Here is a 57,671-nt window from a genome sequence, read left to right as displayed (position 1 = left end):
TCAGGGTTAAGAGCAACCACACCTTTTAATAAAGAACTATTTGGTCTAAAATTAACAGCCAGTATCATCACTTGGGCATAGTAGGACTGTCCTTGTCTGGTTGAAACAATTATTCCATCATCAATTTCCTCAACACTTTCAACGCGTTGGCCCAAATGAAGACTGATATTTGAAGATGACATAGCTTCTAATACTGGTGGAAGCATATCTTTATCAGTTTGTTTAAAATCAATCTGGTCTGATGCTTCAATCAATTGCACTTCTTTGCCTTTAAGACTTAAACTATAAGCAATATCAAGTCCGATTGGCCCAGCACCGACAACAATAACCTTCTCATGCTGGTCTAAAAGCGCTTTGGCTTTTTGACTATCTTTAAAGGTCTTTGTAGTTATCACTTTCTCGCTTTTTGTTCCTTTGATATAAAAAGATTCTGTTCGAGAACCTTGAGCACAGATAAGATAATCATAAGACATTAAAGATGTTGCTTTGTTTTTTCTAATCGTTATTGTTTTATCAGATGAATTGATAGCTGTGACTTTTGTGTTATCCATAAGTTTTATATTACTGTTGTGACATCCTAAAAACGAAGTCATCGTAACTTGATTTAAGTCATCAATTTGGTTTCTATATAACCAATTTAGGCCATTTGGAACATAGTAGTGTTCTTCTTCACTGTCCACTAAAATGATTTCTATGTTTTTTCTAAGCTGTGCAATTTTTTTAGCACAACTTAAGCCCGCAAAAGAGGCTCCGATAATAATAATACGTTCTTTCATATTGGTTTCCTTTTCTTGAATTATTATACCAAAAGTTAGTCTAATAATGGAAGCGTTTTTATTGAATAAGTCTTTAATATAAAAAGCCTGAGAAAAACTTCCCAGGCTAGGTATGCCATTTTCAATTTATCCCATCATATTAAAGAATAATACTGCTAGGAAACCTCCGATAATTGGAGCAACAATTGGAATCCAAGAATAACCCCAGTCAGAATCCCCTTTATTTTTCATCGGTAAAATAGCATGTAATAAACGAGGACCAAAGTCACGAGCTGGGTTAATGGCATAGCCTGTTGTTCCACCAAGTGAAAGACCAATACCTGTTACTAAAAGTCCAACTGCTAGTACGCCTAAGCCTTCTGGCATATCATATAATCCAAATGCTAAAATAGCAAGTACCAAAACAAAAGTTCCAAGAATTTCACTAATCACATTTGAAGGAGTGTCTTTTATTGCTGGACCTGTCGCAAATGTTGCTAAAATATCACCTTGATTTTCAGCTGCTTCATAGTGTGGTCTAAACTGCAAATAAACAAGTAGAGATCCTAACATAGCTCCAAGAATTTGTGCAATAGAGTAAATAATAGCAGTTCCCCAACTAATATCTCCTTTTAAGGCAAAAGCAAGACTAACAGCAGGATTTAAATGCGCAGGAGCCATTTGTCCTGAGATAAATACAGCAAGTGTAACAGCAATCCCCCAACCAAGAGTAATCACAATCCAGCCAGAGTTATTATTTTTTGTTTTAGGTAAAACAACACCAGCAACAACACCATTACCTAGTAAGACTAAGATGGCTGTGCCTAAAAATTCTCCAAATATATCCATTAATTTATCTCCTATTTATAAGTTTTTAAAGTTGCTAAATCATTTTCTTTTGTCAGCGCCAAAAGCTCAACTTCTTTGGCATTTTTTTCTTCTTCTGACCAGTTGTAATGCCTTGCCATTTCAGCTAAGACTGGTTTAACCAAGTCATCCATACTATCTCTCATAAAAAGCATATGATTGGTACGACGTAAGAAGAAATCTGTTGGATTAAGAGTCATTTCATAGTCCATTGCATAGTGAAGAGAAATCGTTTCACTTAAACTTAAGCCTTCTGCTGCCTCCAGTTGTCTAGCTAGAGCAAACACTTTGGGTGCATTTGAACCATAAAGATTAGCCAGATATCTAGCCTCATCAAGAGATAAGCCATTAGAAGTTCCCAATTGAGCTAATTTTTCAAGCTCTTCAGCAACATTTTCTGGATTTATCTCTCCTCCTGAGACAGGATAAGTTTTTGAATCAATTAACTGATACTCACGACCAAATTCACTATTAAGAATCTCAATAATAGATTTCATGGCCCCTTCTGCCATTTTACGATAGTCGGTAATCTTTCCACCAGCAAGCGTCAATAAATCATTATCATCACGTTCAAAACTAGAACCTCGAGAAACAGCAGACGGATCAAGCTCTTTTTCAGAAGTACTTGATGCAACATTTTTTATCGCTTGTTCCACAGCGTATCGTTCTTTTTCATGGTTAATATAAGCTTTAACCGTTTCAATAAGATTTTCAAAACTTTCATCGCTGACTTTACCACTATCACCACCATTATAATCAGAAGCACTATTGTCTGAAAGGAGAGGTCGTAAGCCTGCCCAACTACTTTCAATGTCAGAAACGCTTAGATTTGCATCAGGAAAGCGTTTATTAACGATATCTAATAAGTAGTCAACATCTTCTTTAGTAACAGTTGGATGTTTTAAGTCACCATGATAATCTGTATCTGTTGTACCAAAATAAGTTTTGTTTTCACGAGGAAGAACAAAAATCATACGACCATCACCAAGTCCAGTGTCAACATAGACTGGTTGAGAGACATTTAATTTTTGACGATCAACAACTAAGTGGACACCTTTTGTTGGACGAAGACGATGGATGATATCCCCTTTTTTTGAAAAATTACGTATCTCGTCACTCCAAGGACCTGTTGTATTGATAACAAGACGTGCCTTGATTTCAAAAACTTCATCATTCAGTAAATCTCTAGCAAGGACACCAACGATTTTACCATTGTCATCAAACAAGAAATCTTCTGCTTTAACATGATTAGCTATCAAAGCACCATCTTCATTAGCTTTCTTGATGTTTTCAATGACAAGTCTGGCATCATTGTTTCTAAAATCAAGATAAACACCACCACCAAGTAAGCCTTCTTTTTGTAGGTCTGGTTCTCTTTCTAGAACCTCTTCTTTGCTAAGAACTTTATTTGCCATTGGGGTATTAGTGACACCAGCTAACAAATCATATAAGTCCATAGCTACTTTTAAACGAAAGAGACTAAAAGTACTTGTTGGTTCATCATAGACCGGTAAAAGCATTGGATCTGGTTTTGGAATGTGTGGCGCAATATGTTGTACCACAGCACGTTCAGAAACGGTATCAGAAACGACTTCGACATCAAATTGTTTTAAATAACGAAGACCACCATGAACCAGTTTAGTTGAACGACTAGATGTCCCTTCAGCAAAATCCTGCATCTCAATAAGACCTGTTTCAAGTCCGCTTGCAGCAGCTTGTAAAGCAACACCAGCTCCAGTAATCCCGCCACCAATAATTAATAAGTCTAGAGAACGGTCCTTCATTTTTTGAATGGCTGAATGCCTTGTTTCTTTAGAAAATTCCATTCTTTAACCTCTTTTATTCTTCTTCTTGGGCGAAAACTTGTGTGGCATGCACCGCTTTTTTCCAACCTTTATATAATTTTTCTTTGCGGTCTTCTTTCATACTAGCTTCAAATAATTGTCCTGTTGCATTTAATTCTTGAAGTGACTCTAAATCTTTCCAATAACCAACTGAAAGTCCTGCTAAAAAGGCTGCCCCAAGAGCAGTTGTTTCAAGATTTTGAGCACGCGCAATGTTAATGCCTAAGATATCGGCTTGGAATTGCATCAAGAGATTATTCATTGCTGCACCACCATCAACTCGTAATTGCTTAATGTTAATACCTGAGTCTAATTGCATGGTATCAATAACATCACGCACTTGATAAGCAATTGATTGAAGCGTCGCTTTAACAAAGTCTTCTTTTGTTGTCCCACGTGTTAAGCCAAAAACAGCTCCGCGAGCATTGGAATCCCAGTAAGGCGCACCGAGTCCAGTGAAGGCTGGTACAACATAAATTTCATCTTCACTGGTGGATGCTTTTGCAAGTCCTTCTGATTCACTAGAGGTTTCAATCATTTTTAAACCATCTCGTAACCACTGAATGGCACTACCAGCAATAAAGATAGATCCTTCAAGTGCGTAATAAACTTTACCATTTATACCATAACCAATTGTTGTGAGAAGATTATTATGAGATAATTGCATCTCTTCGCCAGTATTCATAACGATAAATGACCCTGTGCCATAGGTATTTTTAACCATGCCTGGTTCAAACGCTAATTGACCAAATAAGGCTGCTTGTTGGTCACCAGCCATTCCTGAAATTGGAACTTCACCTCCATAGAAGTGAAATGGCGCTGTTTTACCATAAACTTCAGAATTGGATTTGACTTCTGGAAGCATTGCTTTAGGAATGTTAAGTAGGCTTAAAATCTCATCATCCCATTTTAGTTCTTTAATGTTGTAAAGCATAGTACGAGCAGCATTTGAATAATCTGTCACGTGAACAGCACCGTCAGTTAATTTCCACACTAACCAAGTATCAATCGTACCAAATAAGAGTTCCCCTTTTTCAGCGCGTTCTTGAGCGCCAGGCACATGATCTAGAATCCAACGTACTTTAGTGGCTGAGAAATAAGCGTCAACCACAAGCCCAGTCTTTTCATGAATCATTTCAGCATGACCGTCATTTTTTAACTGGTCGGCAAGAGGTGCTGTTTGACGAGATTGCCAAACAATCGCGTTATAAATTGGTAAACCAGTTTCCTTATCCCAAACAACTGTTGTTTCACGTTGATTGGTGATACCAATGGCTTCAATTTGATTTGGTTTGATATTTGATTCAATGAAAGCACCTGCAATCACTGATTGAACTGAATTCCAGATTTTATTGGCATCATGTTCAACCCAGCCAGCTTGTGGGAAAATTTGCGGGAACTCTTTTTGACTACTACTTACTTTTTCACCTTTTTTATTAAAGATGATAGCTCGTGAACTAGTCGTTCCTTGGTCAATCGCCATAATATATTTTTCTTCAGTCATCTTCTTCCTCCTTTTAGGTAAGCGTTTTCTTTTTTGACAACTTTATTATATCGAAAATAAAATAAAATAGCTTATCATAAATTTTTAAAGATTATAAAAATTCTGATAAGATTACTTTATAAGCCTTAAAAATGAGCGTTTCCTCTATTTAAAAATTCATTCATGAACAAAAACAAGTCCATTATCCATCAATGACATCCCAATGTTTACAAGGCACTTAATGGAATAAGTGTCAGAAAAGCTTTTCTTAAGTCAGACTTTATTTTATAATAAACTTATCATCATAAAGGAGATTTCTCATGGAAATTATCAAGGACAAAAAAACGATAATCATTTCTGCCATCCTGTTACTCTTAGCTATTTTACTCTTTACCAAGGTAGATTCGTCTCATCAGATACAAGATCTCAATCAAAAAACCATTGCGTCATTGGATGACAAGAAAGAAAAAGTCATGCTATTAGCTGCAACGTCAACAGCTGCCTCTACTGCTATCACACTGATTCCAGGTGATGTTGGTATGCCCCTAGCTGAAAACTTGGCTGATGTTAGTGACTATCTAATCGTCGTTATTGGAGCTATCTGGTTACAAAAGTATTTGATTGCGATTGCTGGCATGGTATCTTTTAAATTCTTTCTACCGGTTGCCTGTTTGGGTTTGATTGCCTATCTCTTCACACGAAGACAGTTTTTCCTTCAGTTAACTTTTAAGCTTGCCTTGTTTGGACTCTTGCTTTTTGGGATTGTTCCAACCAGTGTAGCTATTTCAAATCATATCGAAACAACCTTTCAAGCGTCCATTCAACAAACGATTGAACAAACACAGAAAGAAAATGAAAAAATTGACAAGGAACTTGAAAAAGGCAAAGACAGTAATTGGTTTTCAGGTATTGTCGACACCGTTACAGGTGAAACTTCTAAAATCATCAATAACATGGAAAATAGCCTGAGCAATATGATTGATGCCGTTGCTGTTTTTATCGTCACCACTTGTGTCATACCTGTTCTTGTCTTGATGTCCTTCATCTGGATAATAAACCTTATCTTTGGCCTATCGTTAAATACAGATATCAGGCAATTTAGCTTTATTGGTAAAAAGATTAGAAACAGTCGGAAATTAAGGAGCGAGTTATAACCAAAGAATCATTATAAATTGCAGTCCAAAAGTTAGATTAAGATCTAGCTTTTGGTTTTTTTATACACAATATTATCTAAACAACATGAGATGCTATTTCTCAAAACTTCAGTTTGACTTTACTAAACCAAGTGAAACTGAGTATCTTGCTATCACTCAGATAGAAAAAATAACAAACCAGATAAATTATTCAGAAGTTAAAGGATTTATACTAGATAAAAAGAATTTAACAGTAGTGGCATTCAAACCTTTATAAAGACAAGAAAAAAAGCCCTTCGGCTTTTAGTCAATATCTTTTGTTTCTTTAGCGCGATTCTCCAACGCTTCAATTTTCTTGTTAAACTCACGCTTATCTTTTTGACGAGCTTCATCAATACGTGAACGTCTATTTTCATAATCGCGTTGATACGCCATTAAATTATGCTGTAATTCAGCTAAAAACGGACGTCCTTCTTGAGCGGGGAGATGACGATAAGCATAGTAAATTTGCTCCATCAAGTCATCTGTCCGTGATTTAAACTGATGAAAATACTCTTCTAATTCTTCTTCTGCTTTTTTATACTGCTTCAAGCGTTCATAATGTTCATCTTCTAACGCTTGTAATGCTTTTTTGTCGATCATAACCATGCCTTCCTACTTGATTGGACTTTTCAAATCAGGAGCAGTAAGCGTTTGAGTCAAATAAGTGTTAGCACTCTCAGCTGCTGCCCCTTGAAAGCCTTCTTTGATATTATTAGCATAGGTATTAGAAGCATAATCCTTCATATCAGTAGATGCTTGGTTTAAATCATTTGTGAGAGACAGACCTAACGCATTGACTTCCAGAGTCTTACTACGAAAAAGTGCATTAATTGCTATCCTCTCTTGACTTCTCATATAATTCAGGAAAAACTCACTTTGTAAATCTCTATTATAAACATCTTTTATGAAATACTCATTATTCATTAATTTTACTCCAATAATTTAGATACTTTTCTATATAATGATTGCTTATTGACTAAACAAATTGGCATTTTCAGCATCTACTTCTTCAATTCTATAACTTGCCTCAACAACTTTTGTAGAGAAATCTTCAATATTCTTTTTAAAATTTTGCGCTGATTGTCTAGTAGAATTTTCAGTTTCATTGTCCCATAAATGAAACATTTGAAAAGAATTCAACAAATTTCCAACTTCTGTTGAACTTAAATATAATGCTATATTTCTTGCTTCTGTATGAGTCTCTTTAATCTTATCATCTATTTGATTTTTATAATCTTCAATAAGTCCATTTAAATGTTCAACCTTATCTTCAGTTTCAAACAAAGCTAATTGGGCTGCTGAGTGTAGAAGTTGGACTCTAAGAATAATTTTCTGACCGCCTGTTGCTGTTTTAATTTGCTCTTGGTAAAGAGGGATGTGTTCTTTATCCCATGCAATAGATGCTAAACGTGCTTCTTCAGCAATTGCTTCTGCCTCTTTCTTAAATTCATCAATAAGTTTTCTGTCTTCTAAATTATAAAGAAAATTTACTAAATCCTGACCAATATCATCGTTATAACCTCTCTCTTTAAGTATTTGAAGATACTTTTTATCTAAAAGAGCTGTTTTACGCCCTGCTTCTAGTAGTTCTGGATGAAAATCTTCCGAAGCAATTAAGATATTTCCCATGTCATCAATCTGATATTCACCAAAATCATGAGAGCTAGGAGACTCAAAAGTAGTATTATAATGAAGAGGGACAATCACGTTAACAGTTCCCAACTGCTCTGAGTAAGGTTTATCACGATTCAACATACTAACCGCATCAAAGGGGTTAAGATAATAAGTCGTTTTTTCACCAACCTTATCAATTTGATCTTGTGTTAATCCCATTTTTTTTAAACTTTCAGTAGCATCTGGACCATTAAACAAAACAACATTTTCAATTTTTTCAAGTTCTTTCTCACTCAAATTAGCTACAGATTGAACCGCAATCATTGTCCCAAGGGAATGAGCGGTGAGGTCTAATGTAGCATTAGGTGCTTTTTTATCCATTTCAGCCAATTTTGATTTTATAGCTTCTTTATTTAACTTGGCTTGCTCAATATATGCATCAGATACTGTAAATTCTAAATTATTTATCCAATCATTTGCTGAAGATAAACTAATACCATCGCTACCACGAATCGCTAAGTAGGCTTTTTCAGTTTCTTGTGATAATTCCTTTGTATCTGTTAAAAAATAGGCATTGTAACCTTTAGCCTCATCTATTAATAGTCCCCTTTTATAAAGAGGTTCAGAAATTTTCTTATCAAAAGGGGGATACCCCTTCAACCAATCAAGATTTATTCCATTTTCCTTATAATGCTCTCCAAATGTAACAGCTTCAACCGTTTTATCTGGTTGAAGGTAGAAAACACCATTGTTGGGAAGGTTTTGACCACCTTTGGTGAGAACATTACCATTTTTATCAATCAAATCTGACCCATAATTGATTCTTCTAAAACTCTTTGCATTTTGATACTTTGAAAAAGATCGTGGCCTGTCAGTATAAGTTGACTGTGCTAAATTAGCATATAAACTTTTGAATGTAGATAGGTTAGTATTAGACAAAATAATCTCCTTCTTAAAAATTTTGAAAATAAAGTTTTATCATTTTTTAAATCTTTAGCTCAATAAAACCTTTAATAATCATACCAACCACCATCACGATAAATATATAAAGGTGTAATAAATCCCATTCGATCAGTAGAAGGAAGACTATCTTTTGAATCCAGACCAAAAGCCATCGTAAATTCCGTGTTATCCCAATGATTGAATTTACCGTCAAGACTTATGAGCCAATCACCACCTTGAGGTAAACCGTTACCTTCCTGCGCCACTTCCATGCTGTCCCAATCAAACTGAACACTCTCAACAGTTGGGTATAAAGACTTGATAAATTCAGTCATTTCGTCCTCATGTTCTCTTAAATAAGTGATTTGTTTTTGTCTAGTCGTTTGAAAACCTAAAAAAGACGGATGTTCCTCATTTAACATAGTGATTGTACCTCCTCCAATCAATAAAACAATTACAATACCAAGTAATATCTTTAATCGTAACTTCATAAAAAACTCCTTTCAAGAGTTGTCCATTGTGATTTTATTATATCATAAAAAAATATAAACATTCATTTTCTATACTAATTTTTTAAAGTTATTATCCTTAAACTATCTTGAGACAAAAAAAGACTTAACAAAGCCTCATTTTCATATCATTACAACCAAAAATTTTTAAAATAACTTTTATTTAAAAACATATTTTGTCGACCAGTGGAAGCAGACTGGTCCAAATTGGAATAAAGATTATCGAAAGTTTTTAAATTAGTATTTTTCAAAATAGATTCCTTTTCTTAATTTATAAAATAAAAACGAAGTTATTATACGTTTATTTATACTTTTATATAGAGATATATATTAATAATTATTCCATCCCCCATCTCGATAAATATATAAAGGAATAATAAATCCCATTCGCTCAGTAGAAGGGAGACTATCTTTTGAATCCAGTCCAAAAGCCATAACAAACTTTGTATGTTCTAAATGATTAAATTTTCCACGAATAGACAAAACCCAAGCACCTCCTTGAGGGGTTCCATTCCCTTCTTGACCAACTTCAATACTATCCCAATCAAACTGGACACTCTCAACAGTTGGGTATTTTGATTTTATATAGTCTTCCATTTCTTTTTCATGTTCTCTTAAATAAGTGATTTGTTTTTGCCTAGCCGTTTGAAAACCTAAAAAAGACGGATGTTCCTCATTTAACATAGTGATTGTTCCTCCTCCTCCAATCAATAAAACAATTACAATTCCGAGTAATATTTTTAGTCGTAGATTCATGAAAACTCCTTTCAAGAGTTATCTATTTGTGATTTTCCCCTAAAATAACTTTTAAAGTGAAATATTTAGAAAATATATGTGTTTATTTTGTAAAGACAATTCAGTTAAATCGGCATAAATATTATCAAAAGTACTTAAGTTAGCATTTGTCAAAGTGTATTCTCCTTAATATGTTTATTAAATGAGGATAAACCCATAAAAAGTTATGAATCTTTTCAAAAAACTATTCATAAAGATCCCAATAACCATTTCGTAATATATATAATTGTTGAATCAATCCTAAACGTTTCATAGAAGGAATACTGTTTTTAGTATCTAGTCCAAAAGCTAAAGTAAAATCAGTATTTTCAATATTGTTAAATTTTCCTTTAATTTTAATTAGCCAACCTCCTCCTTGAGGGGTTCCATTACCTTCTTGCCCTACTTCAACACTATTCCAATCAAATTGCACACTCTCAACGGTGGGATACTCAGATTTTATATAGTCTTCCATTTCTTTTTCATGTTCTCTTAAATAAGTGATTTGTTTCTGTTTAGTCGTTTGAAAGCCTAAAAAAGATGGATGTTCCTCATTTAACATAGTGAGTGTTCCTCCTCCGATCAATAAAACAATTACAATTCCGAGTAATATTTTTAGTCGTAGATTCATGAAAAATCCTTTCAATAATTGGTTTACAACATGCTATATTAGAAAAACTTACAAATTAAAAAAGCTATTAATAACGATTCCATCCCCCATCTTTATAAATATAGAGAGGAGCTAAGAATCCCATTCTTTCAGTAGAAGGAAGACCATCTTTTGAATCAAGTCCAAATGACATAATAAATTCTGTATTTTCCCAATGATTGAATTTACCTTCAAGACTTATGAGCCAGCCACTTCCTTGAGGAAGACCATTTCCTATTTGTTCCACTTCCATACTATTCCAATCAAATTGCACACTCTCAACGGTGGGATATTCAGATTTTATATAATCTTCCATTTCTTTTTCATGTTCTCTTAAATAAGTAATTTGCTTCTGTCTAGTCGTTTGAAAACCTAAAAAAGAAGGTTGTCCATCATTTAACATAGTGATTGCTACTCCTCCAAGCAATAGTACAATTACAAATCCGAGTAATATTTTTAGTCGTAATTTCATGAAAACTCCTTTCAAGAGCTATCTATTTATGCTTTTATTATATCATACAAATATAGATAATCTTTTATAATGCTATTTTTGAATAATATTGTCTTTCTGAAATCATAGACAGCATTTGAAAAATTAAAAAAAAAGACTTAAGAAGTCCTTTATTCATATTATTACTATCACAGATCGTTAAAATAATTTTTTAAATCTAAAAATTCAGGTAATCATTTTCAAATAGAGATTGGGTTAGATTAGCATAGATGTTATCAAAATTATTTAAGTTATCGCATTTATAAAAATCAAAAAGCCATAACACTTTTTTGTGTCATAACTTTATAGTGTGGCTGCAAACTGATTTTTTTCATTTATTTTTAGTTTTATTTTGTTAAGACTAAGGTGAAAACACTGCCAGAACCATACTCACTAGCTACTGTAATTTCCCCTCCTAGTTGGTGAGCCAATTGACGAGCGATATAAAGTCCTAAGCCGTGGCCCCCTGTTGTCATATTGCGTGACGCTTCTACGCGATACAAGCGTTGAAAGATTGTTTCTAGTTCTTCTTTTTTGATCCCCATCCCTTGATCGCTAATTGCAATGCGGATAGTGTCATCATCACCACTGGCTTTAATATCTAACTTAGTACCTTCATTTGAATATTTAAAAGCATTAGTGATGATATTTAAAAGGATGCGGGACAATTTATCATAGTCACTTTGAATTTTAGCCACTTTTGGATCGACGGATAAAGTAATCTGTCGTTCTTCTTTTTCAATTTTTAATTGAAATTCTGATAAAATTTCCAAAAGCAGTTTATCAAGATAAATCGTCTCTTTTTTAATCTCCTGAAGCGAAGGATCTAGTGTTTCTTGCGTTAAGATGTTAAATTCTTCGACCAAGCGATTCAAACGATTGGTTTGACGATTAACCGTTTTAAGGTAATCATGAACTTCTTCTTCTGGAATGACCCCGTCTAAAATCCCTTCAATAGTTGCTTGGATAGAGGTGATTGGTGTTTTAATATCATGAGTCAAGTGGGCAACCATCATTGCCTTTTCTTTTTCACTCATTTTGAGCGATTGAAAGCTGTCTTGCAATTCTGTTGCCATCTGATTAAAACTTGCTTCCAATTCTTTAAATTCTAGAGGTGTTTGAATGCGACTTTCAGTGTCAAAATTTCGCAAGGTCAGTTCTTTCATTTTATCCTTTAATTGATCAAGCGAACGAAAGATTCGACCAAGTAAAAGAAGACTAATCAACGCACCTGTTAAACTAGCTAAAATCGTCATGAGTAAAACATAGCTGACTTCTTGGTTATCAATCAGCATCCGACTCGCTCCGAAAAACACTCCCAAAACAGTTATGAAAATCGAAACTAGAAAACCAACAATTATATAATATTTTAATTTCATCTTAATCCTCTAACTTGTACCCCAACCCCCAAACGGTTTTAATCGTTGGCGTCTTATCCGTTCTATATTTTGCCATGTCGTTGCGAAGAGAATGAATATGCACATTTAAGGTATTGGTGTCTTCCATGTAATTATCTTCCCAGATTTTTTCATAAAGTTCAGTCTTTGAAAAGACACGGTTTTTATGACTAGCTAAAATCCATAAAAGTTCAAATGTTTTATTGGTCATTTCAAGCTTATGACCGGCAATCCTAATCTCACGTTTGACGTGATTGATAATCAAATCCCCAATCGTCAAGGTATCTTGCTCTTCATTTTGACCGTAAATACGTTTTAGAATATTATTAATTCTTAGGACTAATTCTCTGGGACTAAAAGGTTTTGAAATAAAATCATCTGCCCCCAAACTAAGAGAATAAATCTTATCCGGCTCTGAAACTTTAGCGGTTATAAAGAGGAAAGGTTGATCTGGATTTAACAATAACACTTCACTGATAAAATCATAACCATCCATTTGAGGCATCATAATATCCGTAATAATAATATGAAAGTCTGACTGTTTTACTAAATTTAGTGCTTCAAGACCATTACCAGCAATCTCGACATCGTGGCCTGCTTGTTTTAAATAACGACGATTGATGTCAATGATGGCAGGTTCATCATCAACCAATAGAATCCTATAAGTCATGTTTTTCTCCTAGTTAGAAAAATAGTGTTATACCACCCATTAGTATAACACTATCCTCTTTAAAACGCTATCTTCTACAAGTTGGTTTAGCTATTGGCGTCTTTTTTTGATTTAAAGGCTAAGAAGGAAACACCTGCCACAATCATTGTTAAGAGAAGACCAACAATAGTAAGAAGTGAATGACTTTCTTCACCAGTTGAAGGTAACATCTTATCAGATTTTTTAGCTGACATAGTTGTTGTTGGTTGTGAAGAAGATTTTTGGTGTTCTTGCTTCATTTCTTTGTCTTTTGACATTTGTGAAGAGTGATTCATTTTATTTTTTGAATCATTTTCCATCTTGTCTTTTGGCATGTTTTCCATCTTATCATTCTTATCATCCATTTTTGGCATGTCTTTGTTGATAGTGATGGTCACCATTTTTTCACCGATAAGGTTGTTCATATCAACCATACCGTCTTTAGAACCGTATACTTTAACAGTAGCGTCATAAGTTTGTGTACCATTGACTCTTAGTTGATCAAGCAATGCTTGGCCTTCTAAGCCAGCAAGGTTACCTGATAAGGCTACTTGATAGAAATAGCTACCTTGTGTTAAGCCATCTAATGGTAAGAGTGCTGGATTTTTAGCTGTGCCATTATCTGACCATGGGGCACCGTTAGCCGCTTTCAAGAGAAGACGTGTTAACATCCCATCACCACCGAAGGCTTCGTATGGAATCACTTGGTTAACACCAGCGGTGAATGGACCAGGGGCTTGAGCGTTTGTTAAGTAAGAAGCTGGCACATCTGTGTGGGCTTGAATATTGTCAGCGATAGAAGTTTTCACTTCTTCTGGTGTGGTTTCTTTGTTGATGGTTACTGTTACCATTTTTTCACCGATAAGGTTGTTCATATCGGCCATACCATCTTTAGCCCCATAAACCTTAACAGTAGCGTCATAAGTTTGTGTGCCATTGGCTCTTAGTTGATCAAGCAATGCTTGACCTTCTAAGCCTGCAAGGTTACCTGATAAGGCTACTTGGTAGAAATAGCTTCCCTGTGTTAAGCCATCTAATGGTAAGAGTGCTGGATTTTTAGCTGTGCCATTATCTGACCATGGGGCACCGTTAGCCGCTTTCAAGAGAAGACGTGTTAACATCCCGTCACCACCGAAAGCTTCATATGGAATCACTTGGTTAACACCTGCTGTAAATGGACCAGGGGCTTGAGCGTTTGTTAAGTAGGAAGCTGGGACATTAGTGTGAGCTTGAATGTTATCAGCGAGTGAAGCTTTCACTTCTTCTGGTGTGCTCATCATCATTTCTGGCTCGTTAACTGGTTCTTCAACGGCAACTGGAATGATTTCAGAAGCTGGTAAGTTTTCATCCTCAATAGGTAATGCTTCATTAACTATTGGTGATGTTTCTTCAATAACATCTGCTTCAGAAACAGCTTCTTGTGTTTTTTCTTTAACAATTGGTTCAAGGGCTGGTTCATCAATGACTTCTTTAGCATCTTCTGCTACTTTGGTTATGTCTTCTTCTAAGATAGGTTTTGTCTCCAAGTCTGATTCAGGATTTTCCAGATTATCAACTTGTTCGACAGCTACCGTTTTACTTGTTTCATCTGCAAAACCAGTTGAGGTTGGTGTCACAAAGATTAAGACACCACTAGCTAACATCACAGATGCAACACCAATACTGAGACGACGAATGGACCATTTTTGATAAGAAGCCGTCTTATACGGATTGCTAGATTTATTTTTTTTCATGAGATAATTCCTCTTTTCTATTTACTGAGGCTAGTATAGCAAGAAGACCTTAAGTGCTTCTTAGTCATTTATTAACTATTTCTTAAATAAGACTTAAGATTCCCTTAAGGATGATATTTCTGAAAAAAAGTTATCAGTGTCTAGCTTATAAGGCTAGATTTAACGTTAAAGAAAAAAGACTGGGACAAAAGAGTCTCCAGACTTTAAACTTAAATAATCACCGAACCGTTTCAACTGTCCATTGATTAATCCCTTTAAAACGAATGGCGCCATTAGTATCTGTTCTAAGCACACTAATCTTTTCTTCTTTAAAACGTTCCAGTGTTTCTTGATTGGGATGGTGGTAGCGATTGTTGGCACCTGCTGATACAAGAGCTAAGGCTGGTGAAAGAGCTTTTAAAAAAGCAGGTGTCGAACTACCTGAACTACCATGATGTCCTGCTTTTAAGACATCGACTTTTAAATCAGGATAGTGTTTTAAGAGGTCTTCTTCGCCTTCTTTTTCCAAATCACCAGTGAATAGAAAGCTTTTGTCCAATAATTTTCCGTATAAAACGATGGAATCATTGTTTTTACCATCACCCAGCTGATGAGGATATAGAACTTGGAGCTGACTATTCATGATTGGTAATCTATCTCCTGCTTTTATAACGCGAACACTAACATCCATCGCTTTCAAACGATTGACAAAATCTGGATTAGTCAGACTTCCCACACTAACCAGCACTTCACCAATCGTAAAATGTTTGGCAATCACCTCCATATCACCAATATTGTCTGTGTCGGTATAGGTTCTCAATTTGATACAATTTACTTATTTACCAAGAACTACAAAAGAACATTTCCGAAGAAATGTCCTTTTGTAGTGCCTCGTTCAAGCTAAAGTAACCGTACAAACTCCCACCGCTACTACGAGGCACATAAACTTAAAAATTGACGCCATTATTATACTCATAACTTTGTTCTCCCTATTTTCTAGCCATTCAGCAAACCAAGTACTTATTATATCAATAAGAATTTCCACACCAATTTGAATAGATGTTGAAATAATTGGGGAAGAGCCTGCATCACCGGTTAGCTCTGTATGGTGAGGAGAGGAGTCGAACCTCTCACCCGATTTCAGGTCTAATTAAGTTTCTTTTATTTTAAACATAAATTTAACTTTTGTCAATCTAGTTTTGGCAAATTCTTTTAAAAATATAGTTCTAACTGTAAGCTACTAAATCATTACCATTTTTCAATTTGTGAACAATTTCTATTCCATGCTTATCAATAAGACGTATCATGTATTCAAGAAGAGAGTCGAGGACACCAAATTTTTGAGAGAGACGCTACCAAGTCCATCCCAATTATCTCAGTTGATATATTTCAATTTTATCGTTATAACTTAATTTCATAGAAAAAACACCCCTAAAGTTAGATTTATTGTCTAACTTTAAGGGTGCAGTTCAGAATGACTCCGATTTTTTAAATATTAAATAAATATGTTGATTGTTATGACTGACAAGCCTCTAATACTTATTAGGGAAATATTCTTTACCAAGTTGCCAAATATACCGATCAATATCTTTGACGCTAAACTTGTCTAAACCGTAGAATAATCTAAAAGCAATTATAACCGATTTAAAGGTAGAAAAATTCTTCAATTCAATTTTTTTGAATTTGTAAAAATGATCTCTTTTATTTAGAGCCATTAATACTTTCTCGACATAAATATCATAAATTGGATATTCGTTAGGAAAGTGATGGCTACAGTATTTAGTTGCAAAAGAGTAGAAGTTTTTTGTCTTTCCATTCATATTAACTAAAGCCATCTTATTTACAATAGACTCATCAGAATTTTTAATAGCTTCATCAATATTGAGACTTAAGATATGCTTTGCAACTGGAAAGACGCTAAAAATATTGGTACTGTAAAAATCATTTAGTGCCGAAACCTTTATAAGAATGTCATCAATATCAACATTTTTAGGATAGGTAGTGAAGAACAATTTATCTAACGCATTTTCTTGAAGAACATAGTTTTCCAATGAATCCCACTTTTCTAGATATTTCTCTACTTCCTTTTGATTTGGTTTATATTTTTCTGGTAACAAGTCAGACCTCCTGTATTTTGTATAATTCAGTTACCTACTTCTGTTTCCATATCGATATTAATTATTCAAATAACTCCCCAATGTTTTAAGAACTCAATAATCTTTAACCCAGGTTTCTCCAGGCGCTAAATCAAATCCATTTTCTTTAGCTGTTGCAATTTTTTCTGGTGAAGCTTTCTGCCCTTCACGCAGTTTTCTAATGTGCTTACTTGCATGTGCCTCTCTGTTCTTTAAAGCTTCATCTGAGAAACTATTAACTTCAATAAACGTATCTTCATCCTTTAAAGGCTCTCCTATTTTCTCATCACTAGCTAAGGAAGATTTTTTAGATACTGAAGTATTCTCAAAATCTGCATAGTACTCATCATCATAAGATTTTGCTTCGTCACCATAATAGTAGTCACCTTTGTTCGATTTACTTATATCACGGCTTTCATTATTACTAGATAAAGCAACAGCAATAATAGCTACTGCAGCTTCAACGAACTCTGGATTCTCATCAACAAATTTTAAAGTTGCCTTCCCTATTTTTTTAAAACCATGACCTATGCCAATTGCAACTTTTTTACTAGTATTAACTGCTGTTGGAGAAATAAACTTTAAAAGTCCCTTTTTCTTATTAACTGGTTGATATGAAACTACAAAAGATGCTTTCTCTTTAGAATCAGAATCTTTTTCCACCTTTGTCGTGTTATTCTCAGAAGTACCAGTAGATACCTCTTCATTAAAGATATTTTTGCTCTCTTTTGCATAAGCCATCCAATCATAAGATTGTCCATTTGATACTATACCACTATACAATTTTTCTTTGATTTTTGTTGTATTTATATCTTGTACAGAGAGCTCCGACTCGGCACTTGGCAACAAATCAAACTCTACAAACTTCAAGTAATCGGCCATTACTCTATTGATGTCTGACTTATCAAAAGAAGTATCAAGCGGTCGTTTACTTGGGAATTGAATGCACAACTCATCAAACTCTGTTTGTTGTTTTTTAGTCAGTTGTTTTAAGCCTTCCTCAGTAGTTAGAATACCTTCAATATCAACCATAGGAATTTCATATCTCTCATTAACTATCTTCTTCCACTGATTAAATATATATGTACTGCCACCACTTTTTACATCAGGTCCTGGAACTGCTTTAAAACCCTCGCCTGTGTTGATAATATGAAGTAAATCTGCCTTCGATGAAGGATCAGGATTTGTTATTGTCATAATAACTGTACCCTTGTTCTTCAACGCATTATATTCAGCACAGACAAACCATTCAGCAATAATGCCCCTAAACAAACTTAAATCATTTTTACCATTTCTTTCCCTGAGTAGAGCAAGTCCTTTTGAAAGACTTTGTGGTGTTCTCACCATTTTCTCTATGACTTCATCAGAGTAGTTCTTAGTAGCAAACTGCCTTACAGCTGCCATTACACAATCTATATATTCTTCTGGTACGGTATACTCTGAGGTTAATAGTTGGACTAACCTCTCTCGTTTATCAACTGTTAAATCCATAAAAATTACCTAAAAATCTAAATACAGCTTACCAGCTTCTGAAATATTCTGTTTTACACTTCGGTTCAAAGGATGGACTGGTTGCCCCCACTTAATTAGAGGTGCGAAAGAATACACACAGTTATTATTCTGCTTAAATGAGTCTAAGAGGTGATTTCTAACTTTTACTAAGGAATGTTGTCCTAGATTCCCCCAAGCACCCCAAACTTCGTCGATACCGTTATCAATTAAAAACTCCAAAATTAGCTGGACATTTTCTTCAGAAAGGTCTGGGTTAAAGTCATCCAAATCAGAGGCATTAGTAGCTCGTTCAGGATACACATTAGCTACTAGCCAACCATTATATCCTAACTTCTTACTTGCATTGATTATTCTATTGATAGTTCTATCACTGTAGGACTTATTAGCTGCGGATGGATTCATACAAACTGCAACTAATGGGGGTTGTCCTAAACGACTAAGCAGAAATCTGTGATATTCATTGTATTTTGATGGCATACACAAATTATTCTCTTACCTATTGGATACTGTGGGCGAATTTTAGTAATTTTGTTATTCATAGAAACACCTCATTAAAATCATTATACCACGAAAACACTTACAGCAAAATAGAAAATAGTAGGAACACAGAGACCACGTCCCTACCAATATGAATTGTGAGTGAGTGGACTTACATTTACTTATCATTCTTTCTGAAGTCTAGCAACTTCTCAAATTTAATATGCTTAAAGACGAAAGCCTTATCTTATAGGATATGTATATCTTCCACTTTGTAGACTGAGTTTCATCAAAAGTACTGACACGACAATATACTTCTACTCTCAACTTGTTGCTTTAACATCCGTAAACTCACGCTTAGCTGGAATAATATCAGCTGTTCGTTAATTTTCGAATGCCTCACGAATACGTTCTTATTGCTCTTTCACTAAAAATTCTATAAGACCTTTGTGATAGTGTGCTTCTTCTAGGAGTTTCTTTTCCACTGATTTCAAGTTCAACAATCAATATTTCATACTTATCAGCTAAGTTCCTATACTTTTTCTGATAGACATCTTGGTCTTGGAGGATTAAAGCACAATTTGAAACTAGCTTAGATATCATCTCACCGTTTCAACTGTCCATTGATTAATCCCTTTAAAACGAATGGCGCCATTAGTATCTGTTCTAAGCACACTAATCTTTTCTTCTTTAAAACGTTCTAGTGTTTCTTGATTGGGATGGTGGTAGCGATTGTTGGCACCTGCTGATACAAGAGCTAAGGCTGGTGAAAGAGCTTTTAAAAAAGCTGGCGTCGAACTACCTGAACTACCATGATGTCCTGCTTTTAAAACATCGACTTTTAAATCAGGATAGTGTTTTAAGAGGTCTTCTTCGCCTTCTTTTTCCAAATCACCAGTGAATAGAAAGCTTTTGTCCAATAATTTTCCGTATAAAACGATGGAATCATTGTTTTTACCATCACCCAGCTGATGAGGATATAGAACTTGGAGCTGACTATTCATGATTGGTAATCTATCTCCTGCTTTTATAACGCGAACACTAACAGCCATCGCTTTCAAACGATTGACAAAATCTGGATTAGTCAGACTACCCTCACTAACTAGCACTTCACCAATCGTAAACTGTTTGGCAATCACCTCCATATCACCAATATGATCTGTGTCGGTGTGAGTTAGAACCAGCTGGTCAATGTTAGTCACCCCTCTATTTTTCAGATAAGGAACCAGAGTTCTTTCAGCATTTGACACACTGTATTTTTTCTGCCAAGCTTCTTTAGGTGCAAAATCAAGTCTACCACCGACATCTATCAGCATCGTTTTTCCTGTCATATCCCTGATAAAAAGACTATCTCCTTGACCAATATCAACCACGGTTACCTCATTTTCAAAAGGGTGTTTGATGCTAATAAAAACAAGAGCTAGTCCTAAAACCAGCCAGACAATCACTTTTTTCTTGTGCCGATAATCATATAAAAACAATAAACCTAGCAGTAGTAACATCAGCTGGACCAAATTGGGGCTACCAAAAATCAAGGGTTGACCTAAAATCTGACTGAGGCTTGAAATCATCCTTTCTAACAAAATAAAGAAAGGATTAAAGAAAGAAAGCGACAGCACGGGTTGCAATAAAAAAGCAATCGATAAGAGAGGCAATAAAAACACATCAAATAAAAGAGCAAAACCGGCTGTTAGGATAATCGAAAAAGGTTGAAAACCAGAAAAAAACCAGATTAAAAGTGGAAGAATTCCTAGTGAAATACTTAAACTCTTAAACACCCTTTGTTGAAAAGGATTTTTGCCTTCACTATTAATCGCACCAATAATAAAGGCAAAGGAAAAACTGAGGACTCCGCCTGTGGTTTGTAGGAAAAATGGCATTATAATCATGCTTATCATAAGGGTGGTGGCGAAATTATCTAGTCCTTTAATTTGCCATTTTGATAGTAGGGCTTGAATCAAGCTACGAATGACCGAGACTGAAAAACCGGTTAGGCCAGCATAGATGAAAGAGAAAAAAACTTGGAGAACGAGAACATGTTCCTGACAAATCCCTATTCTTAGGAAAAATTTTCTAAAATAGCGGAGAAAAAAACCAACCTGCATACCTGATAAGGCGAACAAATGAATAATCCCCAGACTACTGTATAAATTCGTCATTTCAGCAAATTCCTTGTCGAGATAGCCAAACAAAAGCCCCGTCATATAATGCTTCATCGGGGCAGGAAAGTTGGTCTGAATCATAACAATAGCACGTCGCCTCAGCATGGCGAGATAAGCAAAAGGATCACTCGCTGGTGTCGTTTCAATCGCTTTTATCTCTTTGATATGAAGCGTTTGATAAATGCCTTTTGTCTTCAAATAGTGTTGGTAGTTAAATCCTTTAAAATTACGCTGAGGAGTCGCTTTTTGCGTCACTCCTTCTACTTTTAAGAGAAGATTTTGTGTGTTCTCAGCAAAAAAAGCTTTCTCTTTTTGACTTTTCAACTGATAGAAGACTTGATAGCTGTGTCCATCAAAACGACCTGTGAAACTTAGTTGATCGCCATTAATGACAAGACTATCAGTCAGCATCTGAACCTCTGTCACTTCTCTTAATGCTTCTTTAGACTGAACTTCACTTTGTTGTTTGATAAACAGAAAAAAACAACAAAAGAGGCTCAAAAAAAGACCTGTTTGATAAATCGTTTGTCGATTGTGTTGTTTAACAAGAAGAAAAAGGCTTAGTAAAAACCATGCCAAAAGAAGATAGGAAAAGTAAAAGACATTAAAATAAAGGAGAACGAGTAAAAAAGCCAAATAAATCGGTTTAAGAGGAAACCACTTAATCAAAACGCACCTCTTCTTTTAATTGATTAACCATTTTTTCACCTATCCCACTGACATTTTTCAAGTCATCAAGGGAACTAAAAGAACCATTTGCTTCACGGTAATCAAGGATATCTTGCGCTCTTTTTTGACCGATACCTGAAAGACTTTGCAACTCCTCCAAACTAGCCGTATTAAGGTTAATTTTTCCATTTTCTTTTGACTTGGTTTCTGGTGTGATGACACTGATATCTTCACCCTGACTAGCAACATAAACCACTTGTTCATCCGTTAATTTTTCAGCAAGATTGATTGATTTTTTATCAGCAGTTTCTAAAAAACCACCTGCCTTGTTGATTAAATCATTGATACGACTACCACTAGGCATTTGATAGACACCTTCTTTAAGGACTGCACCTTTTAAATCGATAGTCACTTCTTGAGGAGGATTTTCTGCCACACTTGTTTGGGTTGTAGTTGTCTCTTCTATTTGTGGCGTTTCCAAAATATCTACTTGTGTCGTTTCTTTTTCAGGCATCATCATAGGGATAATCACACTGAGGGCTAAAACCACAATAATAGCTACTAAAACTGCCACTATTTTATTTTCTTTAAGTTTTTCAATCATTGTTTCCATACATCACCTCTTATCTCATTATTCGTAAATAAAAAAGCTTTCCTGTTAAGGAAAAGCTTTATTTAAAATGTTTTTCTGGGTCCCAGACGAAACTGCCAATCAGGCTAAATAAAAAGGTAAAGATGACAACAACAAGAGCAATCAAAGCAAAAGGAATTCTAAAAAGATAGGTTAGAGGATTCACTCTTTTGTTATTATGAAGAGGTTTGGTTTCTTCATCTAAACGGTCAAATTCATTTTGAATACGACTCGCCACTTCTTTTAGCCCTTCATCATCCAAACGTTTAATGTCTGACACATCAATAGGATTACCAAAGTTGACGTCAACACGATCACCTTTAATCAAATCTTTTAAGTGCATTGGTCCTTGATAAACAGCTGGCATAATTCTCACCTTGGCCATTTTGGCAATGGCTGCGACTCCACCTTTAATCTCCGTTGAATGACGGCTCCCACTTGGAAACATCATGAGCGATCGTTGACTGTTTTTCAACATTTTAATCGGGTAACGAATAGCTTTTTGACTTGGATTTTCACGGTCAACTGGAAAGGCACCACACATTCTAATCCACCAACTAATCAAGCGATTTTCAAAGAGTTCTTTTTTCGCCATAAAGATGAATTGTTTTGGACGAGCAGCAAAAGCCATGTAAACGGGATCCCACCAAGTTCTGTGTGGGGCAACAAAGATATAATTTTCTTTTTGATCAATAATCTTATCTTGGTTGTGGTAATGGGCATTGCCATTGATAATCCATAGTAAAAAAACGACTAAACCACGTAGATAGGTATAAAACACGTTAAACTCTCCTTAAATTTTATGCTATAATTATAACATGAAATCAGTAAATCTAAAAGACATGGAACGCATCGACCAATTATTTTCAACAGATGTCAAAATCATTCAAAACAAGGACGTTTTTAGCTATTCGATTGATAGTGTTTTGCTAGCTCGTTTCCCAAAATTTCCCAGTCGTGGTTTAATTGTTGATTTGTGCAGTGGTAACGGGGCTGTGGGCTTATTTGCCTCCACAAAAACACGCGCCAAAATCGTTGAGATTGAACTGCAAGAACGCTTGGCTGAAATGGCACAACGCTCTATTTTGCTTAATGACTTGCAAAATCAAGTGACAATGATTAATGATGATTTGAAAAATCTTTTAACCCATGTGCCTAGATCTCAGGTGGATCTTATCTTATGCAATCCTCCTTATTTTAAAGCAACCAACACGTCTAAAAAGAATCTGAGTGAACATTACCTACTGGCTAGGCATGAAATCACAACCAATTTGACTGAGATTTGTGAGGTGAGTCGTCACGCCTTAAAAAGTAATGGCCGCTTAGCCTTGGTGCATCGTCCTGATCGTTTTTTAGAAATTCTTGAAACCTTGAAGGCCCATAACTTGGCGCCAAAGCGTGTTCAGTTTGTTCACCCAAAGGCAGGAAAAGAAGCCAATATGCTCTTAATTGAAGCCATTAAAGATGGTTCCATTGAGGGATTAAAAATCCTACCACCTCTAATTGTTCACGAAGACAATGGTGATTATACAAAGGAAATTTTTGAGATATACTATGGACGATAACACAAAAGCTTTTATGTACGTGCTAAAATGTTCTGATGGCACACTTTATACTGGATATACCACAGATGTTAAAAAACGCTTAGCCACTCATAATGCCGGTAAAGGCGCTAAATACACCAAGCAACGCTTGCCGGTTGAGCTCATCTATCAAGAAGAATTCGCGACAAAAAGTGAGGCCATGAGCGCTGAGAACTACTTCAAACAAAAAACAAGACAGGAAAAACTGGCCTACATTGCTCAACACTCAAAATTGAACAAGGATTGATGGAGACAAGGTGCCTTTGTCTTATAGTGCTTGTGACTATCTGCCTAAAATAACAAAAAAACGCTAGTCTAGCGTTTTTCTTTGTCGTTATAAACCGTTTCTTTTATTAAATGATACTATCATAATTGTTTAATTTTTCTGATAGCAATGTTTCTAATTTATTCCTTACCTCACCTTTAATGGCTGTATCTAATTGATCTTTGATGGCTTCAATATTATTTTTAGTCGTTTTTGAACTATTTTCAGTGTTCGTTTTAAAGTTTTCTTTTTCTATTTTTCTACTCTGCTTAGCCAAACGAGATTCTGTTACAATACGAGCTATTTCTACATCTCGACGAATTTGTTTTAAAACTAACTCATATTCGTCGAAGTCAAAGGAATAGTAATCATTCATTATCATTTGCATACTCCTTTCTTAATGTTTTAAGCTCAATTTCCAATTGATTTTTTAACTGTTGAAACTTACTCTTTGCTAGTTCTCTTTCTTCTTCTAACTGATGGTATTGTCTTTTAAATTGACTGTCTGATTCTGACAAGAGGTGTTCCATTTTATTAAAAAAATCCATAGCTTCACTTGGTGGTAAAGAAAAACGTTTCAAGGTTTGATTCATTTTTTCTTTTTCTTCTTGAACCATTTGATGAAGCAAAAATCTTCTGTGTTCAAGATTTTCTTCTTTTTCTTGATATTTTTTCTTTTGCGTGTAGTAGCTTGTTTCTTCAGCTTCCAATGCTATTTCTTTTTGATGAATGTCACTAATATCTATAGTTCTTCTTGCCATGCTTTAAATTCTCCTGCAAGTTTATCATCCAGTGCCACCTTGCTATCAATGACTGTCTGAATTTCAGTGTCTAGTGTTTCAAAATCTTCAGCCAGACTTGTCATCTTTAAAGTTATGGCATCAGTATAAGAGTGAAAAGAATTAACGAATTTGTCATAGGTAATTCCCTCATCAGCAAAAATACTTTTAACTTCATAATAGGTTAATTCGTTATAAGAACTAAAATCAATAGCGTTCCAAATGGCTTGTACAGCTTCATTAGCAGTAGTTCTAAAATCAGAGACCTGATCAGCTCCGGCGCGTGCTGTTTTTGCCATTGAAGACGCTAATATTTGGCCCTGAGCAGCATCTAAAAACAACTTCTCTGCTCCTGATAAACGACCACCACTTTCTTGCCAACGTTTTTTTAAGGTTTTGAAATGCTTCATTTTCTCTTTAGAAGAAACGAGATTATCATAGAAATGACTATCTAAGTATTGTGTGCCAATCACTTTACCATTTTCATCTATCAATTGCCCTTTACTATTGAAACGGAAAGCATCAATGTCGTGGTTAGCAAAAATAGTATCAACATCATGATTATCTATGATATCATGAATTGAATATGGCCCATTAACTCCTTTTGAAACCCCCAAAATATCAACTCCAAAATAGGCACCAAAATTACCAATTAAATCGCTGTTAATACGAAAACTATTGTACAATTCTTGATTCTTTTTGACCCAAATAATCTCTTGCATTGTCAATAGACGTCCAGCATTAGGAGCATTAAAAACAGTAGCTGGCCATTGGGTTTTAACTGCTACAAAAAGAGCTATAAACCCTCCTAAAGAATGTCCAGTAAAGCTAAAGTTAGAATTTGGGAAATCTTTTTTTAATTGGTAATAAAATTGGAGGCTAGACTCCAGTTGAGTTTCGCTACCTGTGATTGAGAGAGCTGGAGCTGGTGTTGGCATTAAAAGATTTGGAAGCACAACTGAATTTTCTGAATGGTCATTAATCATTGAAGAAAACACAGGTTTGATATCAGTTATTAAGCCAAGCTTTTGATTTATAAGTATGTTTTGAAAATCAGTACCGAGATCACGAGCATCATCAGTATTAGTCCCTGCAAAAGCAATGATAATTTGTGATGTGTCCACCTCGCCATTTTCTACTGGTGCAACGGCCATGGCTTGCATCCCATTGTCATTAGTGGGGTCAGCATCATTGTTGTTGTCTTGAACAGCAATGACTTGGTATTTTTTTAATGTAACACCATCTAATAAAGTTTTACCTTCATAAATAATATCTGTATCATTTGACTTAGCTTTACTAGGTTCTATATTGTAAACTTGTTTAGCTAAATCTTTAAAACTACTATCTGGTATTCCCATTTTAATCCTCTTTTTGATTTTTTGAATGAATAATTTTTACACCATCCAGTGATGTTTTCTCAATACTGTCCAAACGAAACTTAGGGCCCAGAAGTTCTTCAAATCCTGGGCTTTCTTCTAATTTAAAGGTATCAGGATGATAGTTATATCCTGAAAGAGTTTCTAACCCTGAAAGACTATCAAATAAAAAACTTACTCGATTTTCCTTATTAATAATTGCTGTTGTCCCCCATGAATTAGTTTCTGGAGAATAGCCCCAACCAGTAAATTCTATTTCTTTAACTTCTTCATAGTCACTGACCATCATTTTCGCAATGCTTGTTTCTAGGGCATGTTGCTGCTCTGTTAGGTTTTCTTGGGTATCGACTTTTTCTTGATTTAAACTAAACATTAATGTGATTCCTCCTATTAAAACGAGTCCGCTAAGTATTATTGCTAAAAACGTTTTTTTCCGAAACATTTGACTACCTCATCTTTCTGCAATTTTATTGCTTTTCTATGATATGTTTTTAACTGTCATCTAAGAAGCAAACATCATCTCATTTTATTTAGTTGTTAATAAATACAATCAGATTATTTTTGATTCACTTAGACGGACGCATTTTGTCAAACATTATTATTGTCATCATTATATCAAAAAATGATTAAAAATACGAAGTTTATCATTAAAAAGTTTAGACAAGCATCACATTAATTGAAGACCTATTTTCTGTTAAAGGATAATCAAGAAAATCTGCACTATTTGTCCCTGCATAGGCAATGACAATTTGCGTTGTATCTACTTTCCCATTGACTATTGGTGCAACAGCCATGGCTTGCATCCCATTGTCATTAGTGGGGTCAGCATCATTGTTGTTGTCTTGAACAGCAAGAACTTGGTATTGTTTTTTGGTATAACGATCAGACAAAGAATCACCTACATTAACAACATTATAACCGTTTGATTGAGCTTTTGCAGGTTCAGTATTATAGACTTGTTTTGCCAATTCTTGATAGCTACTATCTGATATTCCCATATCAATCCTCATTTCGTTTTTTTGAATGTGTAATCTTTATACCTTCTATAGAAGTTTGTTCAATTTCATCTACTCGAAATCTAGCACCTGGAAGGTTTTCTACACCAGGTTTTCTAACTAATTTAAAAGTGTCTGGATAATAGCTTCTTCCATCTAGTTCCTCTAGTCCAGAAAGGCCGTCAAATGAAAAATCCATTATATTATTCTTATTAATAGTTGCTATCGTTCCCCATGAACCTGTTTCTGGAGAATAGCCCCAACCATTAAACGAGACTTCTTCTACGCCTTCATACTCACTAACCAATAATTTTACAATGCTTGTTTCTAGGGCATGTTGTTGTTCTGTTAGATTTTCTTGGGTGTCGACTTTTTCCTGATTTAAACTAAACATTAATGTGAGTCCTCCTATTAAAACGAGTCTGCTAAGTATTATTGCTAAAAACATTTTTTTTCGAAACATTTGACTACCTTATCTTTCCGGTATTTTTTGATTGCACTCTTCTAAGCTATGTTCAGAAACCTTTTCAGCAATTTATTGAAAACTACTATCTGAAATACTCTTATTAGTTACCTTTATAATCCTTAGAATAAGTAATTGTTATTCCTTCAAGAGATATTTTTTCAATATCTTCTACTCGATATCTAACTGCTGGTAAATTTTTTATTTCTGATTTTTCAATTAATTGAAAAGTATCTGAAGAGTAGACACTACTTGAAAGTTCTTCTAAGCTCGATAAACTGTCAAAAGCAAGACTAATTTCATTATCTTGATTAACAATAACTATCATGTACCAGTCTCCAGTTTCTTTTGAATGACCCCACTTTGTAAATTCTATTTCTTTGACGTCTTCATAGTCACTGACAAACATTTTCGCTATGCTTGTTTCTAGGGCATGTTGCTGCTCTGCAAGGTTTTCTTGGGTGTCGGTTTTTTCCTGATTTAAGCTAAACATTAATGTGATTCCTACTACTAGAACTAAACTGCTTAGTATTATCGCCCAAATCATTTTTTTCCGAAACATTTGACTACCTCATCTTTCTACACTTGTTTACTTTAATAGGCTAGGTTTTTTTATTAGAGACTTCTTTAGTCAGTCTTTAATAACTACTATCTGGTATCTCCATCTTAATCCTCTTTTTGATTTTTAGAATAGATAATTTTTACACCTTCAAGAGATGTTTTTTGAATACTCTCTAGTCGAGAGTTTACAACCATTGGGTTTTCAATTCCTGATTTTTTTATTAATTTAAAAGTTTCTGAAGAAAAGACACTACTTGAAAGCTCCTCTAAACCTAATAAACTATCAAACGAAAGATTAATCTCATTATCATTATTAATAATAACTGTAATATACCATGAGCTAGTATTGGATGAATAAAGCCATTTAGTAAATTCTATTTCTTTAACGTCTTCATAATCACTGACAAACATTTTCGCTATGCTTGTTTCTAGGGCATATTGCTGCTCTGCAAGGTTTTCTTGGGTGTCGGTTTTTTCTTGATTTAAACTAAACATTAATGTGAGTCCTAGCATTAAAACAAGACTGCTAACTATTATTGCTAAAATGGTTTTTTTATGGAACATCTGACTATCTCATCTTTCCGGTATTTTTTGATTTCACTCTTCTAAGCTCTGTATTATAGACTTCTTTAGCAATTTTCTGATAACTGCTATCTGGTATTCCCATCTTAATCTCCTTTATAATCTTTAGAATAAATAACAATTATACCTTCAAGTGATGTTTGCTCAATATCTTTTACTCGATATCTTATTGCCGGTAGTTCCTCAACCTCTGGTTTTTCAATTACTTTAAAAGTTTTTGGAGAATGAACGCTACCTGACATTGCTTCTAATCCTTCTAAGTTATCAAAAGATAGACTCATTCTATTGTCCTTATTAACAATGACTCTCATATACCAGTCTCCAGTTTCAGGAGAATGACCCCAACCTGTAAATTCTATTTCTTCCACGCCTTCATAATCATTGACAAACCATTTTGCAATGCTTGTTTCTAGGGCATGTTGCTGCTCTGCAAGGTTTTCTTGGGTGTCGGTTTTTTCCTGATTTAAGCTAAACATTAATGTGAGTCCTGCGATTAAAACAAGACTGCTAACTATTATTGCTAAAATCATTTTTTTATGAAACATCTGACTACCTCATCTTTCTGGTATTTTTTGATTTCACTCTTCTAAGCTATGTTCAGAAACCTTTTCAGCAATTTCTTGAAAACTGCTATCTGAAATACTCTTATTAGTTACCTTTATAATCCTTAGAATAAGTAATTGTTATTCCTTCAAGAGATATTTTTTCAATATCTTCTACTCGATATCTTATAGGAGGAAGATTTTCAATCTCTGGATTTTTCTCCAATTTAAATTCTTCAGGATGATAAGTTAAGCCATCAATTTTTTCTATGTCTGTCAAACTTTCTGCCGAAAGACTGATTCTATTATTCTTATTAATAATAACAATTGTTCCCCATGATCCTGTTTCAGGTGAATAGCCCCAACCTGTAAATTCTATTTCTTCCACGTTTTCATAATCACTAACAAACCATTTTGCAATGCTTGTTTCTAGGGCATGTTGCTGCTCTGCAAGGTTTTCTTGGGTGTCGGTTTTTTCCTGATTTAAGCTAAACATTAATGTGAGTCCTGCGATTAAAACAAGACTGCTAACTATTATTGCCAAAATCATTTTATTTTTTGACATTTTTCTCTCCCATTTTTTTGAATATGCTTAAGTTTATTTTACTTGGTTTAATGTTATAGATGTTTTTGCCAGTTCTTGATAACTACTATCTGATATTCCCATCATAATTCTCTTTATAATCTTTTGAATAAGTAATTTTAATATTTGTAAGAGATATTTTTTCAATGCTCTCACTTCTATATCTTGCGGATGGAAGATCTTCAACACCAGGTCTTTCTTCTAAATGAAATTCATAATAGTAGTATGTGATTCCAGTTAATTCTTCCAAACCTGAAAGACCAGAAAATGATAAACTTATTTCATTATCTTTGTTAATAATAACAGTTGTTCCCCAAGAACCAGTTTCAGGAGAATGACCCCAACCTGTAAATTCTATTTCTTCCACGCCTTCATAATCATTGACAAACCATTTTGCAATGCTTGTTTCTAGGGCATGTTGCTGCTCTGCAAGGTTTTCTTGGGTGTCGGTTTTTTCCTGATTTAAGCTAAACATTAATGTGAGTCCTGCGATTAAAACAAGACTGCTAACTATTATTGCTAAAATGGTTTTTTTATGAAACATCTGAATCTCTCACTTTTCTACACTTGTTTACTTTAATAGGCTAGTTTTTTTATTAGAGACTTCTTTAGTCAGTCTTTAATAACTACTATCTGGTATCTCCATCTTAATCCTCTTTTTGATTTTTAGAATGTATAATTTTTATTCCTTCAATAGAAGTTTTTTCAATTTCTTCTACGCGGAATCTAGCACCTGGAAGATCTTCAAAACCCGGTTTTTCTTCTAATTTAAAGGTATCAGGATGATAAGTACTGCCATCTATCTCCTCAAGTCCAGAAAGACCATCGAATGAAAAACTTATTGTATTGTCACGGTTAATGGTTGCTATCGTTGCCCACGAACCTGTTTCTGGAGAATAGCCCCAACCATTAAACGAGACTGCTTCTACGCCTTCATACTCACTAACCAATAATTTTACTATACTTGTTTCTAGGGCATGTTGCTGCTTGGTTAGGTTTTCTTGGGTGTCGGTTTTTTCTTGATTTAAACTAAACATTAATGTGAGTCCTGCGATTAAAACAAGACTGCTAACTATTATTGCCAAAATCGTTTTTTTATGGAACATGTGAATCTCTCTCTTTTCTACATTTGCTTACTTTAATAGGCTAGGTTTTTTATTATAGGCTTATTTCTCAATTCTTGATATTGCTATTTTATCACTCTTTATTTATCGAATTGTTTGATTTAAAATAATAAAAATCATTTTTTGTTATATTTTAATAATAATACAAAACTTATATCATGGAAACGCCTTTTTTATTACTATTATATAATAGATTTAGGTTAAAATAAATGGTTTGAAATTTTATAAGATAATTTTTTTGTGATCTTTATTTTCTCTTTCCACTAAAAGAGCATGGTCAATTAAGACCATGCTGGTTTTTCTTATTTTTTAAAGGTGAGACATAATCATCTGGTAATTTACCTTTCCAGTCTATCCATTCTTTTTCAGCAATGGGAATCAGTTCTTCTAGTTCCTCTTGACTGAATAGATCATGACTTTTTGGATTTGCTACTAATGCAGTCAAAGTACCCAATACAAATTTCTTCTCATTTGCTCTTTCTTCTTCCTCTGTCAGTGGCCATCTACCTGTTTCAATTTTAAAACTAATATCAGCCAATGTTCTTTCACCTTTTTCATATAAACGATAAAGTTCTTCTGGTAGTTCATAAACCACTCGTTCAGCTGCAATTCCTTCCTCATTAACCAAATAATAAAGACCATTATGACGCCAAATCTTACCATTAGGTGCCATTTGTTCATATTGACTGACTTCTTCCCATGTTAATCTAGTTTTTGCCATGTAAAATTTCCTTCCTCAATACCAATGTTTTTATCTCAATCTGATGATGCTAACTATTTCTTCTTACCAATTAATATCAGGAGAACTTTTTTCCATTTCTTTTATTTGAATTTCTTTTTTTCTATCATAATCTGATGAAATGAGATTAAATAATCGTATTTGCTCTCGTTTAAATAATTCCTTGTATAATTCCAAATTTTCACCAGCTTTCTTAGATGAAAAAAGACTTGCTTCATAAATAATATGACTATCTAACAAATCAAAAAGTAAATCAGATTCTGATTCAAATTCTTTTTCTTTGATAATCAGGTGACGTTCTTTACCAACAAGATAAAATTTATTATTGTCTGAATAAACACTTGTTCCTTCTGGAAAAAATTCTGGCTTTGTATCAAAAAAATACGTCATAGTATTCAAAATTGGAATTCCAACTTTCTGCAAACTTGATAAGAATAACTCTTTTATAGTTGACATTATTTTTCACCTCTTTACTCATCAAAGTCTATTATGAGTTTTGTCTATTATATCACAATGACAAAAAACTTTTCATATCACAAAAACAAGCTCACAAAATGTAAGCCTGTGCTTAATCTTCTTTTGTTTTATTTTTTAAAGGAGAAACGTAATCATCCGGTAGTTTGCCTTCTGCTTTAATCCACTGTTTCTCACCAATGGGAATCAGTTTTTCTAATTCTTCCTCTGTAAATAGATAATAACCACTTGAAGTATTTATCAAAGATATTGGATGTTCTGTAATAAATTTTTTTCTACTAGCCCTTTTATCTTCCTCTGTCAGTGGCCAATTGCCTGTCTTAACTTTAATATTAAGATCATGTAAATCTTTTTCACCCTTTTCAAATAAATGATAAAGATCTTCTGGTAGTTCATAGACCACTCGAATACTTGCAATACCTTCTTCTATAACATAATAATAAAGTCCATTATGACGCCAAATCTTACCATTAGGTTCCATTTGTTCATATTGACTGACTTCTTCCCATGTTAATCTAGTTTTTGCCATATAAAATCTCCTTCTTCAATACCAATATTTCTTATCACGATGTTTTTTCTATTATATCACAATGACAAAGGAGTTATCATATCATAAAAACAAGCTCACAAAATATGAGCCTGTGCTTAATCTTCTTTTGTCTTATTTTTTAAAGGAGAAACGTAATCATCTGGTAATTTACCTTTCCACTCAATCCAGTCTTTTTCTGCTAGGGGGATCAATTCTTCTAACTCTTCTTGTGTAAATAGCTCTCTTTTTTGAGGTAAATCTATCAGAACAGTTCGCGACTTTTCGGCAATAAATTTTTTTCTATAATATCTGTCTTCTTCCTCGGTTGCTGGCCAATCACCTGTCTGAACTTTAAAGCTAAGATCATGTAAAGTCCTTTCACCCTTTTTATATAAATGATAAAGGTCTTCCGAGAGTTCATAAACCACTCGTTCAGCTGCAATTCCTTCCTCATTAACCAAATAATAAAGACCATTATGACGCCAAATTTTACCATTAGATTCCATTTGTTCATATTGACTGACTTCTTCCCATGTTAATCTAGTTTTTGCCATGTAAAATCTCCTTTCTCAATACCAATATTTTTTATTACGATGTTTTGTCTATTATATCACACTGATAAAGAAGTTTTTACATCAAAAAAACAAGCTCACAAAATGTGAACCTGTGCTTAATCTTCTTTTGTCTTATTTTTTAAAGGAGAAACATAGCGTTCTGGAAGTTTGCCCTTCCAGTCTATCCACTGTTTCTCAGCAATTGGAATCAATTTTTCTAACTCTTCCTCTGTAAAAAGATTGTAGTAATTTGAAGTATTAACCAAGGTAATTGGACGTTCGGTAATTGCCTGTTTAATATTAGCCCTTTGCTCTTACTCAGTTAGCGGCCAATTGCCTGTTTCAATTTTAAAACTAATATCAGCCAATGTTCTTTCACCTTTTTCATATAAACGATAAAGGTCTTCTGGAAGTTTGTAAACAATTCTTTCTGAAACAATACCCCCCACTTCATCAACTAAATAGTAAATATTATTATGACGCCAAACAAGACCATCGTCTGTCATTTGTTAAAATTGACTGACTTCTTCCCATGTTAATCTAGTTTTTGCCATGTAAAATCTCCTTCTTCAATACAGAAATTATTCTATAGTATGAATACCGGTCGTGTCTAATAAGCTGAATTAATCCTTATATTTAACCGTACCAGACTCATAACCCGAAAAGAAGGGAGATTTTTTACTAGCATATTCAGTACCAGGATCATTTTTATCTCGAATAATAATTATTTCGCCTGTATTGTAGTTATAAAACATTTTTTCTCCGTTTAATTCAAAAGTTTTTTCCTCGAAATTCAGAGTCGCACTCTCACGGTACTCATCAGAAGTAAAATTAATTTTATTATCAACAATATCAATATAAATTGATTTATCTAGATATTCAGTATGTTGACTACGATTTTTTTTAATAAGATAATAACGCCCATTAAGCGGTTCATCTCTATGTAGTATAATGCCAAAAAAACTAATAATAATCAAAACTAGTGGTATGAAAATTAAATATTTCTTCTTTTTCATCTGATATCCTTTACTATTTTAAATAAGTTTTCCAAATTTTTCATATTTTATTGAGTCAACAATAGTTATTGGAAAATGACTGACAATCATAAGTGGTCTTTTATCTATTTTCGTTTTCACAACACTTCCAATAGGGAGTGGATTTTTCTTTTTATTTGACACTTTCATTATTTCCTTTCAGATAATCTTTGGCATAACGAACCATGAATAAGTCCGAATTGCCTTGAGCCAATTCTTGAAAAGTTTCTTTTCCAGATACCTTGTTCCCAGAAAGCAGTCTATTTTGACTTTTGTAAAAATCATAATATACTTTTTTTAGATTGCTATTGGGAATAGCTTCTTCAAAAAAAGAATTTTCTTTTTTGAGAAGCATGATATCTCTTACTGCCTCTAATTCATTAACAACTTTTTCAATGGTAGCTTGGTCTGCCTCAACTGACTTCACTCGATTAATGACTGCTTGAAAATCAAATACTTGGTCACTCATTATCATAGAAAGTGTCCATAGAAGTTCGTAGGCTAATTTATAGGTTGGTCTCTTTTCTAATGCTGTTAAATCTATCTCTTCTAGCAGTTTGAGAGCATCCAGAAAATTTCCTCTGAAAAAATGACTTTGTGAACGAGACAAACTATTATGAATTTTCGCTAATGAACTTAAGAATCTATACCTCCTAAATCTCCTAAGATAAGAATCGTATAAAGAAATATTACAATAGTCAGAGAATATAAACATGAACGATAACATGTAACAAAGATTAACCAATAGTGAGGGGAAAAACCAAAAAGATATTGCTAATACTTGCATTATTAAATTATTAAAACCGTCTAAAAGAACAATGAGACCAATTGTAATAATCAATAATACTACCTTAATAGCTATTTCTTGTATCAAAATAGCTTTGAAGCTACGCTGATGATTCCATTTTGCTAATTTTTTTGAAATTTTTCTTATTTTTTCATTGTATCACCTTATAAATCTTTTTAAAAATTTGATAGTTGAGAGTCCTACTAATTATTTTAAAATTCAGTTAAACGTCTTCTACTCAATCAAATTTTTTCTTAGATAACTCTACAAAACCGATTCATACAAACGGTCAAGTTGAATCATTATGTCAGTCAATTGGATTTATATCAATGAAAGAGAAAATTTTAGTTAAGAATTTTCCCAATCATCAATCATAGTTGCTAAAAAGAAATAATGGAATCAATTAACAGTTTTGTTGTTGTTGATAGTAATTATTTTTTACCTAGATTCATATAAACTACTATAAACTTATCTCTTTCCAAAAAGTAAGATTATTTTTCTATAATAATCTCTCGGTGAGTAAAATGAGCAAACTGAAAAAAGTAAAGCACCTAGGTTAAGTAATAAAAACATGCCAGTTATATAACTTAGATAACCAATAATAAGACTAAGAGTGAGAAAAGTGATAGGAAGTAAAATACTTTTTATCAATTTTTTTCTAATATCAATATAAAACTCATCATCAGGAGTAAAATCTTCAAGTACCTGAATTTTCAATTGACATAAAAATAGCACTAACAGTTTTCCTATTAAAAAATAAGCAAGATAAAATACAAAAATTATTGAAAAATTGTCAACAAGGATTGCTCTGTTTATGATTATAAGTAATTGTTGAAAAGCAATAGGAATAGCAAGTTTTTTATTCATTCCAAACTTATTGATAGCTACAATCACAAACTGCTTTCGAAGTCTATCATAAGCAATGGCTCGTTCGTTATCGATAGCATAAAATGACAATAATTTTTTTGCTTTTATAGTATACATAAAACTCCTTTAAACATTATCTTCTGTTGTGATTTCAAATTCAATTTTTAGTCCATCAGGTTTCTTATGAACTCCTCTAAAGAATAAAAATCCTACCCACCAAATAGATAAAACCATGAACAATCTAAATTCAACATAATAGTTTAAAATCAAAATGGGTAAAACATAGACTGTCAGGACAAAAACATAATTTATTCTTCTCATATTACCAGAATCCTTTTCCTTTTTTGAGTATCTTTAAAGGGGTTTTTGCCTTCACTTTTCCAATATAATGAAGTTTTCCAACCTTCTTTTCCATGACAATTTTTCGGTAGGCAAATAAAAAAAACATGGAAACACTATAAGCCATTATTAACAATAAAACATTGAGCAAACCACGCCACATATCATGAACATCAACAGCATCACCAATAAACCAATGTCTAGGAAGAAACTTACCAAGCGGAGCCAGTGCTATACCTAAAATAACACCTAGATTTTTGTTTCTAGGATTAGGAAGAAACTTCTGATAGTCTTCCTCTGAAATTATTTTTTCTTTTAAACTTTGCTCTACTTGATAGATATTTCTTGGCCAATTAGATGAAAAGCTATAATTTCTTTGGACTAAGTACTCGTCACCCTCTTTTGTTAAAATTAAATACCAGCCTTTAATGATTTTTTTGTGATCAAATGTTAGATTAAAAAATTCACCCTCAATTATTTTTGTAATAGTCATTTTTTCTCCAAGTCTAAGTCATTGAATTTCAGATAACTTATTAAACAGTTAAAAAATTGCTGGCCTTCCAAATGAAAGTAATATTATTAAAACGTTCCAAAACAAACCACTATTTTTTTATCAACCTATGATGACTATTATAACATAATAATGAATAATATTTAATATTATTAAAAACAAGCTCACAAAATGTGAGCCTGTGCTTAATCTTCTTTTGTTTTGTTTTTTAAAGGTGAGACGTAATCATCTGGTAATTTGCCTTTCCACTCAATCCAGTCTTTTTCTGCTAGGGGGATAAGTTTTTCTAATTCTTTTTGAGTGAATAAATCTCTTGTTTCTGGTAAATCTATCAAAACTGTTCGTGATTCCTCAGCTATGAATTTTTTATCATTTGCAATTTTTTCTTCCTCTGTCGGTGGCCAATTGCCTGTCTGAAGTTTAAAAGTAATATCATGAAAAGTTTTTTCACCTTTTTCAAATAAGCGATAAAGTTCTTCTGGGAGTTCATAAACCACTCGTTGGGCTGCAATACCACCTTCTTCAGTCACATAATAATAAAGGCCATTATGACGCCAAATTTTACCTTCAGGTTCCATTTGTTCATATTGACTGACTTCTTCCCATGTTAATCTAGTTTTTGCCATATAAAATCTCCTTCCTCAATACCAATATTTTTCATCATGATGTTTTGTCTATTATATCACAATGACAAAGAAGTTTTCATATCACAAAAACAAGCTCACAAAATGTGAGCCTGTGCTTAATCTTCCTTTGTTTTATTTTTTAAAGGAGAGACGTAACATTCTGGAAGTTTGCCCTTCCAGTCTATCCACTGTTTCTCAGCAATTGGAATCAATTTTTCTAATTCTTCCTCCGTAAAAAGATTGTAGTAATTTGAAGTATTAACCAAGGTAATTGGACGTTCGGTAATTGCCTGTTTAATATTAGCCCTTTGCTCTTCCTCTGTCAGTGGCCAATTGCCTGTCCGAAGTTTTGTATGAATATCACCTAATGTTCTTTCCCCTTTTTTAAATAAACGATAAAAATCTTCCGGTAGTTCATAAACCACTCTTTGTGTTGCAATTCCACCTTCTTCAGTTACCAAATAATAAATTCCTTTGTGTCGCCAAATTCTACCATCATGTGTTATTGGCTCATATTGACTAACTTCTTCCCATGTTAATCTAGTTTTTGCCATGTAAAATCTCCTTCTTCAATACCAATATTTTTCATCACGATGTTTTGTCTATTATATCACAATATTAAAGAAGTTTTTACATCACAAAAACAAGCCCACAAAATGTGAGCCTGTGCTTAATCTTCCTTTGTTTTATTTTTTAAAGGTGAGACGTAACGTTCTGGAAGTTTGCCCTTCCAGTCTATCCACTATTTCTCAGCAATTGGAATCAATTTTTCTAATTCTTCCTCCGTAAAAAGAGAATGTGAACTTGGGTTACCAACCAAGGAAATAGGATGCTCAGTAATTAACTCTTTCCTGCTAGCTCTTTTCTCTTCCTCTGTTGGTGGCCAATTGCCTGTCTTAACTTTGAAACTAAGATCAAGTAAAGTTCTTTCACCCTTTTCATATAAACGATAAAGGTCTTCTGGTAGTTCATAAACCACTCGTTCGGCTGCAATTCCTTCTTCATTAACCAAATAATAAAGGCCATTATGACGCCAAATTTTACCATTAGGTGCCATTTCTTCATATTGACTAACTTCTTCCCATGTCATTTCACTACGTGCCATATAAAATCTCCTTTTTTATTTCCTATTGGTATTGAAGTCTTTTTTTGATATCTTTGTCTTCTTATCTTATATGCTTTTTATGATATCATAATGACTTTTCTTTAGCTTGCTTGATTAAGCTACGCTTTAGCTTAACATAATTATTTCAAAAAAGACTGTGACATAGTCGCCAGTCTCTAAAAATGATTTTATTTATTTTTTTGAAAATAGTCTTGACCAAGTGGTTGCACTAAAGCATATTTGGCATCTATCATAAAATATTGCCCTTCTGGTAGCTGATTAAAGAAATCTTGATAGTCTACCTCAGCAATCACTTTATTGTCATCCGTCTTGGCAAATAAACGCCAATCTGTTATCTCTTTATCATTATACTGCTTCAATAGTTCTGGTTCAAGACTTGGCACAAATGATAAAACGGTTGGTTTGTCAACATTGAGAAAATTTGTCCCGATAAAATGTGTTGTTTCTCCTGATTCAATGCGATAAACATGTTGTTTAGATTGATAATCTGTGACATATTGAGTTACCATGAGTAGTTTTTCATAAGTGTCGAAAAAGCGCTCATCTGATGTAGAAAAATAGTGTTGTAGCATGTTGCTATCTAGAAAAATGGGTCTCTTGACACCTGAAAACTGACGAACCTCAGAGGTTTTTTGTAATTCTAAGTATAACTGTGACAAATGATCAATAATATGATCTGTAAAAGAATACTGAGTGATTTGCTCAGCTGTATAGGTATTACCTTGTTCATCACTGATAACACCATCAGTTAGAGCCGCTATTAATTTGATAACCATCAAGGCTCCTGTCCAATCAGAAGGTGTTGCCAAAGAAGGAACTTTCACTTGATAGCTTTCTTTTTGGTAGCTAATATAAAAACCAAATACACTTTTATTTCTAACACCAAATAAAACTCTTTCATAGTCAGATATTAAAGACGTTTCATCCATTTTTTGATTGGCAGTCTTCAATGTCACACTAAAACATTCGAAAAGATCAGTTGTTGCAATGATATCTGCAATCCTTAATTCTTTTTGACTTGCTATATTAAATATCGTTACTGTCATTATTCCACCACTCTCTACCATTAATAGGGATATTTTTTCTTCTTGAAAGAATGTTAAACTCTGTTGTTTGAATTGGTTGTGTTACCCAAACACTCTCACTTGCTTCAAGATCTGATTTAGTCGTTAAACGTGATGTCACCGTATCAACTACGTCACTAAGAAAACCTTCTTGAGATGATAAAGACTTTGCCCCTTTAAACCATCCCTTTGACTTTAAAAATAAAACATCATTAGTCATTAAGCGCGCCCATGAAGCAGGTCTAATAAAAAACTCATGACTCGCTGAAAAAATCTCTAATTCTTTTTCATCACTCTTGGCACTATAGTGAATATCAAAACGCTGGGCAATTTCCTTGGTTGGAATAACCTGTTTAAACCAACCCCCTTCTTCGACCATGCCATCCTCTAACAAATTTGGCGTTTTTGTATAGATGACACTCATCTCCTCACCTATTTCAAAATGATTAAAAACCTTATCTTGATAGACTAAAAATGATTTTATCATAATTCCTCCCACCACTTTCTTCCCTTAATCGGTACATTTCTGCGACTAATGACTAATTCAACATCTTCTATTGGAACCGGTAAAGAGTAGTAGTAAGCCTTACCATATTCTTCCATAAATAATTTATTTGGATCAAATAGTTGGTTGGCTTTTAAAAATTCAACATCACTTGTAAAGAAATAGACAACCCCATTTGGTTTTTCAATTTCAATTGGATGAGCTTCAAAACCTAATATCTCTTTTCCTTTATAATATCCTTCAACGGTTACTTCGTAAATGGCGGAAATATCTTTTGTGGGAACCTCTTTGTAGAAAGTATCCTCAGAATATTGAATAAACCCCCATTCAAGATATTTCGGATCATGGGTAACAATTTCAAAGCCTTTCTCCTTTTCGCTATAGTAAAAAAATAAGTCATCTCGGTAAACAGCGATAAACATAGTGACCACACTTTCTTTTAGTTAATATATCGGAAATGTCCTTTTTCATATATAGCAAGTAATACTTCTTCGCCATCAACATTAAGAAACATTTTTGAACCTTCGGCTAATTCTACTGGATCATTTTTCTTGTCTATTATATCACAATATTAAAGAATTTTTCATCTCACAAAAACAAGCTCACAAAATGTGAGCTTGTTACTTAATCTTCTTTTGTCTTATTTTTTTAAATCCGCAATAGTTAATCTATTATAGGGAATTGTATCTTTCTCTCTTTCAAAAATGTCTTGTGCTTCTATTTCTGAATCATCTACATAGCCCTCAAACCATACTTTAGCGATGTCTTCTTGATTAAAAAAGTAAGCTTGATTATTTATGGTTCCAGTAGGATATATACAAGATGAATAATCAAAGTAACCTAATTCCCCATTACTATTATAAAGTGGAAATCTTGATGTTATCATCAATTTGATATCACCATTTTTTAATTGCACAACACTTCCAAGTGGTAAATATTTCATAATTTCCTCATTTTTTTCTCAGCTAAAGAAGCTAAACTACTAAAAAATATTTTATTACCATAGTAAAAATATTTTTTGGTAAAAGCCTTTTGATGCATACAGACACGTTGGAACAAATGCTAGACTCCCAAAAACCAAAAACATAAATAAACCTGATGTATAGCTTATGTAGGCACAAACAAGACTTATAGTGAAAAATATAAAAAAGTAAATAATCCCTTTTAAAACATTTTTTCTTTCTGTCTTGTAAAAGTCATCTTGGGGAAAATAGTCTTCATATATCTGCAATTCTTGTTGATTCACTTTAAACCACACAAGTTTGGCTAATAAAAATGAAAGAAAATAGAAAACAAAAATCATTGAAAAACTATCAACATGGATTGATCTATTTAAAACCATAATCATTAGATAAAAACCTCCAGGAACAGCAAGCTTTTTATCCATTCCGTATCTATTGATTGATGCAATCACATACTGTTTTCGAAGTCTATCATAAAAAATAGCACGCTCATCATCAATGGCATTAAATGGTACTAGGTATTTGGTTTTGATGGTATACATAAATCTCCTTTTAACGTCAATTTAGCATATTAATGACAATTTTTTAGAAAGAAAAAGCAGAACCTATGTCAGAAAAGAAACCTGAAACAGCATCTCCAACATCTGATATAGTGTCTTCAACCTTTGATACTACAGCATCTCCAACTTCTTTAACAGTTTTTGTAATTTCTTTATTAATATCCTTTAAAAAGCTATTGTTAACTACAAAGTCTACAACTTTTCCAACTGACGCATCGTACATTTCATCAAATTTAATTGAAAACGCAACAGTTGCTACTGCTCCAGCTAAAGCACCTGCAAAAAAACCAGCAAAAGTACCAAGAACAGGAATACCACTTCCAATAGTTGCACCAGAAAGTGCTCCTGACGCTATGCTAGCAATCAGAGAACCTACACTTATACCAATAGCAAAATGTCCAACGGTTTTGACTGTCGCATCTATGAAATTTTCACCTTCTATTATTTGATCATAAAAATCTTTTCCTGCTGCAAGTACAGAAATAGCTTTTGAACCATAATTTAACAAATTTCCAAAAGCAGAACCAATACCATTAGAAGCTGATACTGCTCCACTACTAACATAGGAAACCGCTTCACTAAATTTACCTGCTACTTTAGCACTTCCAGTTAATCCATATGTTTTCATCATTGTATATAAGGTAGAAATTAAACCCATCCTTTGCATGTAGGCAGCGAATTTAGGCAATCTTTTTAAAAACTCTTCTGAACCTTTCTTCAAAAAAGTCTCTATCAATTCAAATGAAAATTCTTCTTCTATTTCGTCTAATATTTCTTGGACACTCTCTTCATTCCCACCAGAAACAGCTATTACATAATCTTTTAAGTCATTTTTTAATAATTGAGATTGACTTTTTAGTTTTTTCTCCCACTCTTCATCAACTGTTTTTGTCCACTCCATCTCTTTTTTTGAGGGTAATTCAAAAAGTTGCGTGCTAGCGTTCCAAGAAGCATTTGCTTGACCAAGACCAGTAGTCACTGCTGCTTGGAGAGTGGAAATTTGATCGAAAATAGCCGGTGAACTGGCATTAAAATTGAGTAATTTTGTCAATTTTTCTTCAAGTGTTTGCTTCACTCCCTGTTGAATGGAGATACTGTAATCAAGATTGTTAATCGTCTGCCAATTTGGTTTTTCACGACAACGCATACTGTAACTCAAATCCTGATAACGACCAATAATACGGTCTGTTTGCATGATTTTTTCACGAAGTTCACTCTCCTTTAAGTCCACACTATCAACTTCTGCAGTATATTTTGCAGGTAACTTCTTACCACTATCATTGATAGCATCGTTCAAAAGAATACAAGCCTTTACCAAGGGAATTAGAATAGTGTTACTGTATGCTTTCGCAGAATCATAAGCTTTTCCTTTCAAACCTTCCTGAAAAGAAAACTTACATAAGGCAGCTTGCAATTGTTCATAACCTGTATTTTGACTGGAAATCATACTTGAAATACTAGTTGCTTGACTCTGTGATGAGCCTAGATACATATCAATACTCATTTTGTGAGATTTTCCTTTCTCTGCTTTTCTCTAAGTATTTGTTGCTCATTTTCAAGGCGAAGGTGTTCAGTTCTTAAAACCTCTTCCTGTTTTTCAAAGTATCCAACTACTAACTTTGAAACAGTTACTTGTTCTTCAATAGCTTGAGAAAATTTATAACGGTTAGAGGACAAGCGAAATTCTTGAAATAAATCTTCTAAAAAACGTTTGGTGTCATTGGAGAGAGATATATAATTTTCCTTGTCTCGTAATAATTGACGTTTTTCAGTTTCTAATTGATCCTCTTGTTCCTTTAAATGTGTTTCTTTCAAATAAAAATCATCATCACTCATTTAAAGTGAACCCCGTACTAGCGTTTGGTAAATTTGATTTTTCAATTGCTGAACGCATATTCTCATCTAATGCCTGAAACTCACTAGCCATTTTATGAATATTCTCTGACATAGTCATGATAACTTTTGCTACTTGCGATTCAGTACTTTTAGCAAGATCGATTACCGAGTGGGCATTAGTATTCCCAGCCACAGTTGTTTGATTATCCTTGGTAGCTATGCTACTGCTTGTTAAAGAAGCAACTGCATCAGATAAAGCAGTAGCTGCTTCTCTTGCTATGGCAGTATTATGTAAAATAGAGTTTGAATTAGATGCCATCACTGTTTCTCCCTTAAATTTCTTTAAAGTTTCTTATATTTTATCATTTTAAACGTATTTTTTCAAAAAAACTTGTCTTGTTTACTTACTAACTGTATTTTTTTAAATCATTTAACTAGTTGACTTGGTTTAAAGGATTGTCCCGCTATTTTTCGGTGAGTGCCATCAGTTGAACAAAGTCATAGCCGTCTGGGTAGAGAACATAACCTTGTGTTGGTTTTAGGCTTGGTTCATTAGTGATATATGGGTAGCGAGTGTGTGACTGGTCACTGATACGCATTCCTAGGAAGACTTGATCAACCAAGTGTTGCATCTGCTTGACGTAGCTATCATAGGTGTTTGTAACAAGGTCTTGGTAGTTACCGATAAAGACTGGTGTTACACCGTTTTTAGGCCCTTCTGTGACTAATACTTTAAAGTCTGCGTCACTAATACCTGATGCGAGTGCTGTTGCAGCTAAATCTGGGATAATCACAAGCCATTTTGGATAGTCAGGATTTGGTTCTTTGAGGCGCTTATGAAGATCAGCAATAATCGTTGTTAAAGCATCTTTCACTTCTGCTGTTGTCGTGAAGCGTTGCACGTTTTCAAAGAACTGGTTAGCAATTTGTTGACCTGAATCCAAGATAACACTGTGGTAACTGTCCCCAAGACGATCAAGATGATAGTCGAGGAGGCGGTAATAATGATTCACAAAAACAGGACTGTCTGATGCTAGTAGCATTGGTTTTTTAAAGCTAAAGGCAACTGGTTTGACGTATTCTCTCTCAAGTCCTAGAACAAATTCATTATCTTCTTTATTTGCCACAAGTAATGGGTCTTCTAGGATACTTGGAGTGACAGTCTCAGGCAACATTGGAATCGCCTGTGGCAAGTCTCCGTTAAAGCTTTCTCTCATTTTTTCAACTTCTGTCTTGACTTCTTTAATATAATCAACATAATGCTCACTGTGGTATGGCAGTGTGACTTGGAAGTTGACCATTTCATCAAACTTAGTGATGGCACGTCCCTTTATCTCATCGATTGGGATGTTGGAACGACCAACAACACCAGATAAATCACTCTTATCAAATAGGAAGAGGGAAATCTTGGTTTTAAAGTTTGATTGCAATTGTAGACGCATAGCATTGAGACGAGATAAGGTAACCACCAGATAAATGCCAAGGGAAACCCCATCACGCGCCACTACATTTAAGACCTCATAGAAAGTATCTGAGAAGCTAGCGTCAGAAACACTATCAAAGCCGTCAATGAGAATAAAGAGACGTGGGAAGCTCTCTTCTGAGATTTCATTATATTGGCTAAGATTCGTCGCTTTTACTTGTGAAAGGGCTACTTTACGTTGTTTAATTTCTCTTTCAAGGAAACGAAGTGATTTTTTAATTTTCTCTGTTTCATCCAGGGCAAAATAATCTGCCACGTGAGGAAAATCAGAAAGTGAAATCATCCCACTCGTTCCAAAATCATAAAGATAAAAATGCGCCTGATCTGGTTTTTGTTTTCTCATCACATCAAGGGCTAAGTTTTGAAGGAAGGTTGACTTCCCAAAACCAGGACTTGAAACAAGTAAGATATGACCCGTTTTTTCCATATCAAGGTAAAGTGGTGACTGCTCTTGTTTTTCAGGAATATCTTGATAGCCGATTAGAATCGATAAGGACTTATCACGATTATCCCAGTAATCCTTAAAATCTATTGATTGAAGACTATTAGCATAGACTTTTTCAGCAAGTGGTGGGAGCCATGGACTTGCCACCTTGTTTATTTTCAGCTGATTAAAGATTGCTTTCGTTTTTTCAACAATGGCATCTAGCTCGGTTGGAATGGCTTTGACATTTTTCTTCTTGTCAAGACCACTCAAATCTTTATTGATGGCTGTGTACTGACCGTTATCTGTGATTTCATAGATAGTGGTCTCTTTTTGGATAGTATTTTTTCCACCTGGAACATAGTCAGCCCCTGACCAGGCACTTTGGAAGAGTTCATAGATTTCGTTGTTACCCACTTGAAGATAGGCTCGTCCGACCTGTGTAATTTCAGCAGCATCAGGCGTCTTGATGATTTCACGAGAATCTGCCACATCTTGCACTTTGAGGGCAATCTTAAATTTAGAGTTGGACCAGATTTGATCGTTAACCACACCACTAGGTTTTTGAGTGGCTAAAATTAATTTTACTCCTAGGGAACGACCGATACGAGCCGTTGATACTAACTCATCCATAAATTCTGGTTGATTCATCTTTAACTCAGCAAACTCATCACTAATGATAAACAGGTGAGGAAGAGGCTCAGTGACCTTGCCTTCTTTAAATAATTTCATATACTGATTGATATGATTGACATTATTTTCCAAAAATATCCGTTGACGTTTTTGGAGTTCTGCCTTAATCGAGATAAGGGCACGGTTGGCTTGGTTACCATCCAGGTTGGTAATTGTCCCAACAACGTGCGGTAGATTGGCAAACAAGTTGGCCATCCCACCACCTTTATAGTCAATGAGGAGGAAAGCAACTTCGTAAGGATGGTAGTTAACCGCTAAGGAGAGGATATAAGACTGAACTAACTCAGACTTCCCTGAACCAGTTGTTCCTGCTATCAGTCCGTGAGGGCCATGGGCCTTTTCATGAATATTGAGATAAAGAAGATCATCTCTTCCTCTAACACCAAGAGGGACGGCCATAGACTGATAGGTTTCATTTTCCTGCCAGCGATGTAATATCTGCAAGTCTTCCACCTGATCAACGCCATACATCTCAAGGAAAGTGATGCTATTTGGAATATAGTTTCTCAGTGTTTGCACATGGTTAATCCCAGCCATATGACGGGCAAAATCTTCTTTTTCCTTGTTAGTAATAACAGGAAGCGGGACAAACTCTTTATTAACGTAGGTTTCTTTTTGAAGGATAAGAGTGGCTTTTTTATCACCACGGTAATCAACGACGGTTTGTACGTGTTCAGGCAAGCTTTCAATTACTTCTTCAACAAAGACATAGTGAATGCCTAAATGTGAGAGATTTTCGTTGATGTATTCCATGATATTATGATCAAGCATCAAACTCAAGTCGGTGATAAAGAGGATATAGCGAGGACCGTATTCTTTTTGAGTGTTTTTATCTTGCTCACTATCAAGTTTTCTCTCTTTGATGATTTGATAAAGAGAAGTCAAGAGTTGATCTCTTGTGCGTTGACTATAAACAAAGCCACGACTGTTAAACGCTTTTAACTTGATATGAGGAAGCCACCTACTCCAATGCCAAAGAGGCATTTCGTCTTCACGGAAAATCGGAATAAACTGAACATCGTGATAACTTTGAAAAGTTGCTAGTTGCATCATCAACTGTTGCACTTGTTCTATCACAACTTTTCTCGTTCCAATATAACCAATTGGACCAGCCACTTCATTTAAAATAGGAGCATTAGGTATCGTTTGATAGTAACGAATCAGCTCTCTCACTTTTTGACTAGCATCTTTATTGTACTGCGTGAGTTCTGAATCAGCATAGTCAATTTTAAAACTAGCTGGAACGTCACCAAGTCCTAATCGATAAGTGAGAAAATCAAAATGATAAGGTGTTTTCTCATAAATTCTACGATCTGTTTTTTTCACCATTTCTAATAGGTCAGTCATATCTGGGTAGTGGTAGAAAAGAGCCGTCGTTTGTTCTTTTTTATACTGGGCTAACTCTTTATACTTGGTATCAAGATAGTCCATATAATCTGCTAATTTCTTTTTCTGAGTGACTTTGTGTGATTTTTTATCAGAAAAATAACTATGGATAGATGTTCCAATCGTAATCACAGACATTCCCATCATCATAAAAAGCATGGCACCGCCCGACGTGAAAACATAAAGTAAGATAGTAAAGACAATCATAGCAAATGGAGTGATTAAAAGTTTAATCAGTGATTGCTTTTTCCCTTCATCTTCTGTTGGTGCTGAAGCGATGGTAATCTTTGCTTCATTTTCTCTTAAAATGATACGAGGAGATCTATGAAAATCTTTAGAACGATCTTCTGTAACATCCTTTGAAAAATGGATAAGTTCTGTATTGACGAGAAAAAGACTAGCCAACATGAGTTGCTGTTCTTTTAAAACCAAAACCAAACCAGCCTCAAAAACAATGGTATCATTGGTCATGAGAGACACCTTACCACTTGTTTTCCTACCATTTAAGAAATAGTCGCTGTTTCCAATAAACTCATAATCACCTTTATCGGTGGGTGACAAAACAGCTTCTATATTACTGTCTACTAGTTGAATCAGGGCATCATCAGTTTTTGAAAGATAAATAGTCCCATCTGGTAATCCTAAATAGTCGGCATCTTCTAGTACTAATAAATGAAGGGTTACTGAATCTTCTAGAACAATCGTGTGTCGTCCTTTTTGATAAGTTTTCTCAGCGAGTATGACGTCATCTTTTTTAGTTTCAATCTGTACAGAATTTTCTAGAGGAAGATAGATGTCATTTGTTTCTTTTCCCAGTGAGTAAATCGTATTTTCATAGATAGGATAAGCATTCTCTTCATATATGAGATAAGTAATCATAGTGCCTCCTAGTTTTTATCAGTGTTAGCATTGTTGGTAGCTGAATCATCTGAAGTTGCTTCGTCATCTTCTTCACTATCAAAGGTTAAATAAGTCTTTTTCAATTCATCTAATTTTGACTTATAGCTGTTGATTTGCTGCGTTCTTTCTTCGGAGTTCAACTCTGGGTTTCTTTGGATTTCGTCAATCTTTTTAGTCATCCCATACATTAACAATTGCGGGTCATCTAAAAAACTTGCGATATCAATGGCTTCATCGATATTAGCTTGGCCGATTAAAATCCAATAACGCAAATAATCTTCATTAGATTGTGTTGAAATTTTGCTTAACTCTTCTTTTTGTTCTTCGGTTAAAGGTTCAGTCATAATAACAGAGTAGGCAACAACGTACTTGTCATCTTGCGTCAAAGAACGGCTATCAGTATTCTTTATGGCTGTTATCACTCGTGAATAGTCTTGATTGATGAAAGCCAAACGCAGTTCTGAGACTGTTTCTTGTTTTGGAATGGCAAAAAAGACAAAATAGAGTACGCCTAGAAGTGATAAAACACCTACAATGGCTGATACAATAGAGGCAATTTTTAAGCGTGTTAGTGTATTGTTAGAAACACGTGAATAATGCTCTTGGTTATTTTTTTTCTCTTTTTCAAACTTTTCATTGAGTAAATCCAAAATAGTATCAACAGTGGTTTGTTTGTTAATCGTTTCTGAGAATAGTTTACCCTTATAAAATTCTAATTTACCAGACATTAAAGCGTGATAATCTGCTCTTTTGTCAAGTAACGAGATAATCATTGCCTTATAAGAAGTTAAGAAAGTTTCCTCTGTCATTGCCTCATAAGGAGGCACTTGATCAACAATACCTCTTTCGATAAAAAGTGGTAAACCATTTCTTGTAAAAACGATGTTTTCAGGTGCCAAATCATAGCTGTATTTTGAATGTTTTAATTGATGGTAGACTTGACCTAGATTAATCAAGTGTCTTAATTTTTCTTCCTCAGTCATTGCTGTTAGCTGTTCAAAGTCGTATATACCATCAAAAACAATACTCTCTAAAGAAATACCATCGTCATCTTGACTAAGAGCGACATCAAGAAAAAGAGGATGGCTAGCCTCTAACAAGGTATAGGCCAGTTCACGATTTCCTCTAATATCCTCTAATACTAACTCACGTTTTAATTCTCTCATTTCTTTCTCCTATAAGGTTTCAAGCAGCAAAAGAATGCCATCATTAAAAGATGACAAATCATTTGTACTAAACACTAATTCATTGGTTTCACGTATTCTTGCAGTAGGATTTTCAATGGTCAAATGAAGGCCATAAGACTCTGAAACAATGGTTAAGATTTCTTTGAAACGCATTGTTCTTGGCACTCTTAAATCCAATTGACGACCTAAGAAATCGTTAAAATCAATACTAATATCAATATAATTATCCATGATTTTTTCCTCTTTTATGACCAAAAACTCGGTACAGTGAAAAAAGCATCACTAAGAATCCCAGAAGAAAAATGACAACTGTTTGGATAGAAATAGAAGACTTTTTTTGTCCAAGCGTGACATTATATTCTCCTAAGCTGGAGTTTGCTGTATCGGTAATAAATAACAAGGGTTGATAATTGTCAACCAAGTTTTCTTCTTCAATTTCTTGTAAAAAAATAGTCTCTTTTAACTCACGTTCTTGCGAAAGACTACTTTCTTGTTTTTGGGCAATATTTTTTGTAATTTCTTCTTTAAAGAGTTGAGATAATTCATTTTCTTGCTCAATATAGAAGACTTCTTTTCGTGTTTCGTTTGACTGGATATCGGTATTAATCTTGAGAGATCCGTCATCTGCTAAAACTGTAGGAATAAAGATACTTATTCCTACAGTCATAACAATTATTAATATTCTTTTTTTCATAGGCTAACCTTATGATTCTTTTACTTTATTATAGGTAAAGAGATTAAAAGCAGCAAAGACAAGTGTTGCAAGTAATATCACAACAAGGGGTTGACCCCAACCACTACTATGGTTAATATAGCTTGTCAACATTTCTTCAATATGAGTCAGTGGTGACAAACTGGTAATCAAAGTATTGTTTGTGACATAATAGGCATCTAATAATTGAGTTGCTGTCACAATATAAAGCATCAAGAGCAATAAACTGATTAAGAAACCAAAGCTCTTAATTTTTTGAATCAACAAGTTGATACCATAGGTGAATAAAAGGGTAGTAACCATCATCAAGATAAATAACATCATGATTTCGCCACCTTTTAAACTTAATTTTAAGCCAGAAATGACAGCAATAAGAAGAGCGGTACTAACACCCATACCTGTGAGAAAGGCAAGAGGGCCAGTGGCATTTTTCCAGTGAACTCGATCTGTCATTTTAAATTGTTTTTGTAATTGGCTAATATCAGTATGTTGCATGAAATAAACAATAACAAGACTTGCTAAATAGCTGATGAAAACGAGTAGAAGACTTGATCTTTCGTCTTGTCTTGCTGTTGCTGTTTCTTCAGTAATTGTTCCAAGTACTGTCTCAATTTTTGAAGCATTTACAGGATCCGAGAGGTATTCATAAACAGCACTATTTTTTTCGTTACCTGTTTTAGTATTATTCAAAACGGTAGCAAAAGATTTGAGAAACTCTTCATTTGAACCATATTCTCTTGTCATAACAGCTTTTAAATCAGCCACTTGAGTTGAAAGATTTTGACCCTCTCTTTCAAGAGAGTTAATATCGTTATTAACTTGACTGATATTTCTTTGAAGATTATCAGAAACTAATTGATTTGACTTAGTATTATCAACTAGTGTTCTACTAGCTGATAAAAGGGTAACTAGGTCTTTATTAATATCAAGACTGACAGTGACCATGTCTGTGTTATCACGTTTTTCGTTTGACACAATTTCAGGTTTGTTAGTCAACTGTTCCTGCACTAATTTAGTTGTTGCCATTGTATCAGTTAATTGTTTTGTCAATTGAGCCGTTGTCTCTTGAAGCTCTACTACGCTAGAATTTAAAGCATCACTTTTAGCTTTTAAAGCTTCAAAATCATTTAGTTTTTCATCTGTAATCTTAAGATTATCTTTTAAGCTTGTAATAGTTGCATCTTTAAGAAGTTTAACAATGATTTCTTTAAGATTATCTACTTCTGTTTGACCGATCAAGGTTTCTTTACCTACTGTAATACTATCCGCTGATAATGCGCCTTTTGCTAAATCAATATCGTAGAAGGCCTGCACTAATCCAGACAATTCTAAGTAAGAACGAATATCTTCATAAAGAGCCATACCTTTTGTTTTTCCTGAATACTGTTGGTATGGGAAGTGAACATTAGTCTTGCTGTAAACGCGATCAATTTCCTTTTCAGACTTTTTATAAGTCACTACAGGTTCGGTTTGAGTTGATGTTTCAACACCAGTTGAGCTGTCAGTTTGACTAGAAGCATCAGAAGTATTTGTTTCACCTGTTTGTGTTGAACCATCACTTGAACTCTCTGTGTTAGTTTCGCCCGTTCCAGGGACATCATTACTTTCAGTTGTTGTTTTATCAGATTCATTACCTGCAGAAGCATTTGAGTCTGACGTTTCTCCACTATTTTGAGATGACACATCTGATGTTGTCGTTTTTTCTACAGTTTCATCCTCTTCAAAATAGCTCAATTTTTCAATGGTTTCAACGTCTACCTTAATTTCAACTGGTTCAAAAATATCAATTTCATTTTCATTAGCTGGAGCAATTGAATAATTGATAGTAATTGCTTCTTTAGTGTTTTCAGGAACATTAATGATATAAGTATTGCCTTCTAGTTGAGCAGATTGATTACTAATATTCAAACGATAGTTTTCTGGAGCGGTTAAGATAACTTTTTTAATATCACCTTTTAAATTAACGAAAGAAATCTGATGTTGTTGTCCCAATTGTGCTTTGGTAGCATTTTTTACCTCAACTAATTGGCTATCTTGGATAGTCGTTTCTCTCTTAGCTGGAGCTGCAATATTATTCTTGATAGTGTACCAAGTAACAAAAGCATTGATATTTTTCAAATATTGCTTGTCTGAGTCACTTAAATCCATACGATTAATTGCTGCATCATCAAAATAAACTAATTCAGTTAGTTTTTTATTGACTTTATTAGTCATACCAGCATTAATCGATGCCACATAAAGACCCAAAGTATTAATCACTGATTGATCTCCATTAATATCACCATCTGAACTCTCTATGGAAGCTTTCACGGCATCTGCTACTGCTTGATCATAATTCGTTAATGTTGAATCAATCTCATCATTTTGTGTTTTTAATTCCTCTAATAACTCATTAATAGTGACATTAAACTGTTCAGTATTTCCTTTTGTTTCTTCCCAAACTGTTGCATTAGTCACAGTATTGGCAAGAGTTGCATTAATATTTTCTAGTTGAGCCAACTGTTCTTCAACAGATAATTGTGACAAGTTATTATCATAAGTATTTAGACTGTCTTCTCTAGCATCTATTGAGACTTGCCATTGTTCTTGCAATGATTTAATGGTTTCTAATTCAGAATCATAAGTGCGATCTGTATTGATAATCGCTGTAAAAGCATCATTAGAATTATTCAAATCACGATTGAAAATATCATAGGAACTCAAGATATCATTTATGGGTGAGCTGAGACCGTTAAATTGTTGAGAATAAGTATTTAAAGGATCAGTCAATCTTAGATTGAAAGAATCAAGAGTTCTATTTTCATTAGAGACAACTTCTCCAACACGTGATTGTGCAGTTTGAAGATTGCCTATAATACTTAAAAAGTAAATATTGATTAACTCTTTATTAAAGAAACTCTTCAAGTCTGTAACAGCTTGTTCAGCTTGACGAGCAACTAACTGTTTATCAGATTTAATCTGATACTGAAAAATAGCTTGTTGTGGATCCGTTGCTTCTAAAGATAAACTATCTTGAGAAAACTTACTAGGTAAAATAAGCATTAATTGATAGGTATTATTTTCTAAACCTTTTTCTGCCAAAGATCTTGATACCAACTCAACATCATAGTTAGAATTAGCTGAAAAGGCATTAATTAGCGTATCACCAATTTTAACAGGTTCACCATTATAAATAACACCAGAATCCTCATTAACAACTGCTATTTTCAAAGCATTTTGCTTTGTTGTTTGCGTTGTATTTGAAGGTTTTGAGCTAATAGGACTAGGCTTTATTACACCTAAATAAGAGATGAGGGCCACAAAAAAAAGTAATCCTATTCCTAGTATTATCAATTTTTTCTTTTTCATTATTGTCTCCATTATAATACAAAAAAGGTTGAGGATATTGCCTCAACCTTATCAGCGTTTTCTTTATTGTAGGCCAAAGTTACGAGATAAGTCTTGGTCATTTTGTTGCATTGCTTGAGCAGTTTTATCAAGTTGTGTATTGATTTGTTGCATCAATTCAGCAAAGTTTTGAACTTTTGGTTTCAATTCATTGAATTGATTGTCGAAACCTTGAAAGGCTTGACCTTCCCACTCAGTACGAAGAGTATCTTGTAAGCGTTGAAGGTTGTTCAAAATAGTTGTAATATCATTTGAAGCTTTTCCGTACTCACGAGCGCGACTTTGTAGCGTTTCTGGGGATACACGAATTTGTCCTGACATAATATTGTCTCCTTTAAATTTTATACATTTATTTTATCATTAGTTAAAAAATTTTACAAGCATTTTACTTTAATATACACGATTTTTTTAGAATATAAGAGATTTTTTTAAAAAATGGTTTTGATAGTCTCTTTCAAAAGGACATATCAGAGATATTAAAATCCTAAAAATAGCCTTCTTTAATTATTCATAACATTTTGTAACCGTCTTAACAACTTTTTTTAACTGATCATCCCAGTAGTGAATGCGCTCAAAACTGCCTTTTCTATAATATAAGGGAAGGCGTTCTCTAATATCATCCTGCATTTCTAGATGCGCAATTTCTTCAAGACTAAACCACCTTGGTTCACCTTCTCTTGAGTTTTTTAACAAGTCGCCTTCAAAAGATTGACAGAGAAAATCATAGTAGACATATCTTTCTTTTTTTAGAGGATTTGTAAAACCAGAGATGCCTTTTAATTCTAGATTTAGTGCTGTTAACCCAGTTTCTTCTTTTAATTCTCTGACTGCCGCTTCAAAAAAACTTTCTGGAAATTCGACTTTGCCACCTGGTTGAATCCATCCTTTAAAATCATCGTGTTGACTATTTATTAGGAGAATCTTGCTTTCTTTTTTGACACAAATATTAACCCAATTTTTAATGGTTTCTGACATACCTTCTCCTTAACACGGTTTTCTTATCATTATAATAAAAAACGTCCATTTCTGGACGTTTTCTTAGTTATCTTTCTTTTTTCGGATGACAAATCCACCTTTTTTATCATTAGAAGAACGGTTAGACTTTTTGGAATCCTTATTATAAAAATCTTTATTTTTTTTATTTGAACGACGTTTGTGATCTCTATCATCGCGTTTTCTATCGCCACGATAACCGCCACGACGATCATTGCCACCTTTACGGCCACCACGATTGCCTTTTCCTGATTTTGATTTACCACCACCAACATATTTGAATGGTAATGGTTTTTCATTAGGAATAATCACTTTAGGTTGTAACTCTGGATCTTGAACAGTCAAGGTTAGGATATATTTTGCTAATTCTTCTGGTGAAAACTCTGCGACTAATTTTGCAGCATCTTCATCAAAACGATCAAAGTTAGCACGAATGGCTTTATTTGAAAAATCACGTTCGATTTTTTGCAAAGCCACTTTTTTCATCGAATGAAAAGCTTCTTTTGCAGTCGGTGGTTTCATTGGTAGCATTGGCTTTTTAGTCAATTTTTCAATGATTTTAAGGTAACCCACTTCATTTGGTGAGACAAAAGTAATAGATTGACCTGTTTGACCCGCACGTCCAGTACGACCGATACGGTGAACATAGCTTTCTGGATCTTGAGGGATATCATAGTTGTAAACATGAGTGACACCGGTCACATCAAGACCACGAGCGGCAACATCAGTTGCTACTAAAATATCAACAGCTTCACCTTTAAAGTCTCTTAAAACACGCATTCTTTTACTTTGATCTAAGTCACCATGGATACCTTCTGCTCGATAACCTCTGATTTTAAGACCACGAGTCAACTCATCAACACGACGCTTGGTACGACCAAATACAATAGAAAGTTCTGGCTGATCAACATCCATAAGTCTTGTCATGGTTTCAAATTTTTCATTTTCTTTGACAAGAATATAATGTTGTTCAACTAAATCTGTTGTTAATTCCTTGGCAGCAATTTTAATGTGCTCAGGTTTTTTCATGAATTTAACACCAATTTCCTTGATGGGAGCTGGCATTGTTGCTGAAAATAGTAAGGTTTGGCGAGTTTCTGGAACACGACTGATAATTGCTTCAATGTCTTCCAAAAAGCCCATATTAAGCATTTCATCTGCTTCATCCAAAATCAATGTTTCAACATTTTCAAGGCGAAGTGCCTTACGTTTAATTAAATCAAGTAAACGTCCAGGTGTTCCAACAACCACATGAGCACCTGATTTTAAAGCTTTAATTTGTTTTTCAACACTTGTTCCACCATATACAGAGCGAACTTTAACGCCTTTTTCACGGCCAAAACGAAATAGTTCTTCTTGGCTTTGCACTGCTAATTCGCGTGTTGGTGCAATAACAAGTGCTTGAACCAAATTACTTGACGTATCAATTTTATTTAAGGTTGGCAAACCAAATGCCGCTGTCTTTCCGGTTCCTGTTTGGGCTTGACCAATCACATCCTTACCTTCTAAAGCTAAGGGAATCGTTTTTTCTTGGATAGGTGATGGTTCAGTAAAACCAGCTTTTGTAACAGCCAATAAAATGTCTTCTGACAAGTTTAATTCATTAAATTTCAATATATTTCTCTTTTCTAAAAGAACAGTGCGAAGCTGTCCTATAAAACCTTTATTTGTTTGACAACTCAACCATTATAACACAAATATGAGAGAATACTAAGGATTTCACCTTATTAAATCTTATTAATAAGAATAATACGTTTTCAAAAATACTATTGAAAATAAAAAGTTGTCAGACTAAAATATTCTGACAACTTTTTTAAATTTAAAGTGAAGAATTAGTATAAAAGAATAGATAATAATTAAACTAATTAAATTTCATTATTAGGATTATTCTTTTTTTCCAAAATTAAACCATACAAACCTAGTGACAGAGCAATAATACCACTGACAGAAAGTAAAGATAAGTTTTCACGACTTCCCGTTTTGGGAAGTTCAGAGTGATTATTATTTACATTACTTTTTATTAGATTCCCTTTGTTAGATGGTAATTGACCTATATTTGATAGTGGAATAAATGGTATATCCAATTTAGGTTTATTTGACTGAGATATATTCTTAATCGGAATATTGATATTAGGGATAGTATTGTTTGGCACATTATTTCTTGGAATATTACTGTCAAGTGTAATATTATTTGGAACACTGTCTACTGGTACATTTTCTCTTGGAATATAACGATTAGTTGTATTATCACTACCAAAATCATCATTATTGACTAAACTTCCATGTTCTTCTTGTGCACTATGTTCACCGCTGGCTCCTTTGTCATCTTTATCTATAATGACTTCTTTACCATCTAAGAAAGTGATAACAGTATTACCTAAACTGTCTTTTCTGACATTAGTGATGCTGACTGAATTGCCGTCTCGAGCATCACGTCCGGTTTGGCCTGTAGCTCCTTGTAAACCACGTTCACCTTGTAAGCCACGTTCGCCTCGGTCTCCCTTATCACCTTTGTCTACTGTAACTGTTTTACCATCTGAGAAGGTGATAACAGTATTACCTGAATCATCTTTTCTGACATTAGTGATGCTGACTGAGCTACCGTCACGACCATCGCGGCCTGATTGACCTGTTGCTCCTTGTTCACCGCGTTCG

The 57,671-nt window shown here is 34.1% G+C and carries 64 protein-coding genes and 3 pseudogenes (1 of these 67 running past the window's edge); 3 read left to right on the top strand and 64 right to left on the bottom strand.

The features are described 5' to 3' along the window. The 4 genes from N7659_RS03395 to glpK form a co-directional block, all read right to left on the bottom strand. Positions 1–776 carry the 5' portion of an FAD/NAD(P)-binding oxidoreductase gene (locus tag N7659_RS03395; RefSeq protein ID WP_263275817.1) on the bottom strand. It extends 565 nt beyond the left edge of the window, so 776 of the gene's 1,341 nt are visible here — the first part of the coding sequence; it begins with the start codon at positions 774–776; the stop codon falls past the left edge of the window. 126 nt (positions 777–902) lie between these two features. After that, entirely contained in the window at positions 903–1,604 is a 702-nt protein-coding gene (locus tag N7659_RS03390) for an MIP/aquaporin family protein (protein ID WP_263275816.1), read from the bottom strand. A gap of 11 nt (positions 1,605–1,615) precedes the next feature. After that, positions 1,616–3,448 carry a type 1 glycerol-3-phosphate oxidase gene (gene glpO / locus N7659_RS03385; RefSeq protein WP_263275815.1) on the bottom strand — a complete coding sequence of 611 codons (1,833 nt, stop codon included), beginning with the start codon at positions 3,446–3,448 and terminating at the stop codon, positions 1,616–1,618. 13 nt (positions 3,449–3,461) lie between these two features. Next, positions 3,462–4,970 (bottom strand): glycerol kinase GlpK, encoded by a 1,509-nt coding sequence (gene glpK, locus N7659_RS03380; protein WP_263275814.1) that lies wholly within the window; start codon positions 4,968–4,970, stop codon positions 3,462–3,464. A 299-nt stretch (positions 4,971–5,269) separates the two neighbouring features. Between glpK and N7659_RS03375 the strand changes: the two genes are divergently transcribed. Next, the gene (locus tag N7659_RS03375) at positions 5,270–6,103 is read left to right on the top strand and encodes a hypothetical protein (protein WP_263275813.1); all 834 of its coding nucleotides are present in this window, start codon (positions 5,270–5,272) and stop codon (positions 6,101–6,103) included. 282 nt (positions 6,104–6,385) lie between these two features. Here N7659_RS03375 and N7659_RS03370 read toward each other — a convergent pair whose 3' ends face one another. From N7659_RS03370 to N7659_RS03290, 17 genes and pseudogenes are all read right to left on the bottom strand, one after another. Further along, positions 6,386–6,724: a hypothetical protein gene (locus tag N7659_RS03370; protein WP_263275812.1), complete on the bottom strand. Its 339-nt coding sequence runs from the start codon at positions 6,722–6,724 to the stop codon at positions 6,386–6,388. A gap of 12 nt (positions 6,725–6,736) precedes the next feature. Beyond that, a complete protein-coding gene (locus tag N7659_RS03365; RefSeq protein ID WP_263275811.1) occupies positions 6,737–7,048 on the bottom strand; it encodes a hypothetical protein in 312 nt (103 codons plus the stop codon). Between the two features lie 45 nt (positions 7,049–7,093). After that, a complete protein-coding gene (locus N7659_RS03360; protein ID WP_263275810.1) occupies positions 7,094–8,677 on the bottom strand; it encodes a cutinase family protein in 1,584 nt (527 codons plus the stop codon). Between the two features lie 71 nt (positions 8,678–8,748). Then, positions 8,749–9,171, bottom strand: coding sequence for a hypothetical protein (locus N7659_RS03355; RefSeq protein ID WP_263275809.1), 423 nt, complete (start codon positions 9,169–9,171; stop codon positions 8,749–8,751). A gap of 348 nt (positions 9,172–9,519) precedes the next feature. After that, the gene (locus N7659_RS03350; protein WP_263275808.1) at positions 9,520–9,945 is read right to left on the bottom strand and encodes a hypothetical protein; all 426 of its coding nucleotides are present in this window, start codon (positions 9,943–9,945) and stop codon (positions 9,520–9,522) included. Between the two features lie 223 nt (positions 9,946–10,168). Further along, positions 10,169–10,525 carry a hypothetical protein gene (locus N7659_RS03345; RefSeq protein ID WP_263275807.1) on the bottom strand — a complete coding sequence of 119 codons (357 nt, stop codon included), beginning with the start codon at positions 10,523–10,525 and terminating at the stop codon, positions 10,169–10,171. Positions 10,526–10,661: 136 nt separating this feature from the next. Further along, a complete protein-coding gene (locus tag N7659_RS03340; protein WP_263275806.1) occupies positions 10,662–11,084 on the bottom strand; it encodes a hypothetical protein in 423 nt (140 codons plus the stop codon). 365 nt (positions 11,085–11,449) lie between these two features. Next, complete coding sequence (locus N7659_RS03335) at positions 11,450–12,481, bottom strand: sensor histidine kinase (protein WP_263275805.1); 1,032 nt, start codon at positions 12,479–12,481, stop codon at positions 11,450–11,452. 1 nt (position 12,482) lies between these two features. After that, complete coding sequence (locus N7659_RS03330; protein WP_263275804.1) at positions 12,483–13,169, bottom strand: response regulator transcription factor; 687 nt, start codon at positions 13,167–13,169, stop codon at positions 12,483–12,485. Between the two features lie 86 nt (positions 13,170–13,255). Beyond that, on the bottom strand, positions 13,256–14,920 hold the full coding sequence (locus tag N7659_RS03325) for an SSURE domain-containing protein (protein WP_263275803.1): 1,665 nt from the start codon (positions 14,918–14,920) through the stop codon (positions 13,256–13,258). Between the two features lie 217 nt (positions 14,921–15,137). After that, positions 15,138–15,713 (bottom strand): annotated as a pseudogene (locus N7659_RS03320) (ComEC/Rec2 family competence protein); the annotation flags it as partial. Between the two features lie 718 nt (positions 15,714–16,431). Beyond that, positions 16,432–17,016, bottom strand: a complete 585-nt coding sequence (locus N7659_RS03315; RefSeq protein WP_263275802.1) for a hypothetical protein — start codon at positions 17,014–17,016, stop codon at positions 16,432–16,434. Positions 17,017–17,109: 93 nt separating this feature from the next. Further along, the gene (locus N7659_RS03310; RefSeq protein WP_263275801.1) at positions 17,110–18,525 is read right to left on the bottom strand and encodes a hypothetical protein; all 1,416 of its coding nucleotides are present in this window, start codon (positions 18,523–18,525) and stop codon (positions 17,110–17,112) included. A gap of 9 nt (positions 18,526–18,534) precedes the next feature. After that, positions 18,535–19,023 (bottom strand): DUF1643 domain-containing protein, encoded by a 489-nt coding sequence (locus N7659_RS03305; RefSeq protein WP_263275800.1) that lies wholly within the window; start codon positions 19,021–19,023, stop codon positions 18,535–18,537. A gap of 599 nt (positions 19,024–19,622) precedes the next feature. Beyond that, positions 19,623–21,854 (bottom strand): DNA internalization-related competence protein ComEC/Rec2, encoded by a 2,232-nt coding sequence (locus N7659_RS03300; protein ID WP_263275799.1) that lies wholly within the window; start codon positions 21,852–21,854, stop codon positions 19,623–19,625. After that, a complete protein-coding gene (locus N7659_RS03295) occupies positions 21,847–22,467 on the bottom strand; it encodes a helix-hairpin-helix domain-containing protein (RefSeq protein WP_263275798.1) in 621 nt (206 codons plus the stop codon). The genes N7659_RS03300 and N7659_RS03295 overlap by 8 nt, the downstream gene beginning before the upstream one ends. A gap of 58 nt (positions 22,468–22,525) precedes the next feature. Beyond that, on the bottom strand, positions 22,526–23,266 hold the full coding sequence (locus N7659_RS03290) for a lysophospholipid acyltransferase family protein (protein WP_263275797.1): 741 nt from the start codon (positions 23,264–23,266) through the stop codon (positions 22,526–22,528). 37 nt (positions 23,267–23,303) lie between these two features. Here N7659_RS03290 and N7659_RS03285 point away from each other — a divergent pair, with 37 nt between their 5' ends. Together N7659_RS03285 and N7659_RS03280 are read left to right on the top strand one after the other, a co-directional pair. Continuing rightward, positions 23,304–24,050: a tRNA1(Val) (adenine(37)-N6)-methyltransferase gene (locus N7659_RS03285; RefSeq protein WP_263275796.1), complete on the top strand. Its 747-nt coding sequence runs from the start codon at positions 23,304–23,306 to the stop codon at positions 24,048–24,050. After that, positions 24,040–24,315 (top strand): GIY-YIG nuclease family protein, encoded by a 276-nt coding sequence (locus N7659_RS03280; RefSeq protein WP_263275795.1) that lies wholly within the window; start codon positions 24,040–24,042, stop codon positions 24,313–24,315. Before N7659_RS03285 ends, N7659_RS03280 begins: the two co-directional genes overlap by 11 nt. A gap of 106 nt (positions 24,316–24,421) precedes the next feature. Here N7659_RS03280 and N7659_RS03275 read toward each other — a convergent pair whose 3' ends face one another. The 43 genes and pseudogenes from N7659_RS03275 to N7659_RS03070 all read right to left on the bottom strand — a co-directional run. Continuing rightward, positions 24,422–24,715 carry a hypothetical protein gene (locus N7659_RS03275; RefSeq protein WP_263275794.1) on the bottom strand — a complete coding sequence of 98 codons (294 nt, stop codon included), beginning with the start codon at positions 24,713–24,715 and terminating at the stop codon, positions 24,422–24,424. Beyond that, positions 24,702–25,094, bottom strand: coding sequence for a hypothetical protein (locus tag N7659_RS03270; RefSeq protein WP_263275793.1), 393 nt, complete (start codon positions 25,092–25,094; stop codon positions 24,702–24,704). The genes N7659_RS03275 and N7659_RS03270 overlap by 14 nt, the downstream gene beginning before the upstream one ends. Further along, complete coding sequence (locus tag N7659_RS03265; RefSeq protein WP_263275792.1) at positions 25,076–26,470, bottom strand: hypothetical protein; 1,395 nt, start codon at positions 26,468–26,470, stop codon at positions 25,076–25,078. Before N7659_RS03265 ends, N7659_RS03270 begins: the two co-directional genes overlap by 19 nt. 1 nt (position 26,471) lies before the next feature. Further along, positions 26,472–26,861, bottom strand: a complete 390-nt coding sequence (locus tag N7659_RS03260; protein WP_263275791.1) for a hypothetical protein — start codon at positions 26,859–26,861, stop codon at positions 26,472–26,474. 331 nt (positions 26,862–27,192) lie between these two features. Next, positions 27,193–27,486 (bottom strand): annotated as a pseudogene (locus tag N7659_RS03255) (hypothetical protein); the annotation flags it as partial. 1 nt (position 27,487) lies between these two features. Further along, positions 27,488–27,877 (bottom strand): hypothetical protein, encoded by a 390-nt coding sequence (locus tag N7659_RS03250; RefSeq protein ID WP_263275789.1) that lies wholly within the window; start codon positions 27,875–27,877, stop codon positions 27,488–27,490. A gap of 172 nt (positions 27,878–28,049) precedes the next feature. Then, the gene (locus tag N7659_RS03245) at positions 28,050–28,508 is read right to left on the bottom strand and encodes a hypothetical protein (RefSeq protein ID WP_317629565.1); all 459 of its coding nucleotides are present in this window, start codon (positions 28,506–28,508) and stop codon (positions 28,050–28,052) included. A 104-nt stretch (positions 28,509–28,612) separates the two neighbouring features. Further along, a complete protein-coding gene (locus tag N7659_RS03240) occupies positions 28,613–29,071 on the bottom strand; it encodes a hypothetical protein (RefSeq protein WP_317629564.1) in 459 nt (152 codons plus the stop codon). A gap of 104 nt (positions 29,072–29,175) precedes the next feature. Then, positions 29,176–29,634: a hypothetical protein gene (locus N7659_RS03235; RefSeq protein WP_317629563.1), complete on the bottom strand. Its 459-nt coding sequence runs from the start codon at positions 29,632–29,634 to the stop codon at positions 29,176–29,178. Positions 29,635–29,737: 103 nt separating this feature from the next. Beyond that, positions 29,738–30,127: a hypothetical protein gene (locus tag N7659_RS03230; RefSeq protein ID WP_263275886.1), complete on the bottom strand. Its 390-nt coding sequence runs from the start codon at positions 30,125–30,127 to the stop codon at positions 29,738–29,740. A 154-nt stretch (positions 30,128–30,281) separates the two neighbouring features. Further along, positions 30,282–30,689 carry a hypothetical protein gene (locus N7659_RS03225; RefSeq protein ID WP_263275884.1) on the bottom strand — a complete coding sequence of 136 codons (408 nt, stop codon included), beginning with the start codon at positions 30,687–30,689 and terminating at the stop codon, positions 30,282–30,284. Between the two features lie 172 nt (positions 30,690–30,861). Then, positions 30,862–31,251 carry a hypothetical protein gene (locus N7659_RS03220; RefSeq protein ID WP_263275883.1) on the bottom strand — a complete coding sequence of 130 codons (390 nt, stop codon included), beginning with the start codon at positions 31,249–31,251 and terminating at the stop codon, positions 30,862–30,864. 364 nt (positions 31,252–31,615) lie between these two features. Beyond that, positions 31,616–32,059, bottom strand: coding sequence for a hypothetical protein (locus tag N7659_RS03215; protein WP_263275788.1), 444 nt, complete (start codon positions 32,057–32,059; stop codon positions 31,616–31,618). Between the two features lie 63 nt (positions 32,060–32,122). Continuing rightward, complete coding sequence (locus N7659_RS03210) at positions 32,123–32,533, bottom strand: hypothetical protein (protein WP_263275787.1); 411 nt, start codon at positions 32,531–32,533, stop codon at positions 32,123–32,125. A gap of 112 nt (positions 32,534–32,645) precedes the next feature. After that, positions 32,646–33,080 carry a hypothetical protein gene (locus N7659_RS03205; protein ID WP_263275786.1) on the bottom strand — a complete coding sequence of 145 codons (435 nt, stop codon included), beginning with the start codon at positions 33,078–33,080 and terminating at the stop codon, positions 32,646–32,648. Between the two features lie 116 nt (positions 33,081–33,196). Beyond that, on the bottom strand, positions 33,197–33,634 hold the full coding sequence (locus N7659_RS03200; RefSeq protein WP_263275785.1) for a hypothetical protein: 438 nt from the start codon (positions 33,632–33,634) through the stop codon (positions 33,197–33,199). 116 nt (positions 33,635–33,750) lie between these two features. Further along, positions 33,751–33,900: a hypothetical protein gene (locus N7659_RS08165; RefSeq protein WP_317629562.1), complete on the bottom strand. Its 150-nt coding sequence runs from the start codon at positions 33,898–33,900 to the stop codon at positions 33,751–33,753. 48 nt (positions 33,901–33,948) lie between these two features. Further along, positions 33,949–34,140, bottom strand: coding sequence for a hypothetical protein (locus N7659_RS08160; protein ID WP_317629561.1), 192 nt, complete (start codon positions 34,138–34,140; stop codon positions 33,949–33,951). Positions 34,141–34,257: 117 nt separating this feature from the next. Next, positions 34,258–34,650 (bottom strand): hypothetical protein, encoded by a 393-nt coding sequence (locus N7659_RS03190; RefSeq protein WP_263275784.1) that lies wholly within the window; start codon positions 34,648–34,650, stop codon positions 34,258–34,260. A 151-nt stretch (positions 34,651–34,801) separates the two neighbouring features. Continuing rightward, a complete protein-coding gene (locus tag N7659_RS03185; protein ID WP_263275783.1) occupies positions 34,802–35,278 on the bottom strand; it encodes a hypothetical protein in 477 nt (158 codons plus the stop codon). Positions 35,279–35,923: 645 nt separating this feature from the next. Further along, the gene (locus N7659_RS03180) at positions 35,924–36,439 is read right to left on the bottom strand and encodes a hypothetical protein (protein ID WP_263275782.1); all 516 of its coding nucleotides are present in this window, start codon (positions 36,437–36,439) and stop codon (positions 35,924–35,926) included. Between the two features lie 9 nt (positions 36,440–36,448). Next, positions 36,449–36,643, bottom strand: a complete 195-nt coding sequence (locus N7659_RS03175; protein ID WP_263275781.1) for a hypothetical protein — start codon at positions 36,641–36,643, stop codon at positions 36,449–36,451. Position 36,644: 1 nt separating this feature from the next. Then, positions 36,645–37,154, bottom strand: coding sequence for a hypothetical protein (locus tag N7659_RS03170; RefSeq protein ID WP_263275780.1), 510 nt, complete (start codon positions 37,152–37,154; stop codon positions 36,645–36,647). A gap of 203 nt (positions 37,155–37,357) precedes the next feature. After that, on the bottom strand, positions 37,358–37,798 hold the full coding sequence (locus tag N7659_RS03165; RefSeq protein ID WP_263275779.1) for a hypothetical protein: 441 nt from the start codon (positions 37,796–37,798) through the stop codon (positions 37,358–37,360). Between the two features lie 116 nt (positions 37,799–37,914). Further along, on the bottom strand, positions 37,915–38,352 hold the full coding sequence (locus N7659_RS03160) for a hypothetical protein (protein ID WP_263275778.1): 438 nt from the start codon (positions 38,350–38,352) through the stop codon (positions 37,915–37,917). A 191-nt stretch (positions 38,353–38,543) separates the two neighbouring features. After that, positions 38,544–38,903: pseudogene (locus N7659_RS03155) on the bottom strand (hypothetical protein); the annotation flags it as partial. Positions 38,904–39,091: 188 nt separating this feature from the next. After that, positions 39,092–39,970, bottom strand: a complete 879-nt coding sequence (locus tag N7659_RS03150) for a DUF4299 domain-containing protein (RefSeq protein WP_263275776.1) — start codon at positions 39,968–39,970, stop codon at positions 39,092–39,094. Next, positions 39,951–40,475: a hypothetical protein gene (locus N7659_RS03145; protein ID WP_263275775.1), complete on the bottom strand. Its 525-nt coding sequence runs from the start codon at positions 40,473–40,475 to the stop codon at positions 39,951–39,953. Before N7659_RS03145 ends, N7659_RS03150 begins: the two co-directional genes overlap by 20 nt. Continuing rightward, complete coding sequence (locus N7659_RS03140) at positions 40,472–40,915, bottom strand: hypothetical protein (RefSeq protein ID WP_263275774.1); 444 nt, start codon at positions 40,913–40,915, stop codon at positions 40,472–40,474. The genes N7659_RS03145 and N7659_RS03140 overlap by 4 nt, the downstream gene beginning before the upstream one ends. A 218-nt stretch (positions 40,916–41,133) precedes the next feature. Beyond that, complete coding sequence (locus N7659_RS03135; protein WP_411575295.1) at positions 41,134–41,436, bottom strand: DUF4176 domain-containing protein; 303 nt, start codon at positions 41,434–41,436, stop codon at positions 41,134–41,136. 54 nt (positions 41,437–41,490) lie between these two features. Beyond that, positions 41,491–41,997: a hypothetical protein gene (locus N7659_RS03130; protein ID WP_263275773.1), complete on the bottom strand. Its 507-nt coding sequence runs from the start codon at positions 41,995–41,997 to the stop codon at positions 41,491–41,493. A gap of 43 nt (positions 41,998–42,040) precedes the next feature. Beyond that, on the bottom strand, positions 42,041–43,519 hold the full coding sequence (locus tag N7659_RS03125) for a hypothetical protein (RefSeq protein WP_263275772.1): 1,479 nt from the start codon (positions 43,517–43,519) through the stop codon (positions 42,041–42,043). Continuing rightward, positions 43,516–43,851 (bottom strand): hypothetical protein, encoded by a 336-nt coding sequence (locus N7659_RS03120; protein ID WP_263275771.1) that lies wholly within the window; start codon positions 43,849–43,851, stop codon positions 43,516–43,518. The genes N7659_RS03125 and N7659_RS03120 overlap by 4 nt, the downstream gene beginning before the upstream one ends. Beyond that, on the bottom strand, positions 43,844–44,170 hold the full coding sequence (locus N7659_RS03115; protein ID WP_263275770.1) for a TIGR04197 family type VII secretion effector: 327 nt from the start codon (positions 44,168–44,170) through the stop codon (positions 43,844–43,846). Before N7659_RS03115 ends, N7659_RS03120 begins: the two co-directional genes overlap by 8 nt. A gap of 145 nt (positions 44,171–44,315) precedes the next feature. After that, positions 44,316–48,716 carry a type VII secretion protein EssC gene (essC, locus tag N7659_RS03110; RefSeq protein WP_263275769.1) on the bottom strand — a complete coding sequence of 1,467 codons (4,401 nt, stop codon included), beginning with the start codon at positions 48,714–48,716 and terminating at the stop codon, positions 44,316–44,318. 8 nt (positions 48,717–48,724) lie between these two features. Beyond that, positions 48,725–49,903 carry a type VII secretion protein EssB gene (gene essB, locus N7659_RS03105; RefSeq protein WP_263275768.1) on the bottom strand — a complete coding sequence of 393 codons (1,179 nt, stop codon included), beginning with the start codon at positions 49,901–49,903 and terminating at the stop codon, positions 48,725–48,727. Between the two features lie 9 nt (positions 49,904–49,912). Then, complete coding sequence (locus N7659_RS03100; protein WP_263275767.1) at positions 49,913–50,155, bottom strand: EsaB/YukD family protein; 243 nt, start codon at positions 50,153–50,155, stop codon at positions 49,913–49,915. Then, the gene (locus N7659_RS03095) at positions 50,148–50,618 is read right to left on the bottom strand and encodes a type VII secretion EssA family protein (protein ID WP_263275766.1); all 471 of its coding nucleotides are present in this window, start codon (positions 50,616–50,618) and stop codon (positions 50,148–50,150) included. Before N7659_RS03095 ends, N7659_RS03100 begins: the two co-directional genes overlap by 8 nt. 9 nt (positions 50,619–50,627) lie before the next feature. Further along, positions 50,628–53,984 (bottom strand): type VII secretion protein EsaA, encoded by a 3,357-nt coding sequence (esaA, locus tag N7659_RS03090; RefSeq protein WP_263275765.1) that lies wholly within the window; start codon positions 53,982–53,984, stop codon positions 50,628–50,630. Between the two features lie 63 nt (positions 53,985–54,047). Further along, on the bottom strand, positions 54,048–54,344 hold the full coding sequence (locus tag N7659_RS03085; protein WP_018369851.1) for a WXG100 family type VII secretion target: 297 nt from the start codon (positions 54,342–54,344) through the stop codon (positions 54,048–54,050). Between the two features lie 183 nt (positions 54,345–54,527). Beyond that, positions 54,528–54,998: an 8-oxo-dGTP diphosphatase gene (locus tag N7659_RS03080; RefSeq protein WP_263275764.1), complete on the bottom strand. Its 471-nt coding sequence runs from the start codon at positions 54,996–54,998 to the stop codon at positions 54,528–54,530. A 63-nt stretch (positions 54,999–55,061) separates the two neighbouring features. Beyond that, on the bottom strand, positions 55,062–56,630 hold the full coding sequence (locus tag N7659_RS03075; RefSeq protein WP_263275763.1) for a DEAD/DEAH box helicase: 1,569 nt from the start codon (positions 56,628–56,630) through the stop codon (positions 55,062–55,064). 251 nt (positions 56,631–56,881) lie between these two features. Then, positions 56,882–57,671: LPXTG cell wall anchor domain-containing protein (locus N7659_RS03070; protein WP_263275762.1), on the bottom strand; the 790-nt coding region annotated here is incomplete at its 5' end.

The organism is Streptococcus sp. CSL10205-OR2 (assembly GCF_025660655.1).
In the GTDB taxonomy this organism is placed as follows: Bacteria; Bacillota; Bacilli; order Lactobacillales; family Streptococcaceae; genus Streptococcus.
This window is presented reverse-complemented; position numbering and strand designations above follow the sequence as displayed.

Coding starts and splice junctions, on each gene's coding strand:
- N7659_RS03235 (WP_317629563.1), bottom strand. CDS start 29,634: ATGTTTCATAAAAAAATGATTTTAGCAATAATAGTTAGCAGTCTTGTT.
- N7659_RS03390 (WP_263275816.1), bottom strand. CDS start 1,604: ATGGATATATTTGGAGAATTTTTAGGCACAGCCATCTTAGTCTTACTA.
- N7659_RS03145 (WP_263275775.1), bottom strand. CDS start 40,475: ATGATAAAATCATTTTTAGTCTATCAAGATAAGGTTTTTAATCATTTT.
- N7659_RS03350 (WP_263275808.1), bottom strand. CDS start 9,945: ATGAATCTACGACTAAAAATATTACTCGGAATTGTAATTGTTTTATTG.
- N7659_RS03165 (WP_263275779.1), bottom strand. CDS start 37,798: ATGGCAAAAACTAGATTAACATGGGAAGAAGTCAGTCAATATGAACAA.
- N7659_RS03175 (WP_263275781.1), bottom strand. CDS start 36,643: ATGAGAAGAATAAATTATGTTTTTGTCCTGACAGTCTATGTTTTACCC.
- N7659_RS08160 (WP_317629561.1), bottom strand. CDS start 34,140: ATGACAGACGATGGTCTTGTTTGGCGTCATAATAATATTTACTATTTA.
- N7659_RS03365 (WP_263275811.1), bottom strand. CDS start 7,048: ATGAATAATGAGTATTTCATAAAAGATGTTTATAATAGAGATTTACAA.
- N7659_RS03205 (WP_263275786.1), bottom strand. CDS start 33,080: ATGGCAAAAACTAGATTAACATGGGAAGAAGTCAGTCAATATGAACAA.
- N7659_RS03270 (WP_263275793.1), bottom strand. CDS start 25,094: ATGGCAAGAAGAACTATAGATATTAGTGACATTCATCAAAAAGAAATA.
- N7659_RS03100 (WP_263275767.1), bottom strand. CDS start 50,155: ATGGATAATTATATTGATATTAGTATTGATTTTAACGATTTCTTAGGT.
- N7659_RS03215 (WP_263275788.1), bottom strand. CDS start 32,059: ATGGCAAAAACTAGATTAACATGGGAAGAAGTCAGTCAATATGAACAA.
- N7659_RS03355 (WP_263275809.1), bottom strand. CDS start 9,171: ATGAAGTTACGATTAAAGATATTACTTGGTATTGTAATTGTTTTATTG.
- N7659_RS03085 (WP_018369851.1), bottom strand. CDS start 54,344: ATGTCAGGACAAATTCGTGTATCCCCAGAAACGCTACAAAGTCGCGCT.
- N7659_RS03190 (WP_263275784.1), bottom strand. CDS start 34,650: ATGAAAAAGAAGAAATATTTAATTTTCATACCACTAGTTTTGATTATT.
- N7659_RS03180 (WP_263275782.1), bottom strand. CDS start 36,439: ATGTATACTATAAAAGCAAAAAAATTATTGTCATTTTATGCTATCGAT.
- N7659_RS03275 (WP_263275794.1), bottom strand. CDS start 24,715: ATGATAATGAATGATTACTATTCCTTTGACTTCGACGAATATGAGTTA.
- N7659_RS03250 (WP_263275789.1), bottom strand. CDS start 27,877: ATGTTTAGTTTAAATCAGGAAAAAGTCGACACCCAAGAAAATCTAACA.
- N7659_RS03375 (WP_263275813.1), top strand. CDS start 5,270: ATGGAAATTATCAAGGACAAAAAAACGATAATCATTTCTGCCATCCTG.
- N7659_RS03325 (WP_263275803.1), bottom strand. CDS start 14,920: ATGAAAAAAAATAAATCTAGCAATCCGTATAAGACGGCTTCTTATCAA.
- N7659_RS03125 (WP_263275772.1), bottom strand. CDS start 43,519: ATGAGTATTGATATGTATCTAGGCTCATCACAGAGTCAAGCAACTAGT.
- N7659_RS03225 (WP_263275884.1), bottom strand. CDS start 30,689: ATGTTTAGCTTAAATCAGGAAAAAACCGACACCCAAGAAAACCTTGCA.
- N7659_RS03245 (WP_317629565.1), bottom strand. CDS start 28,508: ATGTTTCGGAAAAAAATGATTTGGGCGATAATACTAAGCAGTTTAGTT.
- N7659_RS03370 (WP_263275812.1), bottom strand. CDS start 6,724: ATGATCGACAAAAAAGCATTACAAGCGTTAGAAGATGAACATTATGAA.
- N7659_RS03305 (WP_263275800.1), bottom strand. CDS start 19,023: ATGCCATCAAAATACAATGAATATCACAGATTTCTGCTTAGTCGTTTA.
- N7659_RS03285 (WP_263275796.1), top strand. CDS start 23,304: ATGAAATCAGTAAATCTAAAAGACATGGAACGCATCGACCAATTATTT.
- N7659_RS03130 (WP_263275773.1), bottom strand. CDS start 41,997: ATGTATACCATCAAAACCAAATACCTAGTACCATTTAATGCCATTGAT.
- N7659_RS03230 (WP_263275886.1), bottom strand. CDS start 30,127: ATGTTTAGCTTAAATCAGGAAAAAACCGACACCCAAGAAAACCTTGCA.
- N7659_RS03115 (WP_263275770.1), bottom strand. CDS start 44,170: ATGGCATCTAATTCAAACTCTATTTTACATAATACTGCCATAGCAAGA.
- N7659_RS03210 (WP_263275787.1), bottom strand. CDS start 32,533: ATGTCAACTATAAAAGAGTTATTCTTATCAAGTTTGCAGAAAGTTGGA.
- esaA (WP_263275765.1), bottom strand. CDS start 53,984: ATGAAAAAGAAAAAATTGATAATACTAGGAATAGGATTACTTTTTTTT.
- N7659_RS03080 (WP_263275764.1), bottom strand. CDS start 54,998: ATGTCAGAAACCATTAAAAATTGGGTTAATATTTGTGTCAAAAAAGAA.
- N7659_RS03295 (WP_263275798.1), bottom strand. CDS start 22,467: ATGGAAACAATGATTGAAAAACTTAAAGAAAATAAAATAGTGGCAGTT.
- N7659_RS03135 (WP_411575295.1), bottom strand. CDS start 41,436: ATGAAATATTTACCACTTGGAAGTGTTGTGCAATTAAAAAATGGTGAT.
- N7659_RS03240 (WP_317629564.1), bottom strand. CDS start 29,071: ATGTTCCATAAAAAAACCATTTTAGCAATAATAGTTAGCAGTCTTGTT.
- essC (WP_263275769.1), bottom strand. CDS start 48,716: ATGATTACTTATCTCATATATGAAGAGAATGCTTATCCTATCTATGAA.
- N7659_RS03265 (WP_263275792.1), bottom strand. CDS start 26,470: ATGGGAATACCAGATAGTAGTTTTAAAGATTTAGCTAAACAAGTTTAC.
- N7659_RS03120 (WP_263275771.1), bottom strand. CDS start 43,851: ATGAGTGATGATGATTTTTATTTGAAAGAAACACATTTAAAGGAACAA.
- N7659_RS03280 (WP_263275795.1), top strand. CDS start 24,040: ATGGACGATAACACAAAAGCTTTTATGTACGTGCTAAAATGTTCTGAT.
- N7659_RS03330 (WP_263275804.1), bottom strand. CDS start 13,169: ATGACTTATAGGATTCTATTGGTTGATGATGAACCTGCCATCATTGAC.
- N7659_RS03340 (WP_263275806.1), bottom strand. CDS start 11,084: ATGAAATTACGACTAAAAATATTACTCGGATTTGTAATTGTACTATTG.
- N7659_RS03200 (WP_263275785.1), bottom strand. CDS start 33,634: ATGGCAAAAACTAGATTAACATGGGAAGAAGTCAGTCAATATGAACAA.
- glpK (WP_263275814.1), bottom strand. CDS start 4,970: ATGACTGAAGAAAAATATATTATGGCGATTGACCAAGGAACGACTAGT.
- N7659_RS03220 (WP_263275883.1), bottom strand. CDS start 31,251: ATGTTTAGTTTAAATCAAGAAAAAACCGACACCCAAGAAAACCTAACC.
- N7659_RS03160 (WP_263275778.1), bottom strand. CDS start 38,352: ATGGCAAAAACTAGATTAACATGGGAAGAAGTTAGTCAATATGAGCCA.
- N7659_RS03140 (WP_263275774.1), bottom strand. CDS start 40,915: ATGTTTATCGCTGTTTACCGAGATGACTTATTTTTTTACTATAGCGAA.
- N7659_RS03170 (WP_263275780.1), bottom strand. CDS start 37,154: ATGACTATTACAAAAATAATTGAGGGTGAATTTTTTAATCTAACATTT.
- N7659_RS03260 (WP_263275791.1), bottom strand. CDS start 26,861: ATGTTTAGTTTAAATCAAGAAAAAGTCGATACCCAAGAAAACCTAACA.
- N7659_RS03095 (WP_263275766.1), bottom strand. CDS start 50,618: ATGAAAAAAAGAATATTAATAATTGTTATGACTGTAGGAATAAGTATC.
- essB (WP_263275768.1), bottom strand. CDS start 49,903: ATGAGAGAATTAAAACGTGAGTTAGTATTAGAGGATATTAGAGGAAAT.
- glpO (WP_263275815.1), bottom strand. CDS start 3,448: ATGGAATTTTCTAAAGAAACAAGGCATTCAGCCATTCAAAAAATGAAG.
- N7659_RS03150 (WP_263275776.1), bottom strand. CDS start 39,970: ATGACAGTAACGATATTTAATATAGCAAGTCAAAAAGAATTAAGGATT.
- N7659_RS03335 (WP_263275805.1), bottom strand. CDS start 12,481: ATGAAATTAAAATATTATATAATTGTTGGTTTTCTAGTTTCGATTTTC.
- N7659_RS03345 (WP_263275807.1), bottom strand. CDS start 10,525: ATGTTAAATGAGGAACATCCATCTTTTTTAGGCTTTCAAACGACTAAA.
- N7659_RS03310 (WP_263275801.1), bottom strand. CDS start 18,525: ATGGATTTAACAGTTGATAAACGAGAGAGGTTAGTCCAACTATTAACC.